Annotated in this window: 47 protein-coding genes (2 of these 47 only partly in view); 21 read left to right on the top strand and 26 right to left on the bottom strand. The window is 74.2% G+C overall.

Annotated elements, in window-relative coordinates; genetic code table 11:
* The 8 genes from ACA511_RS24360 to ACA511_RS24325 form a co-directional block, all read right to left on the bottom strand.
* Positions 1-1,732 carry the 5' portion of an alpha-L-rhamnosidase C-terminal domain-containing protein gene (locus ACA511_RS24360; RefSeq protein ID WP_375026891.1) on the bottom strand. It extends 800 nt beyond the left edge of the window, so only the first 1,732 of its 2,532 coding nucleotides appear in the window; the start codon lies at positions 1,730-1,732; its stop codon lies beyond the left edge, outside the window.
* Between the two features lie 136 nt (positions 1,733-1,868).
* Positions 1,869-3,920: a bifunctional aldolase/short-chain dehydrogenase gene (locus ACA511_RS24355; protein ID WP_375026890.1), complete on the bottom strand. Its 2,052-nt coding sequence runs from the start codon at positions 3,918-3,920 to the stop codon at positions 1,869-1,871.
* Between the two features lie 21 nt (positions 3,921-3,941).
* The gene (gene rhaI, locus ACA511_RS24350) at positions 3,942-5,108 is read right to left on the bottom strand and encodes an L-rhamnose isomerase (RefSeq protein WP_375026889.1); all 1,167 of its coding nucleotides are present in this window, start codon (positions 5,106-5,108) and stop codon (positions 3,942-3,944) included.
* Positions 5,109-5,118: 10 nt separating this feature from the next.
* Positions 5,119-5,436: an L-rhamnose mutarotase gene (locus tag ACA511_RS24345; protein ID WP_375026888.1), complete on the bottom strand. Its 318-nt coding sequence runs from the start codon at positions 5,434-5,436 to the stop codon at positions 5,119-5,121.
* A 4-nt stretch (positions 5,437-5,440) separates the two neighbouring features.
* Complete coding sequence (gene rhaS / locus ACA511_RS24340; RefSeq protein ID WP_375026887.1) at positions 5,441-6,526, bottom strand: rhamnose ABC transporter substrate-binding protein; 1,086 nt, start codon at positions 6,524-6,526, stop codon at positions 5,441-5,443.
* 64 nt (positions 6,527-6,590) lie between these two features.
* Positions 6,591-7,589: an ABC transporter permease gene (locus ACA511_RS24335; RefSeq protein ID WP_375026886.1), complete on the bottom strand. Its 999-nt coding sequence runs from the start codon at positions 7,587-7,589 to the stop codon at positions 6,591-6,593.
* Positions 7,586-8,677: an ABC transporter permease gene (locus ACA511_RS24330; protein ID WP_375026885.1), complete on the bottom strand. Its 1,092-nt coding sequence runs from the start codon at positions 8,675-8,677 to the stop codon at positions 7,586-7,588. Before ACA511_RS24330 ends, ACA511_RS24335 begins: the two co-directional genes overlap by 4 nt.
* Positions 8,678-8,759: 82 nt before the next feature.
* The gene (locus ACA511_RS24325; protein WP_375026884.1) at positions 8,760-10,313 is read right to left on the bottom strand and encodes a sugar ABC transporter ATP-binding protein; all 1,554 of its coding nucleotides are present in this window, start codon (positions 10,311-10,313) and stop codon (positions 8,760-8,762) included.
* A gap of 299 nt (positions 10,314-10,612) precedes the next feature.
* On the opposite strand from ACA511_RS24325, the gene ACA511_RS24320 reads away from it, so the two are divergent.
* The 8 genes from ACA511_RS24320 to ACA511_RS24285 all read left to right on the top strand — a co-directional run bounded on the left by ACA511_RS24320 (position 10,613) and on the right by ACA511_RS24285 (position 22,951).
* The gene (locus tag ACA511_RS24320) at positions 10,613-11,668 is read left to right on the top strand and encodes a LacI family DNA-binding transcriptional regulator (protein ID WP_375026883.1); all 1,056 of its coding nucleotides are present in this window, start codon (positions 10,613-10,615) and stop codon (positions 11,666-11,668) included.
* Between the two features lie 54 nt (positions 11,669-11,722).
* Complete coding sequence (locus tag ACA511_RS24315) at positions 11,723-12,436, top strand: (Fe-S)-binding protein (protein WP_375026882.1); 714 nt, start codon at positions 11,723-11,725, stop codon at positions 12,434-12,436.
* Entirely contained in the window at positions 12,433-13,887 is a 1,455-nt protein-coding gene (locus ACA511_RS24310) for a LutB/LldF family L-lactate oxidation iron-sulfur protein (RefSeq protein WP_375026881.1), read from the top strand. Before ACA511_RS24315 ends, ACA511_RS24310 begins: the two co-directional genes overlap by 4 nt.
* A complete protein-coding gene (locus ACA511_RS24305; RefSeq protein ID WP_375026880.1) occupies positions 13,884-14,504 on the top strand; it encodes a lactate utilization protein C in 621 nt (206 codons plus the stop codon). The genes ACA511_RS24310 and ACA511_RS24305 overlap by 4 nt, the downstream gene beginning before the upstream one ends.
* Before the next feature lie 50 nt (positions 14,505-14,554).
* Complete coding sequence (locus tag ACA511_RS24300) at positions 14,555-15,988, top strand: rhamnulokinase family protein (protein ID WP_375026879.1); 1,434 nt, start codon at positions 14,555-14,557, stop codon at positions 15,986-15,988.
* Between the two features lie 260 nt (positions 15,989-16,248).
* Complete coding sequence (locus tag ACA511_RS24295) at positions 16,249-19,182, top strand: AAA family ATPase (protein ID WP_375026878.1); 2,934 nt, start codon at positions 16,249-16,251, stop codon at positions 19,180-19,182.
* 134 nt (positions 19,183-19,316) lie between these two features.
* Positions 19,317-20,411, top strand: a complete 1,095-nt coding sequence (locus tag ACA511_RS24290; RefSeq protein ID WP_375026877.1) for an alpha/beta hydrolase — start codon at positions 19,317-19,319, stop codon at positions 20,409-20,411.
* Positions 20,411-22,951, top strand: a complete 2,541-nt coding sequence (locus tag ACA511_RS24285) for a GMC oxidoreductase (protein ID WP_375026876.1) — start codon at positions 20,411-20,413, stop codon at positions 22,949-22,951. Before ACA511_RS24290 ends, ACA511_RS24285 begins: the two co-directional genes overlap by 1 nt.
* A 147-nt stretch (positions 22,952-23,098) precedes the next feature.
* On the opposite strand, the gene ACA511_RS24280 is transcribed toward ACA511_RS24285, so the two are convergent.
* The 3 genes from ACA511_RS24280 to ACA511_RS24270 form a co-directional block, all read right to left on the bottom strand.
* Positions 23,099-23,548: an SRPBCC family protein gene (locus ACA511_RS24280; protein WP_375026875.1), complete on the bottom strand. Its 450-nt coding sequence runs from the start codon at positions 23,546-23,548 to the stop codon at positions 23,099-23,101.
* Between the two features lie 76 nt (positions 23,549-23,624).
* The gene (locus ACA511_RS24275; RefSeq protein WP_375026874.1) at positions 23,625-24,050 is read right to left on the bottom strand and encodes a PPOX class F420-dependent oxidoreductase; all 426 of its coding nucleotides are present in this window, start codon (positions 24,048-24,050) and stop codon (positions 23,625-23,627) included.
* 83 nt (positions 24,051-24,133) lie between these two features.
* Positions 24,134-24,829, bottom strand: coding sequence for a hypothetical protein (locus ACA511_RS24270; RefSeq protein ID WP_375026873.1), 696 nt, complete (start codon positions 24,827-24,829; stop codon positions 24,134-24,136).
* A gap of 431 nt (positions 24,830-25,260) precedes the next feature.
* Between ACA511_RS24270 and ACA511_RS24265 the strand changes: the two genes are divergently transcribed.
* From ACA511_RS24265 to ACA511_RS24255, 3 genes are all read left to right on the top strand, one after another.
* Positions 25,261-25,749 carry a sigma-70 family RNA polymerase sigma factor gene (locus tag ACA511_RS24265; RefSeq protein ID WP_207924185.1) on the top strand — a complete coding sequence of 163 codons (489 nt, stop codon included), beginning with the start codon at positions 25,261-25,263 and terminating at the stop codon, positions 25,747-25,749.
* Positions 25,746-26,477, top strand: a complete 732-nt coding sequence (locus tag ACA511_RS24260) for an anti-sigma factor family protein (protein WP_375026872.1) — start codon at positions 25,746-25,748, stop codon at positions 26,475-26,477. The genes ACA511_RS24265 and ACA511_RS24260 overlap by 4 nt, the downstream gene beginning before the upstream one ends.
* Before the next feature lie 74 nt (positions 26,478-26,551).
* Positions 26,552-27,295: a hypothetical protein gene (locus ACA511_RS24255; RefSeq protein ID WP_375026871.1), complete on the top strand. Its 744-nt coding sequence runs from the start codon at positions 26,552-26,554 to the stop codon at positions 27,293-27,295.
* 7 nt (positions 27,296-27,302) lie between these two features.
* Here ACA511_RS24255 and ACA511_RS24250 read toward each other — a convergent pair whose 3' ends face one another.
* Complete coding sequence (locus ACA511_RS24250; RefSeq protein ID WP_375026870.1) at positions 27,303-28,097, bottom strand: ABC transporter permease; 795 nt, start codon at positions 28,095-28,097, stop codon at positions 27,303-27,305.
* On the bottom strand, positions 28,094-29,050 hold the full coding sequence (locus ACA511_RS24245) for an ATP-binding cassette domain-containing protein (RefSeq protein WP_375026869.1): 957 nt from the start codon (positions 29,048-29,050) through the stop codon (positions 28,094-28,096). The genes ACA511_RS24250 and ACA511_RS24245 overlap by 4 nt, the downstream gene beginning before the upstream one ends.
* Before the next feature lie 93 nt (positions 29,051-29,143).
* On the opposite strand from ACA511_RS24245, the gene ACA511_RS24240 reads away from it, so the two are divergent.
* A complete protein-coding gene (locus ACA511_RS24240; RefSeq protein WP_375026868.1) occupies positions 29,144-29,893 on the top strand; it encodes a TetR/AcrR family transcriptional regulator in 750 nt (249 codons plus the stop codon).
* Here the strand turns inward: ACA511_RS24240 and hrpB are convergent.
* Complete coding sequence (gene hrpB, locus ACA511_RS24235; RefSeq protein WP_375026867.1) at positions 29,877-32,372, bottom strand: ATP-dependent helicase HrpB; 2,496 nt, start codon at positions 32,370-32,372, stop codon at positions 29,877-29,879. The two genes, ACA511_RS24240 and hrpB, sit on opposite strands and share 17 nt — an antisense overlap.
* Positions 32,373-32,661: 289 nt before the next feature.
* Between hrpB and ACA511_RS24230 the strand changes: the two genes are divergently transcribed.
* The gene (locus tag ACA511_RS24230) at positions 32,662-33,426 is read left to right on the top strand and encodes a nuclease-related domain-containing protein (RefSeq protein WP_375026866.1); all 765 of its coding nucleotides are present in this window, start codon (positions 32,662-32,664) and stop codon (positions 33,424-33,426) included.
* A gap of 45 nt (positions 33,427-33,471) precedes the next feature.
* On the opposite strand, the gene ACA511_RS24225 is transcribed toward ACA511_RS24230, so the two are convergent.
* Together ACA511_RS24225 and ACA511_RS24220 are read right to left on the bottom strand one after the other, a co-directional pair.
* A complete protein-coding gene (locus ACA511_RS24225) occupies positions 33,472-33,876 on the bottom strand; it encodes a hypothetical protein (RefSeq protein WP_375026952.1) in 405 nt (134 codons plus the stop codon).
* 139 nt (positions 33,877-34,015) lie between these two features.
* A complete protein-coding gene (locus ACA511_RS24220; protein ID WP_375026865.1) occupies positions 34,016-34,381 on the bottom strand; it encodes a hypothetical protein in 366 nt (121 codons plus the stop codon).
* 52 nt (positions 34,382-34,433) lie between these two features.
* On the opposite strand from ACA511_RS24220, the gene ACA511_RS24215 reads away from it, so the two are divergent.
* Positions 34,434-35,165 (top strand): histidine phosphatase family protein, encoded by a 732-nt coding sequence (locus tag ACA511_RS24215; RefSeq protein WP_375026864.1) that lies wholly within the window; start codon positions 34,434-34,436, stop codon positions 35,163-35,165.
* Here ACA511_RS24215 and ACA511_RS24210 read toward each other — a convergent pair.
* Entirely contained in the window at positions 35,162-36,610 is a 1,449-nt protein-coding gene (locus tag ACA511_RS24210; protein ID WP_375026863.1) for a GAF domain-containing protein, read from the bottom strand. The two genes, ACA511_RS24215 and ACA511_RS24210, sit on opposite strands and share 4 nt — an antisense overlap.
* A gap of 554 nt (positions 36,611-37,164) precedes the next feature.
* Between ACA511_RS24210 and ACA511_RS24205 the strand changes: the two genes are divergently transcribed.
* The 3 genes from ACA511_RS24205 (at position 37,165) to ACA511_RS24195 (ending at position 40,143) form a co-directional block, all read left to right on the top strand.
* Positions 37,165-37,728: a hypothetical protein gene (locus tag ACA511_RS24205; RefSeq protein WP_375026862.1), complete on the top strand. Its 564-nt coding sequence runs from the start codon at positions 37,165-37,167 to the stop codon at positions 37,726-37,728.
* Positions 37,729-37,794: 66 nt separating this feature from the next.
* The gene (locus tag ACA511_RS24200) at positions 37,795-38,853 is read left to right on the top strand and encodes a threonine aldolase family protein (RefSeq protein WP_375026861.1); all 1,059 of its coding nucleotides are present in this window, start codon (positions 37,795-37,797) and stop codon (positions 38,851-38,853) included.
* 99 nt (positions 38,854-38,952) lie between these two features.
* Positions 38,953-40,143, top strand: a complete 1,191-nt coding sequence (locus ACA511_RS24195; protein ID WP_375026860.1) for a beta-ketoacyl synthase N-terminal-like domain-containing protein — start codon at positions 38,953-38,955, stop codon at positions 40,141-40,143.
* Positions 40,144-40,482: 339 nt separating this feature from the next.
* Here the strand turns inward: ACA511_RS24195 and ACA511_RS24190 are convergent, their stop codons facing one another.
* Positions 40,483-41,451, bottom strand: a complete 969-nt coding sequence (locus tag ACA511_RS24190; RefSeq protein ID WP_375026951.1) for a septum formation family protein — start codon at positions 41,449-41,451, stop codon at positions 40,483-40,485.
* Positions 41,452-41,572: 121 nt separating this feature from the next.
* Between ACA511_RS24190 and ACA511_RS24185 the strand changes: the two genes are divergently transcribed.
* Positions 41,573-42,484: an oxygenase MpaB family protein gene (locus tag ACA511_RS24185; RefSeq protein WP_375026859.1), complete on the top strand. Its 912-nt coding sequence runs from the start codon at positions 41,573-41,575 to the stop codon at positions 42,482-42,484.
* A gap of 3 nt (positions 42,485-42,487) precedes the next feature.
* Here the strand turns inward: ACA511_RS24185 and cqsA are convergent, their stop codons facing one another.
* Positions 42,488-43,639, bottom strand: coding sequence for an alpha-hydroxyketone-type quorum-sensing autoinducer synthase (gene cqsA, locus ACA511_RS24180; protein ID WP_375026858.1), 1,152 nt, complete (start codon positions 43,637-43,639; stop codon positions 42,488-42,490).
* A 239-nt stretch (positions 43,640-43,878) separates the two neighbouring features.
* Between cqsA and ACA511_RS24175 the strand changes: the two genes are divergently transcribed.
* Positions 43,879-44,925, top strand: a complete 1,047-nt coding sequence (locus ACA511_RS24175) for a YbhN family protein (protein ID WP_375026857.1) — start codon at positions 43,879-43,881, stop codon at positions 44,923-44,925.
* Between the two features lie 18 nt (positions 44,926-44,943).
* On the opposite strand, the gene ACA511_RS24170 is transcribed toward ACA511_RS24175, so the two are convergent.
* The 6 genes from ACA511_RS24170 to ACA511_RS24145 form a co-directional block, all read right to left on the bottom strand.
* Complete coding sequence (locus tag ACA511_RS24170; protein ID WP_375026856.1) at positions 44,944-45,753, bottom strand: amidohydrolase family protein; 810 nt, start codon at positions 45,751-45,753, stop codon at positions 44,944-44,946.
* A complete protein-coding gene (locus ACA511_RS24165) occupies positions 45,743-46,315 on the bottom strand; it encodes a TetR/AcrR family transcriptional regulator (RefSeq protein WP_375026855.1) in 573 nt (190 codons plus the stop codon). Before ACA511_RS24165 ends, ACA511_RS24170 begins: the two co-directional genes overlap by 11 nt.
* A 95-nt stretch (positions 46,316-46,410) precedes the next feature.
* A complete protein-coding gene (locus ACA511_RS24160) occupies positions 46,411-47,226 on the bottom strand; it encodes an SGNH/GDSL hydrolase family protein (protein WP_375026854.1) in 816 nt (271 codons plus the stop codon).
* Between the two features lie 191 nt (positions 47,227-47,417).
* Entirely contained in the window at positions 47,418-49,535 is a 2,118-nt protein-coding gene (locus ACA511_RS24155; RefSeq protein ID WP_375026853.1) for an MBL fold metallo-hydrolase, read from the bottom strand.
* Positions 49,532-55,426: a hypothetical protein gene (locus ACA511_RS24150; RefSeq protein WP_375026852.1), complete on the bottom strand. Its 5,895-nt coding sequence runs from the start codon at positions 55,424-55,426 to the stop codon at positions 49,532-49,534. The genes ACA511_RS24155 and ACA511_RS24150 overlap by 4 nt, the downstream gene beginning before the upstream one ends.
* 392 nt (positions 55,427-55,818) lie before the next feature.
* Positions 55,819-56,109, bottom strand: a complete 291-nt coding sequence (locus ACA511_RS24145) for a PGPGW domain-containing protein (protein ID WP_375026851.1) — start codon at positions 56,107-56,109, stop codon at positions 55,819-55,821.
* A 143-nt stretch (positions 56,110-56,252) separates the two neighbouring features.
* Here ACA511_RS24145 and ACA511_RS24140 point away from each other — a divergent pair, with 143 nt between their 5' ends.
* Together ACA511_RS24140 and ACA511_RS24135 are read left to right on the top strand one after the other, a co-directional pair.
* Positions 56,253-56,759 (top strand): NUDIX domain-containing protein, encoded by a 507-nt coding sequence (locus ACA511_RS24140; protein WP_375026850.1) that lies wholly within the window; start codon positions 56,253-56,255, stop codon positions 56,757-56,759.
* An 18-nt stretch (positions 56,760-56,777) separates the two neighbouring features.
* Positions 56,778-57,185: a PPOX class F420-dependent oxidoreductase gene (locus ACA511_RS24135; protein WP_375026849.1), complete on the top strand. Its 408-nt coding sequence runs from the start codon at positions 56,778-56,780 to the stop codon at positions 57,183-57,185.
* A 38-nt stretch (positions 57,186-57,223) separates the two neighbouring features.
* On the opposite strand, the gene ACA511_RS24130 is transcribed toward ACA511_RS24135, so the two are convergent.
* Positions 57,224-57,671 carry the 3' portion of a CBS domain-containing protein gene (locus tag ACA511_RS24130; protein ID WP_375026848.1) on the bottom strand. 2 nt of this gene lie beyond the right edge of the window, so 448 of the gene's 450 nt are visible here — the last part of the coding sequence; only part of the start codon is in view: it crosses the right edge, with 1 base visible at position 57,671; it ends in the stop codon at positions 57,224-57,226.

The raw sequence follows: 57,671 nt of genomic DNA, 5'->3' as shown, positions 1-57,671 counted from the left end.
CGTGCTGCCGGTAGGTCGCGGCGAGCCCGGTGTCGCCCTTGGCCTGCGCGGCCTGCGCCGCCTGCCCGAGCACCTTGACGTACAGGGAGGAGACGTAGGTGCCGCCGGCGTCGTTGCCGTAGCCCCAGGTGCCGCCGGCGCCCTTCATGGTGAGGAGCCCGTCGTCCCCTGCGTTGGACTCCAGCCACGCGACGTTCTTCTTCATCGCGTCGTACCACTGGTCGAAGAACGCCTGGTCGCCGGTGTAGAGGTAGTGGGTCCAGTAGTTGTGGACCCACCAGGCCGCGTACTCGCCCCAGTTCATGTTGTAGCCGAGCTTGTCGGTCAGGAAGAGGCCGGGGATCTGGCCGTTGGCCGCCTGGCCCTTGGCCATGAACCCGACGGCGTTCGCCGACGGCGCGGACAGCCCGGTCGACAGGTACGACACCGGGTCGGCGATCGCGTTGTCGCCTCCCCAGATCATCCGGTCGCGCTTGGCGCCGTCGCTGATGATGCTGTCGCCCTCGCCGACGATGGCGTCGTTGCGGACGGGTCCCTCCTGGCCGGGGTAGGGGCGTCCGGTCGTCGGGTCGATCGTCGACATCTGGACGGTGTACGCGCCCGCGTACCAGAGCCGGTTCAGGGTGTCGTCGCTGGACAGGAACGCGCCCTTGTAGCCGTCCAGGTCCGGGTTGGCGGGATCGGCGGTGAACTTGAGCCGCAGGTCGGACAGCTTCACCTCGCCGGGGCCGTCCAGGAAGACCATGAGGTAGCGGAACCCGCCGCGGATGACCGGGTCGGTCATGGCGGTGCGCCCCGCCTTGGTCTCCAGGTAATGGGTCTCGGTGGCGAGGCCGACCGGGTCCTGGCTGTAGTCGGACGCGGTGGTGAGGTACTGCGCGCTCTCGCTGAACGCCAGGCCGAGCTTGGGCGTGCCCTCGCGGACGTCGGCGGTGACCTGGACCTGCCCGCCGACCTCTTTCCCGAAGTCGTAGACGACGTAGGGGCGGCCGTACTCGTTGGACGTGAGCGTGGTGCCGCCGTGGCGGAAGGCCCCGGACGGGTTCTGGACCGTCCCGCCGTAGGGCGCCGCCGGGGCGCGGCCGTCCTTGTGCACCGTCCAGACGGCGTGGATGCGGGCGCCCGGCCCGGGGTCGCCGGCGTTGCGGAAGGCGACCCTGATGTCCTCGGCGGAGCCGGTCAGCCTCGCCGGGACGGCGACGTCGTAGTGGACGAGGCCGGCCTTGTCGCCGCTCCACACGCCCGCCTGCGCCGGGTCTGGCTTGCGCTCGTGGACGACCACGCCGTTCACCAGCACCTCGTAGTGGGCGGTGGCGCTGCCCGCCTCCTCCACCCGGAGGGTGACGGGGCCGCGTCCGGGCGCGACGCGCATCCGGTAGCCGAAGCCCGCTCCCGCCGCGCCGCCCGCCTGGCGGGTCATGACGCCGTCCGCCTTGGCGGTCGTGGACGATCCGGCGTCCAGGTCGTGGCCCTCCTTCTCCGATTCCTCGGACGCGGCGGTCACGTGGTCGGCGTTCAGCCCGGACGACTCCGCCGCCTTCACCGGGCGGACCGTCCGGCCGGACGGGGCGAGGATGTAGCGGTCGGCGGCGGACAGGGACGGCAGCCCCAGCGGGTCCCCGGGCGCCGCGGCGGCGGCGCCGGAGGGGACTGCGACGAGGGCGGCGGCGCCCAGGCTCAGGGAGGCGATGACGGATACACGGGTTCGCGCGAACTTATTCGCTGGTGACATCGTTGTCCTTCCGGGTTCCTCTTGGTAGAGCGGGCCCGACGGGACGGCCGGTGGCTCGGACGGGTGGTGCCGCCGCGGTGGTGTCAGCACCGCGGCGGTGCGGTCCGTGCCATCGGCCGGCTCTCGCCGCCGGCGGTCAGCGCAGGAACGCGGCGGCGACGCCGGCGTCCACGGGGATGTGCAGTCCGGTGGTGTGGGTCAGGTCCCCGCCGGTGAGGGCGAAGACGGCGGCGGCGACGTGCTCGGGGAGCACCTCGCGCTTCAGCAGCGTCCGCTGGGCGTAGAACTCGCCGAGCCGTTCCTCCTCGACGCCGTAGACGGCGGCGCGCTCGGCGCCCCAGCCGGCGGCGAAGATGCCGGAGCCGCGGACGACCCCGTCGGGGTTGACGCCGTTGACGCGGATGCCGTGCTCGCCGAGCTCGGCGGCCAGCAGCCGCACCTGGTGCGCCTGGTCGGCCTTGGTCGCGCCGTAGGCGATGTTGTTCGGCCCGGCGAACACGCCGTTCTTGGACGCGATGTAGACGATGTCGCCGCCCATGCCCTGCTCGACCATCACGCGGGCGGTCTCGCGGGACATCAGGAACGAGCCGCGCGCCATGACGTCGTGCTGGAGGTCCCAGTCGGCGGCGGTCGTCTCCAGCAGCGGCTTGGAGATCGACAGCCCGGCGTTGTTGACGACGAGGTCGACCCCGCCGAACGCCAGGACCGCGGCGCGGACGGCGGCGGCGATCTCGTCCTCGGAGGTGACGTCGGCGGCGGCCGCGACGGCGGCGTCGGACTCGCGCGCGGCGGCGGCGCCGATCTCCGCCGCGACCTTCCCGGCGGCGGCCGCGTCCCGGTCGGCGACGACGACGCAGGCGCCCTCGGCGGCGAGCCGGCGGGCGGTGGCCGCGCCGATGCCCGAGCCGCCGCCGGTGACGACCGCGACCCGCGCGGCGAGCGGCTTCGGCGCCGGCATCCGGCGGAGCTTGGCCTCCTCCAGTTCCCAGTACTCGATGCGGAACTTCTCCGCCTCGTCGATCGGCGCGTACGACGACAGCGCCTCCGCGCCGCGCATCACGTTGATCGCGTTGGCGTAGAACTCGCCGGCGACGCGCGCGGTCTGCTTGTTCGCGCCGAAGGAGAACATGCCGACGCCGGGGACGAGCACGATCGCCGGGTCCGCGCCGCGCATCGCGGGCGAGCCGGGGACGGCATGCCGGTCGTAGTAGGCCGCGTACTCCTCGCGGTAGGCGGCGTGCAGTTCCCTCAGCCGGGCCTTGGCGTCGTCGAGCGGGGCGTCCGGCGGCAGGTCCAGGACCATCGGCGCGACCTTGGTGCGCAGGAAGTGGTCCGGGCAGGACGTGCCGAGCGCGGCGAGCCGCGGGTGCTCGGCGCGGGAGACGAAGTCGAGGACGGGCGCGGAGTCGGTGAAGTGCCCGACCTGCGGCCGGTCGGTCGACGCCAGGCCGCGGATCAGCGGGAACAGCGCCGCCGCGCGGGCGCGCCGCTCGTCCTCCGGCAGCGCCGGGTGGACGACCTCGCCGAACGGGTCGGCCCTGCCGTGCTCGGCGATGTACGCCTCGGCGGTGCGGATGATGTCGAGCGAGTTGGCCTCGCACTCCTCGCTCGTGTCGCCCCAGGCGGTGATGCCGTGCCCGCCGAGGACCACCCCGATCGCCCGCGGGTTCGCGCGCTCGATCGCGGCGATGTCGAGGCCGAGCTGGAAGCCGGGCCGCCGCCACGGCACCCACGCGACCCGGTCGCCGAAGATCCGCCGGGTCAGCTCCTCGCCGTCGGCGGCGGTCGCGATCGCGATGCCGGAGTCGGGGTGCAGGTGGTCGACGTGCGCGGCCTCGACCAGGCCGTGCATGGCGGTGTCGATGGACGGCGCCGCGCCGCCCTTGCCGTGCAGGCAGTAGTCGAACGCGGCGACCATCTCGTCCTCGCGCTCGACGCCCGGGTACACGTCCGCGAGGGCGCGCATCCGGTCCAGCCGCAGGACGGCCAGGCCCTTCGCGGTGAGGGTGCCGAGGTCGCCGCCGGACCCCTTCACCCACATCAGCTCGACGTCGCGGGCCGTCACGGGGTCGGTGACGGTGCCCTTCGCGGACGCGTTGCCGCCCGCGTAGTTGGTGTTGCGCGGGTTCGAGCCGAGGGTGTTGGCGCGTTCCAGCAGCTGCTCCACCTCGGGCGGGGCAGAGGTCATCGGTTTCGTCTCCTTCACCTGTCAGGCGCCCCAGCCGGCGGCCTGGCCGTCCTTGCGCTGTTCGACGACGCGCTCGTAGTAGCCGGACGCCTTGTAGGCGGCGACCGGGTCCGGGTGCAGGCCCATCTCCTCGCGCAGTTCCGCGAGCAGCGGCCGGACGTCGGTGTTGTAGGCGTCCATGAACGCGGCGTTCGCTTCGAGCACGTCCCCGGACCGCTGGGCGGCGCGCAGCGCGTCCGCGTCCACCAGCAGCGCCTTCGCGGTGGCCTCCTGGACGTTCATCACCGAGCGGATCTGGCCCTGGATCTTCGGCTCGATGTTGTGGCACTGGTCGAGCATGAACGCGACGCCCGTCTCGGCGTCGTAGCCGCCGCCGCGCACCACCTCGTACATGATCCGGAACAGCTGGAACGGGTCGGCGGCGCCCACCATCAGGTCGTCGTCGGCGTAGAAGCGGGAGTTGAAGTCGAACCCGCCGAGCTTCCCCTCGCGCAGCAGGAACGCCACGATGAACTCGATGTTGGTGCCGGGCGCGTGGTGCCCGGTGTCGACCACGACCTGCGCCTTCGGGCCGAGTTTGAGGCAGTGCGCGTAGGAGGCGCCCCAGTCCGGCAGGTCGGTCATGTAGAACGCGGGCTCGAACAGCTTGTACTCCAGCAGGAACCGCTGGTCGTCGCCGAGCCGCGCGTAGACGGCGGCGAGGGCCTCGGCCATCCGGTCCTGCCGGGTGCGGATGTCGTCCTGCCCGGGGTAGTTCGTCCCGTCGGAGAACCACAGCTTCAGGTCGCGGGAGCCGGTCTGGTCCATGATGTCGACCGCTTCGAGCAGGTGGCCGAGGGCCTTGCGGCGGACGGCGGCGTCGGGGTTGGTGACGCTGCCGAGCATGTAGTCGTCGTCCTGGAACACGTTGGTGTTCACCGCGCCGATCCGCACGCCCCGCTCCTCGGCATGCGCGGCCAGCGCGGCGTAGTCGTCCACCCTGTCCCAGGGGATGTGCACGGCCACGCTGGGCGCGACGCCGGTGAAACGGTGCACCTGCGCGGCGTCGTCGATCTTCTCCTGCGGGGTGCGCGGCACGCCCCCCTGGGCGAAGACCTTGAACCGGGTCCCCGAGTTCCCGTACGCCCACGAGGGAGTCTCGATCTGCTGGCGGCGCAGGGCGTCCTTCACCGCGCTGGTGTCGTTCACTGATGTCCTCTCAGTCCAGGTGGAAGACCTCGGCGAGCGGCCGCATCCCTTCGTCGGGGCGGCCGTCGAGGTCCTCGAAGTACTGCGCCATCTCCGCCTGCCACCGGGCGTTGACCTCGGTGCGGGCCATCGCCTCCTGGGCGGCCTCGAAGTCGTCGGTCTCCAGGTAGCCGACGAGGAGGCCGTCCTCCCGCAGGAACAGCGAGTAGTTGTGCCAGCCGGCATCGCGCAGCGCGTCGCGCATGTCGGGCCAGACCGCCTGGTGGCGCACCTTGTACTCCGCCAGGCGGTCCTGCCTGACCTTCAGCAAGAAGCAGACTCGCTTCACTTGGTCAGAAGTGGTATTCGTCGATGTTCTTGCCGTCGAAGACGGTCGGCGGGCCGAGGATGACCTCGCCGTTGGCGCCGATCGTGCGGTCGCCGAGCTTGCCGGCCTTGAACTTCTCGCCCTCCGCGCCGGTGATCTGGCCGGACGACAGCGCCGCCGCCGCGTAGGAGGCCAGGTAGCCGAGGTTCTTGGGGTCCCAGAGCTCGAACTCCTTGACCGTGCCGTCCTTGACGAACTTGCGCATCTGGTCGGGGGTGCCGAGGCCGGTCAGCGCGACCTTGCCCTTGTACTTGGAGCCGGAGATGTAGCGGGCCGCGGCGGCGATGCCGACCGTGGTCGGCGAGATGATGCCCTTGAGATCCGGGTACGCCTGGAGCAGGCCCTGCGTCTGCTGGAACGACTTCTGGTCGTCGTCGTCGCCGTAGGCGACCTTGACGAGCTTCATCCCCGAGTACTCGGGCTTGGCGAGCTCGTCCTTCATGAACTTGATCCAGGTGTTCTGGTTCGTGGCGTTCGCCGTCGCCGACAGGATCGCGATCTCGCCCTTGTGGCCGAGCTGCTCGGCCAGCAGCTTGACCTCGCTGCGGCCGATCTCCTCGGAGCTGGCCTGGTTGATGAACACGTCCCGGCAGTCGGGGTTGGTGTCGGAGTCGTAGGCGACGATCTTGATGTTCTTGGCCATCGCCTGCTTGAGCGGGCCGCACACCGCGTTCTCGTCGTTGGCGGCGATCAGGATCGCGTCGTGCCGCTGCTGGATGAGCGTGTTGATGTAGGAGACCTGGGAGGACGCGGACGCGTCGGACGGGCCGACCTCCTTGGCCTCCCCCTCGAACTCCTTGGCCGCCTCGATGCCGGCCTTGTCGACGATCGTCTCGTAGGGGTTGTTGACCTGCTTCGGCAGGAACGCCAGCTTCAGGCCCTTCTTGAGCGGCGCGTTCGGGTTCGCCGTGGCGCCGCCGCCGGACGCCTTCGCGTCCCCGGAGTCGGAGTCGTTCTTGGTGGTGCCGCCGCAGGCGGCCATGCTGAGGGCGAGGACGCTCGCGGTGGCGACGGCCGCCAGCCGGCGCGGGACGCGCGGACGAAGGGTCATCAGGGTGCCTTTCGGGATTCTTCTCGGGGTGGGATGACGCGGCGGGGGGCGGGTCTCGGAGGGGTCAGGGGACGCCGGCGGGGGCCGCGGATCTCGCGCCCCGCCGCCGGCCTCGTGTCTCCCGCGCCACGGCGATCAGCCGCGGCGTGAGGACGCTGATGATGAGCAGCAGCCCGGTGACGATCGACTGGACCTCGGTGGAGACGTCGTTGAGCATCAGCAGGTTGCGGAGCAGGCCGATGAGCAGCACGGCCGCGATGACGCCGCCGAGGGTGCCCTTGCCGCCGTCGAAGTCGACGCCGCCGAGCAGCACCCCCGCGATGACGGTGAGCTCCAGGCCGATGCCGTTGTCGGCGCGGGCGCTGCCGTAGCGGAGCGTGTAGACGATCCCGGCGAACCCGGCGACCACGCCGGACACCGTGAACAGGATCAGCTTCATGCGCTTGACCCGGATGCCGGCGAAGTAGGCGGCGTCCTCCTGCGCGCCGATCGCGAACAGCGACCGTCCGATGCCGGTCGCGTGCAGCACGACGCCGGTCGCGACGGCGAGCACGGCGAACAGCGCGATCGGGTACGGGATCGGCGTGCCCGGGATGGAGGACGTCGCCAGGTCGGTGTACCGGCTGGGGAACTCGGAGATCGCGCCGGTGCCGAGCGTCACGTACGCGAGGCCCCGGTAGAGGGTCATCGTGCCGATCGTCACGGCGAGGGACGGCAGCCCGAGCTTCGTCACGAGGAGCCCGTTGACGAGGCCGCAGACGAGCCCGACGGCGAGCACGATCGGGATGATCCCCTCGATGGCCATGCCGGCGTCCCACATCTTGCCGGTCAGCGCGCTGCACAGGCCGAGGACGGAGGCGACCGACAGGTCGACCTGCCCGCACACGACGAGCAGCGTCATCGGCAGCGCGATCAGCGCGATCTCCGACAGGTCGTCCAGCGCGAACGACAGGTTGTCGTTGTTCGCGAAGTCGGGCGAGAACCCGGCGCCGCCGGCGAAGACGATGACCAGCAGGGCGGTGACGGCGGTCTCCCACCGCACCAGCCCTCCGAGGCGGCTCATGGCCGTCCCTCCTTCTGCTCCGGGGCGGTGTCGCGATGCGCCGCCGACTCCAGGGACCGCTGTCTCAGCGCCCGCGTGACGCGCAGCGCCAGCAGCCGGTCGACGCTGATGGCCAGCAGCAGCAGGACGCCGGTGATCGCGTCCTGCCAGAACGAGTTGACCTTCAGCACCACCAGCACGCTGCCGATGGTGGTGAGCAGCAGCGCGCCGAGCGCCGCCCCGTACACGGTGCCGACGCCGCCGGTGATGGCGACGCCGCCGACGACGACGGCCGCGACGACCGTCAGCTCCCAGCCGTGCGCGGCGTCCGCGACGACGGTGCCGAACCGGGCGAGCCACAGCACCCCGGCGAGGCCGGCGAGCGCGCCGCTGACCAGGTAGGCGGTGAGGACGCGGCGGCGGGTGGGCACGCCCGCGAGCCGCGCCGCCTCGGGGCTGGACCCGATCGCGTAGAACTCGCGGCCGGACGAGTAGGACCGCAGGTAGTAGCCGACCGCCAGCATCACGGCGACGGTGATGATCGGCAGGTAGGGGACGCCGAGGATCCCGTCGTTGCCGAGGCTCAGCACCGAGGACGGCAGTTCGGCGGCGCCGATCTGCTGCCCGTGCGCGATGCGGTAGTCGAGCCCCTGGATCACGTAGAGGGTGCCGAGGGTGACCACGAGGGAGGGGACCCGGCAGAAGCTGACGAGCAGGCCGTTGACCAGCCCGCACAGCAGTCCGATCCCGACCCCGGCGAGGAGGACGAGGACGACGTGGTGGCCGCCGCCGGCGGCGAACTTGCCGGCGCTGAACGCGACGAGCCCGACGACGGACCCGACCGACAGGTCGATGTTGCGGGTGACGACGACCATCGTCTGCCCGACGGCGAGCAGCACCAGGATGGAGGCGTTGAGGAAGATGTCCTCGACGCCCTGCCCGGACAGGAACCGCGGGTTCGCGATCGTCGTGGCGGCGACCAGCACGACGAGGCCGCCGAGGATGCTCATCTCGCGGGCGCGCAGCACCAGCTCGACCAGCCGCCGTCCGCCGCCGGCCGGTCCGCCCGCGCCGCCCGGCCGCGCCGGGCTCTCGGTGAGTGCGGTCATCGGCTCAGGCCCTGCCTTTCCGGGGGACGGCTCCGGGACCCCCGGGGCGGGCGGCCCGCGGGTGCTCGCTTCGCTCCGGTCATCAGGCCGCCCTCCCGGTCCCGGCGCGGCCGGTCGCGGCGGCCATCACGCTCTCCTCGGTCGCGTCCGCGCGGGCGATCTCGGCGGTGATCCGCCCCTCGTGCATGACGAGGACGCGGTCGGCCATGCCGAGCACCTCCGGCAGGTCCGAGGAGATCATCAGCACCGCGAGGTCCCGCGCGGCCAGCTCCGACAGCAGCCGGTGCACCTCGGCCTTGGTGCCGACGTCGATGCCGCGGGTCGGCTCGTCCACGATCAGCACGGCGGGCTCGGTGGCGAGCCACTTGGCGAGCACGACCTTCTGCTGGTTGCCGCCGGACAGGACGCCGACGGCGTCGCCGAGCCGGGCGTACTTGAGCTGGAGCCGCAGCCCCCAGTCGGCGGCGCGGTCGCGCTCGACCCTCCGGGAGATGAGCCCGCCGCGCCCGCTCGCGCGGCGCAGCGCCTTCAGCTGGGTGAGGCCCATGTTGCGCTCGATGGACATGTCCATGACGAGGCCCTGCTGGCGGCGGTCCTCGGGGACGAGGGCGAGCCCGGCCGACATCGCGGCGGTGGGGCTGCCGGGCGGCAGCGCGCGGCCCTGGACCTCGACGGCCCCGGCGTCCCAGCGGTCCACCCCGAAGATCGCGCGGGCGACCTCGCTGCGGCCCGCGCCGACCAGCCCGGCCAGCGCGACGATCTCGCCGCGGCGGACCTCGAAGGAGACGTCGGTGAAGGCGCCCTCGCGGGTCAGCCGGCCCACCTTCAGCGCGACCTCGCCGGGCGTCACGTCCTGCTTGGGGTAGAGCGCGTCGAGGTCGCGGCCGACCATCCGGCGGACGAGGTCGTCCGCGGTGATGTCCGCGACGTCGTCGGTGGCGATGTAGGCGCCGTCGCGCAGGGTGGTGACGCGCCGGCACAGCTCGAAGATCTCCTCCAGCCGGTGCGAGATGAACAGCACCGCGCAGCCCTGCTCCTGGAGGGTGCGGGTCACCGCGAACAGCCGGGCGACCTCCTGGCCGGTGAGCGCCGCGGTGGGCTCGTCCATGATGAGGACCCGCGCGTCCCGGGAGATGGCCTTGGCGATCTCGACGACCTGCTGGTCGGCGATCGACAGGCCGCGGGCGGGCTGCTGCGGGTCCATCGCGACGCCGAGCCGCTCGAACAGCTTCGCGGTCTCGGCGTGCATGGCGCGGCGGTCGATGCGGCCGAACCCGGTGAGGGGGCCGCGGGCGCGCGGCTGGCGGCCCATGAAGATGTTCTCGGCGACCGACAGGTCGGGGAACAGGGTGGGCTCCTGGTAGATGACCGCGACGCCGGCGGCCTGCGCGTCGGCCGGGCCGTGGAAGGCCACCGGCTCGCCGTCCACCCGCACTTCGCCCGCGTCGGGGCGGTGCACCCCTGCGAACGTTTTTACGACCGTGGACTTGCCCGCGCCGTTCTCACCGGCGAGGGCGTGCACCTCGCCGGCGTGGAGCTCCAGCGTGACGCCCTGCAGCGCGCGCACGGCGCCGAACGACTTACTCACGTTGACCAGCGCCAATGTCGGCGGCGCCGACCGGCCCGGTGCGCTCATCGCGGCCCTCCTCGCAGGGGACGTGGGAGACGTGGAGATGAAAAACGTTTTAACAAGATCTTGCGGAGGACGCTAGATGTGAGCCGGAGCACTCGTCAAGAGGGAACCTGGCCGCCGACCGGCGTGAGCGGCCAGAAACCCCGTCCACACAAGGGCGGGAAAACTTTTTGGCGGCGTCGCCGCGCGGCCGCGGACGGCCCGGACGGCCCTCCCGACACCCGGCTTCGGGGTTGACACGTTTTAATGAGATGACCAGAGTGAGCGGCGACACAGGCGGCGGACGGACCGGGGGACACAGATTGAGCGCAGACGACACCGGGCGTGCCGAGATCCTGAGCAGGACGGTCGGCATCAAGCAGGTCGCGGCGCACGCCGGCGTCTCGCCCGGCACCGTGTCCAACGTGCTCAACCGGCCCGAGCGGGTGGCCGAGGCGACCCGCGTCCGCGTCGAGAAGGCGATCCGCGAGCTGGGCTTCGTCCGCAACGGCTCGGCGTCGACGCTGCGCGCCGGGCACAGCAGCACGATCGGCCTGATGGTCCTCGACCTCGCCAACCCGTTCTTCACCGACGTGGCGCGCGGCGTGGAGGACACCGCGAGCGAGCGCGGCTACGCGGTGCTGCTGTCGTCGTCCGGCGAGTCGGACGAGCGGGAGCAGCGCAACCTGCGGGTGTTCGCCGAGCACCGGGTCCGCGGCGTCCTGCTGACCCCGGTCGGCGACGACGGCGAGACCGCCGACCGGCTGCGCGAGCGCGACGTCCCCGTGGTGCTGCTCGACCATCCGACGCCGCGCGCCAACCAGTGCTCGGTCGCCGTCGACGACGTCGCGGGCGGCGAGCTGGCCGCCGCCGAGCTGCTGGCCGGCGGGGCCCGCGCGATCGCGTTCGTCACCGGTCCGATGGTGCTGCGGCAGTGCGCCGACCGCCGCAAGGGCGCGCTGCGCGCCCTGCGCGCGGCCGGGCTCGGCCGCGACGCGCTGCAGGAGGTCGGCGTCGGCGCGATGAACGCGCGGTCCGGGCAGGAGGCGGCGCGGCGGCTGCTGGAGGCCGGCCGGCCGCTGCCGGACGCGATCTTCTGCGCGAACGACCTGCTCGCGCTCGGCGTGCTGCGCGTCCTGCTGCAGGGCGGGATCAAGGTGCCGACTGACGTGGCCTTGATCGGGTACGACGACATCGAGTTCTCGGCGGCCGCCGCCGTCCCCCTCAGCTCGGTGCGGCAGCCCACCTACCAGCTCGGCCGGATCGCGACCGAGCTGCTGCTGGAGGAGTGCGACGAGTCGGGCGGGCACGCCCACCAGCAGGTCATGTTCCAGCCCGAGCTGGTCGTCCGCGAGTCCAGCCGCCGTCCGGGAGGGTGAAATGAGCGAAGCGAACCGGGGGGTGCGGGGGGCCGCCCCGCACGAGGGGCGCGCATGAAGGTCGCGCTCTTCCTCACCTGCGTCAACGACACGATGTATCCGGGGACGGGCAAGGCGATGGTGCGGCTGCTGCGGCGGCTCGGCCACGACGTCGAGTTCCCCGAGTCGCAGACGTGCTGCGGCCAGATGCACCTCAACACCGGGTACCGGCGGCAGGCGCTGCACCTGGTGAAGGGGTTCGCGGAGACGTTCGAGCCGTACGAGGCGGTCGTGACGCCGTCCGCGTCGTGCGCGGCGATGATCCGCGACTGGCACCCGAAGCTGGCGCCGCGCGCCGCCGGGGTCGCCTCCCGCGTGTACGAGCTGTCGGAGTTCCTGGTGGACGTCCTCGGCGTCACCGACGTCGGCGCCTGGTTCCCGCACCGCGTCACCTACCACCCGACCTGCCACTCGCTGCGGATGCTGCACGTCGGCGACCGCCCGCTGCGGCTGCTGCGCGAGGTGCGCGGCATCGACCTGGTCGACCTGCCGGACGCGGCGGAGTGCTGCGGGTTCGGCGGGACGTTCGCGCTGAAGAACTCCGAGGTGTCGGCCGCGATGTGCGCCGACAAGGTCACCGCCGTCCGGGAGACCGGGGCCGAGGCGCTGTGCGCCGCCGACAACTCCTGCCTGATGCACATCGGCGGCGCGCTCACCCGCACCCGCGCGGCGGTGCGGACCGTCCACCTGGCCGAGATCCTCGCCTCCACCGAGGAGGACCCGTCATGACCCCTTCCGCGATGCCGACCTACGTCGGGATGCCGTCGTTCCCGGACGCGGCGCGCCGCGCCGTGGCCGACACGCGGCTGCGCGGCAACCTCGCCCACGCGACCACCACGATCCGGCGTCGGCGCGCCGACGCCGTCGCCGAGCTGGCCGACTGGCCGGCGCTGCGGGAGGCGGGCAAGCAGATCAAGGACCACGTCCTCGCGGACCTCGGCCACTACCTGCGGCTGCTGGAGGAGAAGGTCACCGGGGCCGGCGGGACGGTGCACTGGGCGCGGGACGCCGCCGAGGCCAACCGCATCGTCGCCGACCTGGTGAAGGCGACCGGCGAGACCGAGGTCGTCAAGGTCAAGTCGATGGCGACGCAGGAGATCGGCCTCAACGAGTTCCTCGCCGAGGAGGGGATCACCGCCTACGAGACCGACCTCGCCGAGCTGATCGTGCAGCTCGGCGACGACCGGCCGTCGCACATCCTCGTCCCGGCCATCCACCGGAACCGGTCCGACATCCGCGACATCTTCCTGCGCGCGATGGACGACGCGCCGGACGGCCTCACCGACTCCCCCGCCGCGCTCGCGGAGGCGGCGCGGCGGCACCTGCGCGCCAAGTTCCTGTCGGCGAAGGTCGGGGTGTCGGGCGTGAACTTCGCCGTCGCCGACACCGGGACGCTCGTCGTCCTGGAGTCGGAGGGCAACGGGCGGATGTGCCTGACGCTCCCCGAGACCCTCATCTCGGTGATGGGCGTGGAGAAGATCGTGCCCAGCTGGCGGGACCTGGAGGTGTTCCTGCAGCTGCTGCCCCGCTCGTCCACCGCCGAGCGGATGAACCCCTACACCTCCGCCTGGACGGGCGTCTCCCCCGGCGACGGCCCGCGCGACTTCCACCTCGTCCTGCTGGACAACGGCCGCACCGACACCCTCGCCGACGAGGTGGGCCGGCAGGCGCTGCGCTGCATCCGCTGCTCGGCGTGCCTGAACGTGTGCCCGGTCTACCAGCGCGCGGGCGGCCACGCCTACGGGTCGCCGTACCCGGGGCCGATCGGCGCGATCCTGTCCCCGCAGATCAGGGGCATCGGGTCGGACGTGGACGCCTCGCTGCCGTACGCGTCGACGCTGTGCGGGGCGTGCTTCGAGGCGTGCCCGGTCGCGATCGACATCCCGGAGGTCCTCGTCCACCTGCGGGCCCGCGCCGTGGAGAAGGGGCCGCGGCATCCGCTGGAGCGGGTCGCGATGACGGCCGCCGGGTGGACGCTGCGCTCCCCCACGCGGCTCGCGCTCGCGCAGCGCGCCGCGTCCGCGAGCCGCCGGGTGGTGGCGCGCGGCGGCCGGATCCGCCGGCTGCCGGGGCCGCTCAACGCCTGGACCGAGACGCGGGACGCGCCCGCGCCGCCGCCCGAGTCGTTCCGCGCCTGGTGGGCCCGGACCGGCGGCGGCCGGAAGGAGGAGGGCGAGTGAACGCGCGCGAGGAGATCCTCCGCCGGGTCGAGGGGATCGTCCCCACCCGTCCGGCCGCCGAGGTCGCGGCCTCCTACGCCCGGATCGACCGCTCCTACCTGCGCCGCCACCACGACGGCGGCGTCCTCGACCTGTTCGCCGAGCGGGTCGCGGACTACCGCGCGACGGTCCTGCGGGTGGCCGAGTCGGGGCTCGCGTCGGCGGTCGCGGAGCGGCTGGCGGCCCGTCCGGGCTCGTACGGGGTTCCCGTCGGCCTGCCCGAGGAGTGGACGTCGGCGGTGGACGCGCCGCTCGTCCGCGACTTCTCCGTGGCGTCGCTCGACGGGCTGGCGGGCGCGGTCACCGGCTGCGCCGCCGCGATCGCGGAGACGGGCACGATCGTCCTGGACCACGGCGCCGCGCAGGGGCCGCGCGCCCTGTCGCTCGTGCCCGACTACCACCTGATCGTGGTCCTCGCCGGGCAGGTCGCGCCGGACGTGCCGGAGGCGCTGGAACGGCTCGACCCGTCGCGTCCGCTGACGTTCGTGTCGGGGCCGTCGGCGACGAGCGACATCGAGTTGTCGCGCGTCGAGGGAGTGCACGGCCCTCGCACGCTGGAGGTGCTGGTCGCCGAATGAGCGAAGCGAACCGGGGGGCGCGGAGGGCCGCCGCCCCGCGAGAAACACGCATGAGCGAGGCGACTTTCGCCGCCGTCGACCTGGGCGCGTCGAGCGGGCGCGTCATGGCCGGGCGCGTCGGGCCCGGCGTCCTCGAACTGGACGAGGTCCGCCGGTTCCCGAACCGTCCCGTCCGGGTGAACGGCACCCTGCACTGGGACGTCCTCGGCCTCTACGGCAACGTCCTCGACGGGCTGCGCGCCGCGCCGTCCGGGCTGGCGTCGGTCGGCATCGACTCGTGGGCGGTCGACTACGGGCTCCTCGACGCGGACGGGGCGCTGCTCGGCAACCCCGTCCACTACCGCGACGCCCGCACCGACGGCGTGATGGACCGCGTCCGCGCCGAACTGGGCGACGACCTCCTGTACCAGGCGTCCGGCCTCCAGTTCCTCCCGTTCAACACGGTCTACCAGCTCCTGGCCGGCGACCTGTCGCGGGCGAGCACGCTGCTGCTGATCCCGGACCTGCTGGCCTACTGGCTGACGGGCGAGATCGGCGCCGAGCGCACCAACGCGTCCACGACCGGCCTCCTGGACGTCCGCGGCGGCGACTGGTCGCACGAACTCCTGGCCCGCCTCGGCCTCCCGGCGGAGATCCTCCCGCCGCTCCGCGACCCCGGCTCGGTCATCGGCGCCCTCCGCCCGGACGTGGCGGCCGAGACCGGCCACGGCGGCCTGCGGGTCGCGGCCGTCGGCTCCCACGACACCGCGTCGGCCGTCGCCGCCGTCCCCGCCGCGGGCCGCCGGTTCGGCTACATCTCGTGCGGCACGTGGTCGCTGGTCGGCGTCGAACTGGACGCGCCCGTCCTGACCGGGGCGAGCCGCGAGGCCAACTTCACCAACGAGGGCGGCGTCGACGGGACGGTCCGCTACCTGCGCAACGTGATGGGCCTGTGGCTGCTCCAGGAGTCCCTGCGCACCTGGGGGAGCCCGGACCTGCCCGCCCTGCTCGCCGAGGCCGCGCGGGCCCCCGGCCTGCGCTCGCTGATCGACCCGGACGATCCCGAGTTCCTGCCGCCCGGCGACATGCCGGCCCGCATCGCCGCGCACTGCCGCCGCCGCGGGTTCCCCGAGCCGGAGACCCGCGCCGAGACCGTCCGCTGCGTCATGGACAGCCTCGCCCTGGCGCACCGCGCGACGCTGCGGCGGGCCGCGTCGCTCTCCGGCACCGACATCGAGGTCGTCCACCTGGTGGGCGGCGGAAGCCGCAACGACCTGCTGTGCCGCCTGACCGCCGACGCGGCCGGCCTCCCGGTCGTGGCCGGGCCGGTCGAGGCGACGGCCCTCGGCAACGTGCTGGCCCAGGCGCGCGCGCAGGGGGTCGTCGGGGACCTGGCCGAGTCCCGCCGACTGGTCGCGGCCACGCAGGACCTCCGCCGCTACACGCCGTCCGGCGACGAGTCCCGCTGGCGGGAGGCCGCCGTCCGCCTCGGCCTGGAGACCTGACCGCGGCGGGAGAGCCGGCGGATGTCACGGCACCGCGACGGTTTACCCACCCGAGGTTGACACGGGGCCTCCGAGGGCCGTTCATAGCTATGTACATACGGTCACGGAGAAGGCCGTCCCGCGGGCGGCACACGCGAGCGAGGGCGTGTTGTCCGCCTTATTGACGTTCCACCCGATAAGGTAAATCCCGCCAATTCTCAGAGACCACCACGAAGCATGATCACGGCGTATCGACCGCCTGTCGCTGTTGGGATGTGGACATGCAGGCTCGTGCGGCGCGCGAGGCCGGGGGCTCCGGCAACGCTCCGCTGGTCGGGCGGCGGGACGCGCTGCAGGAGATCGAACGCGTCCTGGACGCGGCCGCGGGCGGCTACGGCTTCCTCGCGGTGGTCGGCGAGCCCGGCGCCGGCAAGACGCGGCTGCTGAACGAGCTGGCCGACGGGGCGATCGCCAGGGAGCTGCCGTTCGTGGCCGGGCGGGCGGCCGAATTCGAGCAGGAGATGCCGTTCGGCGCCGTGGTCGACGCCCTCGACGACCGCCTCGAAGAGCACGCCACCGGCCTGTCCGCGGGCGCGCTGCGCCTGCTCGGGACGGTGTTCCCCGCGCTGGCCGACCTCACCGGGGAGCCGTCCTTCGCCTCGCCGGAGTCGCAGGTGGCGCGGTACCAGCTGCACCGGACCGTCCGGCACCTGCTGGAGGAGCTGGCCGAGCCGGCCGGGCTGGTGCTGATCCTGGACGACCTGCACTGGGCCGACGACGCGACGATCGAGCTGCTGGACCACCTCGTCCGGCACCCGCCGCGCGCCCGGGTGCTGGTCGCCGTCGCCTACCGGCCCGCGCAGGCGTCGCCGCGGCTGGCGGCCCTGGTGGACGCGGCCGGCCCGCAGGGCGTGCGGGTCGCCGTCGACCCGCTCACGCAGAGCGAGGTCCGCGAGTTCCTCGGCCCGGACGTCAGCCGGTCGCGCTGCGAGTCGCTGTTCAAGGCCAGCGGCGGCAACCCCTTCTACCTGGAGGCGCTCGCCAAGATGGCGGGCGGCGCCGCGCCGGTGTCCGGAAACGGCCTCGACCGGCACTGGGAGAAGGGCGTCGCGAACCTGACCGAGGTGCCGCCCGCGGTGCGCGCGGCACTGCAGGTGGAGCTGAGCGCCCTGCCGCCGCAGGCGCTGCGGATGGCGCGCGGCGCCGCCGCCGCCGCGGACGTGTTCGAGCCCGCGCTCGCCGCCGTCGCCGCCGAGATCGAGCCCGGCGAGGCGCTCGCCGCGCTGGACGTGCTGACCGGCCACGACGTGGTGCGGCCCGCGCCGGGCGGCCGGTTCCGGTTCCGGCACCCCCTCGTCCGGCACGTCGCCTACGCCTCCACGGCGGCGGGCTGGCGGATCGCCGCGCACTCGCGGGTCGCGGCGCGGCTCGCCGACCTCGGCGCCCCGGCGGCCGTCCGCGCCCACCACGTGGTGCGCTCGGCGCGGTTCGGCGACGCCGAGGCGATCCGGACGCTGGTGGAGGCCGCCCGCGTCGTCGCCCTCCAGGCTCCCGGCACCGCCGCGTACTGGCTGCAGGCCGCGCTCGACCTGATGCCCGACGCCCCCGGCGACGCCTACCCCGACCGGTGGGAGCTGCTCGTCGAGCTGACCTTCATGCAGGCCGTCAGCGGCCACGCCGAGGAGGGCCGCGAGACCGCCCGGACGCTGCTCGGGCTGCTGCCGCCCGACGACATCGTCCGCCGCGCGCGGACCGTCCACATGTGCGCGATCATGGAGCGGCAGATCGGCCGGATCCACGAGGCCCGCGCCCTGGTCCTGGACGAGCTGCGCCGCATCACCGACCGGCAGACCCCCGAGGCGGTGCTGCTGCGCATCCGGCTCGTCGCCGACCGGATCCAGCGCATCGACACCCGCGGATCCCACGCCATCCTGGAGACGATCCCCGGCAGCGCCCCCGGGTGGAGCCCCGGGCTGACCGCGGCGGTCGCGTCGATGCGCCCGATGGTCGCCTACGGGCGCGGCGAGGTCGAGGAGGCGATCGCCTACGCGCAGACCGCCGACCAGCTGTTCTCCGCCGCGTCCGACAACGACTTCGCCGACTGCCTGGACTGCTTCGCCTGGCTGGTGTTCGCCGAGTGCTTCCTCGGCATGTACGACGAGGCGCTGCGGCACGCCGAGCGGCTGGTGTCGATCACCCGGGCGACGGGGCAGACGTTCGTGCTCGGCTACATGCTGGCCGGGCAGTCCCGCGTGCTGGCGCAGCTCGGCCGGCTGGAGGAGGCCGCGGCCGTCGCCGACGAGGCCACCGCGGTCGGCCGCGACCTGCGCTCGCAGGAGACCCTGGCCTACGGGCTGATCCAGCAGTGCCTGACCGCGTCGTGGACGGGCGACCACGAGCGCGCGATGCGCGCCGGGGAGGAGGCCGTCGCCAACGACACCGGCTCCGGCGAGTGGTGGACGCACATGGCGCACGTCGCCCGCGCCATCGCGATGATCAACGAGGGCCGGCTGGAGGAGGGCGCCACCGCGCTGATCGCCGCGTGCGGCGACGGCACCCAGGGCCTCGACTTCGGCACGCTCGGCATCTGCGCCGAGGCGCTCGCGAACGTCCGCGCCGCGCAGGACGACACCGCAGACGCCGCGAACTGGGCCGACATCGCCGAGGCGATCGCGGGCCCGGCGCTGACCGGCGACGTCGGGCTCGCGCGGCTGGCCCGCGCGCACGCGCTGCGGGCCGCCGACCCGGCCGCCTCCGCGGCGCTGGCGGCCGAGGCCGCCGACCTGCTCACCAAGGCCGGGCGGCGGCCCGAGGCGGGCCGCGCCGAACTGGCCGCCGGGCTCGCGCTCGCCGCCGCCGGGGACCGCGCCCAGGCCAGGGAGCGGCTGCGCGCCGCCGCGGAGGTCTTCGAGTCCTGCGGGATGAAGGGGCTGCACGCGCAGGTCGTCCGCGAGCAGCGCCGCCTCGGCGTGCGCGTCCCGGCCGCCGGGACGGCCGCGGGGGGCGCCAAGGGGAAGAAGGACCTGCCGTTCGGGTTGTCGCCGCGCGAGCACGAGATCGCGCTGCTGGTCGCCGACGGCCTCGGCAACCAGCAGATCGCCGAGCGCCTCTACCTCAGCGTCCGGACGGTCGAGACGCACCTGTCCCGCGTCTTCGCCAAGATCGGCGTGTCCTCGCGGGTCGGCGTCGCGACCGCGATGAACCGTTCCGAGTAGTTCCGACTCTTAGTTCACGTACGTCCCTTACGTGAAGCGGGTCCGGACGCACAGGTAAGTACGGGTTCTCCACGATGCCGCGCCGATATCCGCGTTTGGCAAGGTTGGAGCGTCAGGAAGCGGAGGAGATGGACATGGATCAGCAGCGGATCGCGCGCTTCACGCACGCGGGCGTCGCCGACGCCGAGGTGTCCGCGCACCCCTTCTCCACCGACGACGGGCTGGGCCTGAACCTGACCCGGTTCCGCCGCGACGACTGCGACGACGTCGTCCTGCTGGTGCACGGGCTGACGACGTCCAGCGACATGTACATCATGCCGGAGCACACCAACCTGGTGAACTACCTGCACGACGCCGGGTTCGGCGACGTGTGGGCGGCGGACTTCCGGATCAGCGGCCGGTTCCCCTACAACGCCGAGACCGCCAGGCACGACCTCGACGCCATCGCGCTCTACGACCACCCGGCGGCGCTCGCCGAGCTGCGCCGCCACGTCGGAGGCCGCCGGGTGCACGTGATCACGCACTGCGTGGGCGCGATCTCGTTCTCCATGGCGCTGTTCGCCGGCACCGTCGGCGACATCGCCAGCGTCGTCTGCAACAGCGTCTCGGTCACCCCGCGGACCCCGCTCTGGTCGAGGATCAAGCTCGGCTACGGGCCCGCGCTGATGGAGTACCTCGTCGGGCCCTGCCACCTCGACCCCAGGTACGGCAGCGCCCCCGTCATGACGCGCGGCTGGATGCTCTCCAAGGCCGTCGCGCCGTTCCACCGCGAGTGCGACGAGCCCGCCTGCCACATGCTCAGCTTCATGTGGGGCGGCGGCAAGCCGATCTACACGCACGAGAAGATGTCGCCGGTCACGCACGGCCGGCTGCCCGACCTGTTCGGGGCCTGCAACGTCAACTACTACCGGCACCTGCACGCGATGGTGAAGGCCGGCCGCGCGGTGAAGCACCGCACCCGCGACCCCCGCTTCGCCGCGCTGCCGGACGACTACCTGTCGCGCGCCGACACGGTCACGACACCGATCCTGTTCCTCACCGGAGACCGCAACCACGTGTTCACCGACTCCAACATCGTCTGCCACCGCACCCTGGAGAAGATCACGCCCGGCCTGCACGAGCTCGCGATCCTGCCCGGCTACGGCCACCAGGACCCGTTCATGGGGCGCGACTCTGCCACCGAGGTGTTCCCCCAGGTCGTCGACTTCCTCAAGCGGAAGGCGGGCTGATGAGCGGAGCGCAGCGGAGCGGAGGCCGGGAGCACGCCGGCGCCGTCGTGGTCGGGTCCGGGTTCGGCGGGTCCGTCGCCGCGTACCGGCTGGCGGAGGCGGGCGAGTCGGTCGTCCTGCTGGAGCGCGGGCAGCCGTACCCGCCGGGGAGCTTCCCCCGCTCGCCGTCCGAGATGGGACGGGCGTTCTGGGACCCGGCCGCGGGCCTGTACGGGATGTTCGACGTGTGGAGCTTCAAGGGCTGCGACTCGGTCGTGTCGTCCGGCCTCGGCGGCGGGTCGCTGATCTACGCGAACGTGCTGCTGCGCAAGGACGAGCGCTGGTTCGTCAACGACCGCCCGGACGGCGGCCACGACCCGTGGCCGATCACCCGCGCCGACCTCGACCCGCACTACGACGCGGTCGAGAAGATGCTGGGCGCGACGCCGTACCCGCTGGAGCAGGTCCCGTTCGACGACACCCCGAAGACGCACGCCATGCAGGACGCGGCGGCCGAGCTGGGGCTGCAGATCTCGCTGCCGCCGCTCGCGGTCAGCTTCGCGTCCCGGCCCGGCGGCACGCCCGGTGTCAGCCTGCCGATCGCGGACGCCGGCTACGGCAACGTCCACGGCGCCGGGCGGCGGACGTGCAAGCTGTGCGGCGAGTGCGACATCGGCTGCAACGAGGGCGCCAAGAACAGCCTCGACCACACCTACCTGTCGGCGGCGGCGCACCACGGCGCCGACATCCGCACCTCCCACGAGGTGAAGGCGATCCGGCCGCGGCCGGGCGGCGGGTACGAGGTCGACTACGTCCACCACGCCGACCTGGCGGCGAAGAAGAACCGCCCGCCCGTCCAGACGATCACCTGCGACCGGCTGATCCTGGGCGCCGGCACCTACGGCACCACGTTCCTGCTGCTGAAGTCGCGGGACGCGTTCCCCGGCCTGCCGGAGGCGCTCGGCACCCGGTTCAGCGGCAACGGCGACCTGCTGACGTTCCTGCTGCGCGCCAAGGACCGCAACCGCGTCCGGCCGCTGAACGCCGCCCGCGGCCCGGTGATCACCACCGCGATCCGGCTGCCGGACGAGCTGGACGGCGTGCCCGGCGCGGGCCGCGGCGCCTACATCGAGGACGGCGGCTACCCCGGCTTCACCGACTGGATCGTCGACAGCCTCGACCTCGGCAACGACTTCGAGCGCGCCGTGAAGTTCCTGTGGAACCGGTTCACCGAGTTCTTCAAGGACGCGCCCGACACGAACCTGTCCAAGGAGATCGCGGACCTGATCGGCGACGGCGCCCTCACGGTGAGCTCGCTGCCGCTGCTCGGCATGGGCCGCGACACCGCCGACGGGCGGCTGCGCCTGAAGGGCGGCCGGCTCGCCGCCGACTGGACGGCCGAGACCAGCGAGGCGCTGTTCAACCGCGTCCGCAAGACGATGCAGGGGATCGCGGACGTGCTCGGCGCCGACTACGCCGACAACCCGATGTGGTTCCGCAAGCGCATCGTCACCGTCCATCCGCTGGGCGGCGCCCCCATGGGCGCCCACCAGGGCGAGGGCGTCTGCGACGCCTTCGGCGAGGTGTTCGGGTTCCCGGGCCTCTACATCGCCGACGGGGCGGCGATGCCGGGTCCGGTGGGCCCGAACCCCTCGCTCACCATCGCCGCGCAGGCCGACCGCATGGCCACGCGGCTGCTGGAGGACGCGTCCGCACGACGGCGTGCGGACCGGCCCGAGACCGCCCCGTCTGCCACGGGGGCCGAGCCGGCCGGGGGAGCCGGCTCGCTTGACGGGGCGGGGAACGGCTCGGCGCGAGGCCCGTTCCCGGGGGCGGCGGGGGCCGCCCCCGCGCAGGAGACCGGACCCTCGCGGGAGGTGCGGGGGGTCGCCCTTCCGCGAGGGGCCGGAACGGTTCCGGGGAGCCGCGGCGGGGCACGGGGGCCGTCCCCCGTCGCGGCGGGCCGCACGTCGCTGTCGTTCACCGAGGAGATGAAGGGGTTCGTCACCTACGGGGAGGACGACCCGCGGATCGGCGAACTGGCGGACGGGCGCCGCCCCCTGTCGTTCCGGCTGACGATCACCGCGGAGGACACCGAGCGGTTCCTCGCCGAGCCCGGCCACGAGGCGAAGGCCGAGGGCTGGATCGACGCGGGCGGGCACGGGGGCCGCTGCCCGGTCGAGCGGGGCACGTTCAACCTGTTCGTCGCGGACGGCGCGGACGACCGGCGGCTGATGAGGTACCGGCTGTTCTACACCGACGGCGAGGACCGGCGGCGGACGCTGAGCGGGCACAAGGACGTGCTGCACGGGCCGCCGACGCGGATCTGGCCGGACACCTCCACGCTCTACGTGCGGCTGCTGGACGGCCACGTCGGCGCGGAGGCGGAGGACGGCGCGGACGTCGTCGCGGCGGGGGTGCTGCACATCCGGCTGACGGACTTCGCGCGGCAGCTGACGACGTTCCGCACGTCCGGCCCGGACGGGGCGGGCACGCTCCTCGACTTCGGCAGGTTCTTCGCCGGGGAGCTGTGGGAGGTGTACGGCCCGGATCCCGTCTGACGGGGTCCGCCTGGGGGGCCAGGATCGTGCAGGCCGAGGGAACTGCGGGGTGCTCTCGGCCTGCACCTTTTCGCCGGAGGCCGCGCGGGGGGTCGCGCGGCCTCCGGCCTTATGCCGGGGCGCCGGGGAGCCGCCCCCGCGGGCGGCCTAGATGCCGGTGGCGCTGCGGGCGGGGCAGCCGGGCGGGCAGTTCTCCAGGTGCGCGGGCAGCCACCGGACGAACGCCTTCAGCATCAGCCCCAGCGAGAACCCGACCAGCCTGCCGGTGCCGGGGATCAGCGGCTGGAAGTCCGCCTCCCAGCGGATGGCCGTGCCGGAGTCGCCGGCCTCCAGGTGGACGTCCGAGCGGTAGCGGCGCACGGGCAGCCCCGACAGGGCGATGTAGCCGAAGTGCGAGTACGGCTCGTAGGCGACGGTCTGCTCGCTGGCGGGCCAGATCCGCTTGACCGTCCCGACCCCGTAGGTGGTGGTGTCGCCCTTGCGCGCCTGCTTGGCGGGTATCGGGAACCTGCCCCATGCGCCCCACGCCTCGGGGACGGCCAGGTGCCGGAACACCTCTTCGGGCGCGGCGCTGGTGGTGGCGGTGGCCTGGATCATCACCGAACCGTAGCCACCCGCGCACCGCCCCCACAAGACCGGCCGGCCCGCGGGACCGGCCGGCCGGCGGGACGGGTCAGCGCGCCTGCCCGTAGAGGCGTTCGACGTGCAGGCGGATGACGAGGCGGCCGTCCGCGACCATGACGCGCCGGTACTCGTCCCAGTCGGGGTGCTCGCCGCGGATGTCGCGGTACACCTGCACCAGCTCGTCCACGGCCGCGTCCTGCGGGTCGGCGGCGACGGCGGACAGCTCGGCGGCGCCCTCGGCGACGGCCCAGGACCAGCCGTCCGGGGCGCTGACGTGCAGGCTGGCGCGCGGGTCGCGGGCGAGGTTGCGGGCCTTGGCGCGGTCGGCGGTGACCGAGATCCGCACGAGCCGGCGGGCCTCGTCGAAGTGGTAGTTGATGTTGGACAGCTGCGGCCGCCCGTCCCGCTTCAGTGTGGCGAGGACCCCGAGGTCCCGCTCCTCCAGCAGCTTCACCAGTGCCGCGTCGTCCGCCATCGTCCGCCTCCGTGGAGAGTGATCCGCTTTCCGGCGACAACCACCGGCCGGGCGATTCCCTTCCCGCCGGCGTGTCCTTCCCGCTAGCGCGCCGCGGCCGTGGGGAGGGTCAGGACGCGGGCGTGCGGCGGCGGCCCGGTGTCCGGACCGCCCCGCTCGCCGCCGGAGCCCGCGTTCCGCCGGCCGTCGGAGCGGGCGGCGCGGCCGGTGTGGATGTGGCCGCGGAACGCGGTGCCCTTCGCGACGACCTTGACGGCCTGGAAGTCGCGCGGCGGCAGCGCGCAGAACCCGGTCCGGACGACGTCGTCGAACAGCGAGTCCGAGACGACGTAGGCCAGGTCGCGGCCGGCGTCACCGGACAGCAGGCGGCGCAGCGGCCCCGCGTCCAGCAGCCGCTGGACGACGATGGGCGCGTCGCCCGCGGGCCCGAACGGCCCGGCGGTCAGCGTGCCGTGGTGCAGCGCGAGCCGCACCCGAAGCCGGAACCGGCCCGCGTCGCGGTTGGCCTCGCGCAGCGCCTCGTCGAGGCCGATCACGAAGTCGCCGGCCACCGGCGCGGGGTCGGTCCCGGCCGGCAGCGTGGCGAGCTCGCCGTCCCCGCCGACCTGCTTGTCCCAGCGGGCGCGGTCGAGGCCGACGCCGCGCGCGGCCCGGTCGAGCGCGTCCGACAGCTGCCGCTGCGCGAGCAGCTGCTCGCGCGTGTCGCGCTTGCTGTACCCCTGGATGTCCACCGCCAGCAGCAGGCGGTAGCTGAGCTGCGCTTCCCCGTTTCCTTCCACTGTGCCGATCCCGCCCCTCGGTCCTCTCTGGGCAAATGGGCCTGATGCCCGCATTCGCTCCAAGCGTGGAGTGAGCGTTGCCCCGCTGAGGACTCCGTGCCGCGATCGTCTCGCCGTCCTTGCGCCCCTTGGACGCGACACGGTGATCGTCCGCGCCGGAAGGTAAGGAAAACCTGGCGAACTAGTTAGCCATATTCCGGAATATGCACCACGAACCGGGCTCGGTTGAACCGGACGGCCCGGGATCGCGTACTGCCTCCCAGCGTGACACCCGACTCATGGTCACCGCGTCGTCCCGCCCCCGCACCCGCCCGGAGACCCCGATGGCCCACAGATCACCGGCCGCCTCGGCCACCCGCGAACGCCCTCCCGGACCGTGGAGCTGGTTCCGCGGCCCGCAGCCCGCCGGCGGCGTGGACGACCAGGTGATCGTGACCGAGCTGTACCGCGTGTACGGGCGTCCGCTGCTGTCGTTCGTGCTCCGCCTCACCGGCGGCGACCGGCACTGGGCCGAGGACGTCGTGCAGGAGACCATGATCCGCGCCTGGCGGAGCGCGCACCAGCTCGACGAGAACGCGGCCTCGCTGCTGCCGTGGCTCGCGACGGTCGCCCGCCGGATCGTCATCGACGACCAGCGGCGCAAGAACGCACGGCCGCAGGAGGCGGGCGAGGGCCCGCTGGAGAACATGCGGGTGCCCGACGGGTTGGAGGATCTGCTGCGCTCCGTCGTCGTGTCCGAGGCCCTCCTCGCGCTGTCCCCCGCCCACCGCGAGGTCCTCAACGAGACCTTCTTCCGGGACCGCTCGGTCAACGAGGCGGCCAGGCATCTCGGCATCCCCGTGGGCACGGTCAAGTCCCGGGTCTACTACGCGCTCAGGGCGCTGCGCGTCGCCCTGGAGGAGAGGGGCGTGACGCCATGAGCGCGGACATGCTGCACATCGACGTCGGCGCCTACGCCCTCGGCCTGCTGGAGGAGCCGGACCGCCGCGCGTTCGAGGCGCACCTGTCGGCGTGCATGCCCTGCCACGAGGAGCTCGGCGCGCTGCGCGGGCTCGCCCGGACGCTGGACGGCATCGGGCCGATCGCCGAGCCGGCCGACGCGCTGCCGGTCCCGCCCGAGCCCGCCGTGGTCTCGGACCTGATGCGGCACCGGATCGGCCGCCGGCGGCGGCACCGGGCGGCGCGGGCGCTGGCCGCGGCCGCCGCCGGGGTCGTGCTGCTCGGCGGCGCGCTCGGCGCCGGGTTCACGCTCGGCGCCGACCGGGACGCCCAGGCGCGCCCGGCCGCGGGGCAGGACGACGGCACGGCCGCGCTGCTGCGGGACGGGCGGCGGACGTCGGCCACCGACGCGGGCACCGGCGTCACCGGCACCGTCGCCGTGCAGCGCAAGGCGTGGGGCAGCCGGATCGGGATGGAGCTCGGCAAGGTCCGCGGGCCGCTGGAGTGCGAGCTGGTCGCGGTGGACGAGCGCGGCGGCGCGCACACCGTCGCCGGCTGGGCCGTCCCCGCCAAGGGCTACGGGCTGCCGGGGTCGCCGCAGCCGCGGCTGGCGCTGCAGGGCGGCACGGCCCTGCGGCCCGAGGAGATCAGCCGGTTCGAGGTCCGCACGATCGGCGAGGGGCGCACGCTGCTGACCGTCCCCGCGTAGCGGCGGACGCCTCGCGGGGAACCCGCGCTGGGCGTCCGTGCTCGACAGGCCGCTGCGTCTCCTACGCTGAGGGGGTGAGTACGAGCCGGTCTTCGACGGGCCCGGAGCTGATGCTGCCGGGTCTCCGCGACGTGTACGCGGCCTACGTCCGGGAGGCGGACGCCCTGCCGGCGCTGCCCGCCGCGCTGCAGGCGGAGGTGTGGGCGTCCGCGCAGCTCGGCGCGCTGGAGGCGGCGGCCCCGCACGCGCAGGGGCGGCGCGCCGCGCTCGGCGACCTGATCGGCGCCCTGCGGGCGGCGGCGACGCCGGGCGCGCGGGCGTTCCTGCGCGCGATCGCCGCGATCGGCCCGGTGGAGGGCCGCAAGGCGGCGGGACGCGCGGCCGGCGCGCTCGGCGACGTCCCGGCGGCGCCCTGGGAGGGGTCGCTCGGACGGGTCGTGCCCGGCCAGGCGTGGCTGATCCAGGAGGGTCCGCTGGACGGCGACCGGCTCGTCTGCGAGTTCCGCTACGCGGGCGCCGGCACCGCCGGGATGCACGCCGTCGCGGTGCGGCTGTCCTACGGCGACGCCCCCGCCGAGGTCGTGATCGTCGGGGACGTCCCGGCGCTGATGGGGGCGGCGCGGCAGGCCATGCAGGCCGAGTTGTGCGTCGTCCAGCCCTACGAAGCGGCCGCCGCGGGGGCGAGGCTCCGCACCGCGCTGAACATCGCGCCCCGCGGGGGGCGCGCTCCCCATGGGGGGCGCGGCGCGGAGCCCCTGCCCGAGGCGTGCTACCCGGCGCTGCCGCTGGCCCGCCACCGCGCCGCCCTGCTGCCCTAGCGGCGCCTCAGCGGCCGAGGGCCCGGTAGCGGCGGACCGACAGCGGGACGAACACCGCCGCGATCGCCAGCGGCCACGCGACCGCCATCAGCAGGCTGTGCTGCGCCGCCCACGAGCCGCCCGCGGCGGGGTCGCCGAACAGCTCGCGGCACGCCGTGACCGTCGCCGACATGGGGTTCCACTCGGCGATCGCGCCCAGCCAGCCGGGCATGGTGCTCGGCGCGACCAGGGCGCTGGACAGGAACCCGATCGGCCACACCAGGATCTGCACGGCCACCACCGACTCCGGGCCCTTGGCGACCAGCCCGAGGTAGACGCCCGTCCAGATGAGCGAGAACCGCAGGAGCAGCAGGAGCCCGAACCCGGCGAGGGCCTTCGCGGCGCCGTCCTGGACGCGCCAGCCGATCAGCGCGCCGCACGCCGCCATCACGGCCAGGCCGGCGACCGAGTAGATCAGGTCGGCGGTGACCCGGCCGACGACGACGGCGGACGGGGACATCGGCATCGTGCGGAACCGGTCGGTCACGCCCTTCGCCGCGTCGCCCGCGACGCGCACGAACGTCTCCTCCACGCCGAACGCCATCGTCAGGGCGAACATGCCGGGGACGATGAACGCCCGGTAGCTCCCCCCGCCCGGGACGTCCATCTGGCCGCCGAACAGGTAGCCCATCATCAGCACGACCATGACGGGGAACAGCAGGCCCATGGCGATCTGGCCGGGCTGCCGCACCCAGTGGGCGAGGGCGCGGCCGGTGAGCGTCCGCCCGTCGGCGACGGCCCAGCGCATCGTCCGCACGCTCATGCGGGCGCCTCCTCCTTCTCCGTGAGGTGCAGGAACACCTCGTCCAGGGTGGGCCGGCGCAGGCCGATGTCGGCGACCGTGAGGCCCGCCTCGTCCAGGGCGCGGACGGCCTCGGTGAGCGCGGCGGCCCGCTCGGACACCGGCGCGCCGATCCGCAGGGCCTCGGCGTCCACGTCGACCTCCCCCGCCGCGACCCGGCCGACGATCCGGGCCGCCTCGGCGAGGGCGGCGGGATCGTCCAGGACGACCTCGACGCGGTCGCCGCCGAGGCGCCTCTTCAGCTGGTCGGGGGTGCCCTCGGCGATGACGCGGCCGCGGTCGACCACCGAGATGCCGGTGGCGAGCCGGTCGGCCTCCTCCAGGTACTGCGTCGTCAGCAGGACGGTCGTGCCGCCGCCGACCAGCGCGCGGATCGCGTCCCAGACCTCGTTGCGGGCGCGGGGGTCGAGGCCGGTCGTCGGCTCGTCCAGGAACAGCACCGGCGGCGCGAGGATCATGGACGCGGCCAGGTCGAGGCGCCGCCGCATGCCGCCGGAGTACTCCCCCGCGGCCCGGTCGGCGGCGCCGGTGAGCCGGAACCGCTCCAGCAGCTCGTCCGCCCGCCGCCGCGCCTCCTTGGCGCCGAGGTGGTAGAGGCGGCCGAACATGACGAGGTTCTGCCGCCCGCCGAGGATCTCGTCGACGGCCGCGTGCTGCCCGACGAGCCCGATGCTGCGCCGGACCTCGCCGGCGGCGCGCACGACGTCGTGCCCGGCGACCCGGGCGCTCCCGCCGTCCGGCCGGGCCAGCGTCGTCAGGACCCGGACGGCGGTGGTCTTGCCGGCGCCGTTCGGGCCGAGCAGCCCGTGCACGGTGCCGGCGGGCACGCGCAGGTCCAGCCCGGCCAGGGCCTCGGTGTCGCCGTAGCGCTTGCGCAGCCCCTCGGCGACGACGGCGAACCGTGGTTCGGCCATGCGCCCTCCCAAACTATGTACAGAGTACGGATTTTCTGTCCCGGCCAATATAACGTACGTAGTACAGAGTTTCATCCCTGAGAGGATCGGACGGTGACCGAGTACAGCGGGGGCGGTGACCCGAAGCGCAGCCTGGAGCTGCTGTGGGGCGTCCGGCCGCGGCCGCGGCGGGGGCCCAAGCCGCGGCTGACCGCCGAGGAGATCGTCCGCGCCGCGATCGCGCTGGCCGACGCCGAGGGCCCGGACGCCCTGTCCATGCGCCGCATCGCCGACGAGCTGGGCGTGTCCCCCATGTCGATCTACACCTACGTCCCCGGCAAGGCCGAGCTGATCGACGTCATGCTCGACCGCGCGTTCGGCGAGCTGACCCCGCCCGCGGACGGGACGTGGCGGGCCCGCCTGGAGCACATCGCGCGCGACAACTGGGCGCTGTTCCACCGGCACCCGTGGATGCTGCGGATCACGACGGTCCGCCCGCCGATGGGCCCGCACACGATCGGCAAGTACGAGTACGAGCTGCGCGCCGTCGACGGACTCGGCCTCACCGACCTGGAGATGGACTCGGTCGTCGCGCTCGTCACCGGCTTCGCCGAGAGCGCCGCCCGCGTCTCGGTCAACGCCGCCGAGGCCGAGCGGCGCAGCGGCATCAGCGACGAGCAGTGGTGGGAGTCGGTCGCCCCCCTGCTCGACACCCTCGTGGACGAGGCCGACTACCCGCTCGGGTCCCGCGTCGGAGCGGCGGCCGGGCAGGAGTACAACGCGGCCGTCGGCCCGGGCCACGCCTTCGAGTTCGGCCTCGCCCGCATCCTGGACGGCATCGAGGCCCTCATCGCCTCCCGCTAGCGCCCTTCGTCCGCTTCGTCGGGACGGCGCTCGCGGGGTCCTCGGGCCAGGGGTGCTTCGGGTAGCGTCCGCGCAGCTCGGCCCGCACCGCCTTGTAGCCCTCCCGCCAGAACGAGGCCAGGTCGGCGGTGACGGCGGCGGGGCGCCCCGCCGGGGAGAGCAGGTGCACCACCAGCGGGACGCGGCCGCCGGCGAGCGCGGGCGCGGCGTCCCAGCCGAACAGCTCCTGCAGCTTCACCGCGAGGACGGGCCGCTCCCCCGAGTAGTCGACCCGGACCCGCGACCCGGACGGGACCTCGACGCGTTCGGGCGCGTACTCGTCCAGCCGCTCGGCCAGGTGCCAGGGCAGGAGGCCGCGCAGCATCGCCGCGACGTCGACGCGGGCCAGGCCGGCGCGCCGCCGCGTCCCCCCGAGCCACTCGGTGACCCGCTGGACCAGCGCCGCGTCGCCGACGTCCGGCCACGGCTCGCCGAGCGCGCCGTGCAGGAACGCCAGCCGCCGCCGCAGCGCGACGGCCGCGGGCGTCCAGGTGAGCAGCCCGAGCCCTTCGGCGCGCAGGCCGTCCAGCAGCGCGGCGCGCACCCGCTCGGGATCGGGGTCGCGCAGCGGGCGGGCGTCCAGCTCGATCGCGCCGAGGCGCTCGACCCGCCGGGCCGCCACGTCGCCGTCCCGCCAGGCGACCTCCTCGGCCGTCTCCAGCAGCGGCGCCGCCGCGGACCGCGCCACGTCCTCGTCGATCACGACGGCCTGCCGCACCCGCGCCGACGGCGACCCGGCGGGACGGTCGGCCTCGGCGACCACGAGCCACTCCGGCCGCGCCCCGGCCAGCGCCGACCCGTCGGCCAGCACGGCCCCCGTCCCGGACGCCATCAGGTACCCGCTCCCCCGCCGGGCCCGCGCCACCCGCTCCGGGAACGCCAGCGCCACCACGACCCCCGCGGCGTGGTCGTCCTTCAGCCCGCCGGGGTCGCCGCCCCGCGGGAGGGACCTGCGCAGACGGGCGGCCTCGTCGCGCCAGCGGGCGGCGTGGGCGCCGGCGGGGCGGCTCTGGCGGCGGAGGGCGCGCCAGGTGGCGGTCAGGTCGTCGCCGGCGGACCGCGGCGGGGGCTCGGAGAGCAGGGCGACGATCTCGGCCGCGGCGCGGCCGCCGACCTCGGCGGCGCCGTCGATCAGCGCGCGGGCCAGCCGGGGGTGGAGGCCGACGCGGGCCAGCCGGCGGCCGCGGCCGGTGACCCGGCCGTCCGCCACGGCGCCGAGGGCGCGCAGGGTGGCGCGGGCCGCGTCCATCGCGGCCGGCGGGGGCGGGTCGGGCAGGGACAGCCCGGCGGCGTCCGGGGCGCCCCAGCAGGCCGCCTGGAGCGCGAAGCCGGTCAGGTCGGCCAGCTCGATCTCGGGGCGCGGGCGGGCGGGGAGGCGGTCGTGGTCGGCCTGCGTCCAGCAGCGGTAGACGGCGCCGGGCGCCTCGCGTCCGGCGCGACCGGCGCGCTGCTCGGCGGTCGCGCGCGACGCGCGGACGGTGGTGAGCGACCCGAGGCCGCGGGCGTGGTCGGTGCGGGGCTCGCGGGCGAGGCCGCAGTCCACCACCGCGCGGACGCCGGGCACGGTGAGGCTCGACTCGGCGACCGATGTGGCGAGGACGACCCGGCGCCGCGCCGCGGGCGCGAGCACCGCGTCCTGCACCTGGCGGGGCGCCTGGCCGTGGATCTGCAGGACGTCGGCGGGCACGTCGCCGAGCATCCCGGCGACGCGGGCGATCTCCCCCACCCCCGGCAGGAAGCACAGCACGTCGCCGTCGCGTTCGGCGACGGCGCGGCGGACGGTCGCCGCGACGTGCGCGAGGAGCGCCGGGTCGACGCGCAGCCCGTGCGGCGGCGGGACGGGGCGCGGCGGCGGCGCCCAGACCGTCTCGACCGGGTGCAGCGCCGCCGCGGTCTCCACGACGGGCGCGCCGCCGAGCAGCCGCGCCCACGGGCCGGTGTCGGCGGTCGCGGACGCCGCGACCAGGCGCAGGTCGGGGCGGAGCGTCGCGCGGACGTCCAGCAGGAACGCCAGCGCGGTGTCGGCGTCCAGGTGCCGCTCATGGCACTCGTCCAGGATCACCGTCCCGACGCCGGCCAGTTCGGGGTCGGACTGGAGGCGCTGGAGCACCACGCCCGTGGTGACGACGTCCACGAGGGCGCCGGGGCGGTTCTCGCCGCGGACGGTGACGCCGACCCGGCCGCCGACGGGCTCGCCGAGGAGCCAGGCCATCCGGCGGGCGGCGGCGCGGGCGGCGAGCCGGCGGGGCTCCAGGACGAGGACCTTCCCGGCGGCGGGCGGGCCGCCGAGGGCGAGCCCGGCGAGCGCGAGGGGCACCAGGGTGGTCTTGCCGGTGCCGGGCGGCGCCGCGAGCACCGCCGCGCCGCCGGCGTCCAGGGCGGTGCGCAGGGCCGGGACCGCTGCGCGGACGGGGAGGCTCTCGGCGGCGCTGAGGTGCATCGCCCCAGTCTGCCGCGCCGCGCGCCGGCCCCGAAATCCGGTGCGATGAAAAAGGCTCTGTTTATTGCGATGGAAGTTGCATCGTGCCTTTCATCCATTCACCGGGGCACGTTCCGATTCTGCCCAGAACCATCTCGCCCAACCCGTCCACATAAGACCAGGTGAGCATTGATTTCAAGACCGAGAAGTGACTTTTCAGCTTGACTTACGTCACCCTCGCAGCTCTAGCGGCGAAGTTCCGGGTATCCGCATAATATTGAAGTCATCGCAGGGTGCTGGGAGGTTCGGCATGTTCGGCAGCTCCATCTACCTCAGGGACAGGGTCGCGTTCACCGGCGGTTCGCCTCAGGCGGTGTACGAGGAGCTCTGGCAGCGCGGCCGAAAAGGGAGATTGCGGACCCGCGCATTTCTGGCCGCGGCGACGCTCCTACTGTGCGGACTGCTCGTCAACGCCGTTTTCGGCGTCATCATGGCACTTTTGGTGACGGCGGCGGACGTGTTCGTCCATTGGCGCGTTTACCACTCGTCCCGGTCGTGGCGGCTCGGGCTGCGCGGCGAGGAGCGCACCAACCGCATGCTGCGCTGCACGCTGGAACGGCGCGGGCACCGGGTGCTGCACGCGCGGACGGTCCCCGGGCACGGCGCCGCCGACGAACTGGTGATCGGGCCGGGCGGGGTGTGGCTCGTCCACAACGAGGCGTGGAACCCCGAGTCGGAGATCTCCCACCACGGCGGCAAGCTGTTCATCGACGGCCGCACCCAGTCCAAGCTGGTGGGCGCGCTGACCGCGCGCGCCGAGGCGGCCGCCGAGGCGATCTCGGGCGTCGCCGAGGTGCCGGTGACGGTGACGCCCGTGCTGGCCGTGCACGGCGGCAGGCTCGTCCGCACGCCGTTCGCCGCCGACGGCATCGTCTTCGCGCCGCCGCTGAAGCTGATCCGCTGGATGCGCCGCAACCCGACCGCCGACCTGTCGCCCGAGGAGGTGGAGGCGGTCGCGCGGGCCGCCGTGCACGCCCTGCCCATCGGCGGCCGCTCGCTCTCGGCCGCGGCCTAGCCGGCGGGCACCGCGATGATCATCAGACACCTGTGGCCGGAGGGCTCACGCGCCGCCGCCCACAGGGCGCCCACCGCCCGCCGGGGTCCCGCCGGCCGCGCGGGCGGTGCGGCGCAGCCACAGCAGTCCCACGACCGGCAGCACCAGGGGGACGAAGCCGTAGCCGCGCCCGTACATCGACCAGACCGTCTCGTCGGGGAACGCGGCGGAGTCGGCGACGCCGAGCGTCCCCACGACCAGCACGCCGGCCAGCTCCACCGAGCACGCGGCGACGGCGACCCGGAACGACGTCCGGCCGCCGCGGGCCAGCGCGACCGTCGCCAGGACGTAGACGGCCGCGGCGAACGCCGACAGGACGTAGGCGAGCGGCGCCTCGGAGTACCGGGTGGCGATCTGCACGGCCGCCCGCGCGCCGGCCGCGAGCGCGAAGATCGCGTAGACGGCGACCAGGAGCCGTCCCGGCCCGGCGGCGGTGCCGGGGCGGGACCCGCCCGTGCGGGCGGCGGCGCCGGCGCGGGCGCCGTCGTCCGCACCGGTCCCGGGCCCGACGCGCTCGGGCCGTGCCCCGCCGGGCCGCACTCGATCGGACTCAGCCACCGCTCCCACTCCACAACTGGTCCATCCGGACGATCATGACGGCGACCGCCGCCGCCGCGACGACGATCACGCCGGAGCCCCACCGGGACCGCTCCAGCAGCCCCCATCCGGCGCCGGCGGCCGGGACGAGCAGCGAACCCAGCAGGTAGCCCGCGAAGGTGGCGGACCCGTCCGGCCCCTCGCCGCCGGACAGCTTGACGAACCCGACGACGGCCTGCGCGACCAGCAGGACCTCCAGGACGCCCAGCGCGACGATCTGCCCGACGTCCATCGCCCGGTTGCGCAGCGTCGCCGCCAGCGCGTAGGCGGCGGTCAGCAGCGCCACCACGATGATCACGGTGTCCAGGACGTCGGTCACGGCAAGAGAGTACTACCGCGCGTAGAACACGAGCGCACGCGGGCATGGCAGCATGGCGGGCGTGAGAGCGCTGCAGTGGCTGAACCTGACCCGGCACGGTGAGAGCACCGGCAACCTCGCCTACCAGGCGGTGCACGGCACCGACGCCGAGGAGGCCGGCATCGCGGAGCGGGACGCCGACGTCCCGCTGTCGGACGCCGGCCGCGAGCAGGCCGCGACGCTCGGCCGCTGGCTCGCCGCGCTGCCGAAGCAGGAGCGCCCGACGCACGTCATCGCCTCCCCCTACCTGCGCACCGTCGACACCGCGAAGATCGCGCTCGCCCGCACCTCCTACGCCGCCCCGCAGCACCCGGGCGGCCCCGTCCTGCGGGTGGACGAGCGGCTCCGCGACCGCGAGCAGGGCGTCCTGCAGGGCCTCACCGCCCTCGGCGTCCGGCGCCGCTTCCCCGGCGAGGCGGCCCGGCTGCACCAGCTCGGCAAGTTCTACTACCGGGCGCCCGGCGGGGAGTCGTGGGCCGACCTCGCGCTGCGGCTGCGCAGCTTCTACCGCGACCTGGAGGCCGACGCCCCCGGCGGCCGCGTCCTCGTCGTCACCCACGACGCGATCGTCGTGATGACCCGCTACCTGGTCGAGGACCTCACCGAGAAGGACGTCATGGAGATCGAGCGGGAGCCGGTCGCCAACGCCTCGGTCACCCGGTGGCGCGGCGACGGCTCCGGGCTCCAGGCCGTCTGCTACAACGACTGCTCCCACCTGGTCGACGTCGGCGCCCCCGCCCCCTAGGACTCCCCGCCCCGCAGGCGTTCGCTGCGCGAGGCGACGGCGGCCCCCCGCGGGTCGCCCGCCGGCAGGACGGCGCGGAGCCGGTCCAGGGCCTCCAGGTCGGCGCGGCCCGGCTCGGTCTGCGCGTAGGTCCACAGCGCGTCGGCGCCGCCCCGGTCGAGGACCAGCCGCCGCAGCCGCACCGCCAGCTCGTCGCGCTCCTCCCGGACGGCGGGCGCGTCCGAGCGGGGCAGCAGCTCGCCCCCGTACAGCCGCGCGGCGCCCGCGACGTCGCCCTCGTCCAGCATCCGCCGGACGGTGAGGAAGTCGGCCTCGACCGCGCACCCGAGCCGGTAGGGGCGGGCCCGGACGACGTCGCCGAGCTGCTGGCGGAGCCGGTGGATCTCGGGCCGGACCGTCGCGGGGCTGCCGCCCTCGCCGTACAGGTACAGCGAGAGCCGGTCGCCGCTCAGCCCGCGCGGATGCAGCGCGAGCAGCGCGAGGATCTCGGCGTGCCGCAGCGTCAGGCCGAACCGCCGCCCGTCCAGCAGCCCGTGCGGCCGGCCGTCGCCGAGGAACGACAGCGTCAGCAGCGGCCCGTCCGCGGCGGGCCGCGCCGCCTCCCGGGCCCGCGGGCCCGGCACCACGTGCGCGCCGACGCGGTCGGCCGGCCGGAGCAGGAACGCCTCGCCGAGCGGTTCGGCGACGGCGACGCGGCCGTCCGGCAGCGCGACCGACCCGCCGGGCTCGGGGGCGGCCACCCGGCGGCCCCGCAGCCCCTCCGCGCCGGCGGCGAGGATCCGGCCGGTGGCGGTGACGAGCAGCCCGGCCCCGCCGATCCCGCGCAGGTGCGGCAGCAGCCGCTCGCGCAGCCGCTCGTCCCGCGCCAGCATCTCGTTCTCCAGCCGCGCCTCGGCCAGCCGGGCGGCGGCGGCGACGAGCGCGACGGTCGCCGGATGCAGCGCCGCGACGGTCGCGCTGACGTCGATGCAGCCGACGACGCGCGCCGAGTCGGGGTCGACGATCGGGGCGCCGGCGCACGACCAGCGGTGCAGGATGTGGGCGACGTGCTCGGCGGCGAAGACGTACTCGGGCCGCCCGGCGGCGAGCGCGGTGCCGATCCCGTTGGTGCCGACGGCGTCCTCCGACCAGCGGAACCCCTCGGCCAGCCCGATCGCCTCGGCGGCGCGGCGGGCGGCGGGCGGGCCCTGCGTCCACAGGACGTGCCCGTCCGCGTCGGTGATCACCATCAGGTGCTCGGTCTCGTCGGCGACCCGCCGCAGCAGCGCCTCCAGCATCGGCAGGTGCGGCCGGAGCGGGTGGGCGCCGCGGGCGTCGGCGAGGACGTCCCGGTCGTACACCAGCGGGGCCGCGTCGACGGCCGCGTCGACGCCGGCGTCCCGGGAGCGCCGCCAGGAGGCCGAGATGGGCGAGCGGACGGCCACCGGATCGTGCACCACCACCATCAGTCCCTTCCCCCGGAGAGAACCTCGGCCCGTCCGAGGATCCGCCCATCGGCGGGTTCCGCGCAACCGATTCGGCGGATCCCGCACGGCCGGATTAGGACACGGTGTGTAATCGGACGGTCGCAACGTGCATGCAACGTGCGGCCGCCTAGCGTAACCGGCGGCTGGGAGACGAAGGGCCATCCTGAGGGTCCCGCCGTCCCGTCGCGCGTCCGGGGGGAATGCGCGCGGGGCGGCGGGCCGGGACCCATCGGCGCGGGGCGCTCCCGCCATCACGGGGAGGACCGACACCACATGCTCTGCCTGACCTGCCATCGTGTCCGCCCGGCGCTCAGCCGGACGGACTACACCGCCGAACGCGCCTGGCTCATCATCCGCCGCGGCCTCTGCACGTGCGCCGCGCCGCCCCCGCCCCCGCCCCGGACGCGCCGCGCCCCGGTCGTCCGAAAACGTGCGCGCTCCACGAAATAAACATCTTGGTTCACAAAACGTTCATGGGCGGTTCGCCTAGAGTTTAAGGAGAATCCACTCGAACCGCCCTTGGAGGGAGCGTCATGACCGTGATCCCGGGTCTCGTCCGCCGCGCCGCCGTCGGGGCGGAGCGCCATCTGCGCGAGGGCGTCGGCCTTCTCGTCAAGGTGGGGCGAGATCTGGAACGGTCGGCCGAACTGGGGCGGCTGCTCCCCGGCTACATCGAGCGCGTCACGATACTGGAGCAGGCCGTCCGGGACCAGGGCGCCGAGCTCCGCACGGTCCGCACCGAGCTCGACTCCCTCGTCGGGCAGCTCAACGACCGGCTGCTGCCGCGCATCGACGAGCGCATGGACGACACCGAGCGCGACCTGGCCGCCGTCGCCACCAGCCTCATCCGCACCGGCCGCGACACCGCCGGCAACAGCGCGCGGCTGGAGTCGGCGGAGCGGCGCATCGGCGACCTGCGCACCAAGATCGCGCAGCTGGAGCAGCGGACCGGGCTCTGGCGCGACCTGCAGTCCACCGTGGCCCGGTTCGGCGACGACCTCGACGCCATGCGCGCCCGCATGGCGCTGCGCGCCGCCGAGCCCCCGGCCGACGCCTCCCCCGCGCCGGTGCAGAACATCACCGACCGCCCCGCCTAGCACCGGCCGACCCCCGGCCGGACCGGCCCGGGAGAACGCGCGGCGGGGGTCCGGGAGAATGGGCGCATGACGCAGCCGCCCGAGAACCGTCCCGCCGCCGCGCGCGGATTCGCCAGCGACAACCAGGCGAGCGTCCACCCGGACGTCCTCGCCGCCCTGGCCGAGGTCAACGGCGGGCACCAGCCCGCCTACGGCGAAGACGCCGTCACCGGGCGGCTCCGCGACGTCGTCCGGCGGCGCTTCGGCGACCGGGCCGAGGTGTTCCCCGTGTTCAACGGGACGGGCGCGAACGTCGTGTCGCTGCAGGCGATGTCGGAGCGGTGGAGCGCGGTGGTCTGCCCGGAGTCCGCGCACATCAACACCGACGAGTGCGGCGCCGCCGAGAAGATCGCCGGGCTGAAGCTGATCACCGTGCCGGCCCCCGGCGGCAAGCTGACGCCGGACCTGGTCGCCGCGTACGCGACCGGGTTCGGCAACGTCCAGCGGCGGCAGCCCGCCGTCGTGTCGATCACCCAGAGCACCGAGCTGGGCACCGTCTACACCGCGGCCGAGACGGCGGCGGTCGCGGCGGCGGCGCACGAGCGCGGCCTGACCGTGCACATGGACGGCGCCCGCATCGCGAACGCCGCCGCGTCCCTCGGCGTCCCGCTGCGCGCCCTCACCACCGACGCGGGCGTGGACGTCCTGTCGTTCGGCGGGACGAAGAACGGGCTGCTGCTCGGCGAGGCGATCGTCGTGCTGAACCCGGACGCGGTGCGCGGGGTGGCCTACCTGCGCAAGTCGAGCATGCAGCTGGCGTCCAAGATGCGGTACGTGTCGGCGCAGCTCGTCGCGCTGCTGGACGGCGACCTGTGGCTGCGCAACGCGTCCCACGCCAACGCGATGGCGCGCCGCCTGGAGGCCGCCGCCCGTACCGTCCCCGGCGTGGAGATCACCCAGGCCGTCCAGGCCAACACCGTGTTCGCGATCATCCCGCCGGACGCCGCCGAGCGGCTGCGCAAGCGGTTCCCCTTCTACACCTGGGACGAGGCGACCGGCGAGGTCCGCTGGGTCTGCTCGTTCGACACCGCCGCGGACGACGTGGACGCGTTCGCCGCCGCGCTCTCGGCGGAGATGTCCGGCTGACCTGCGGCGTCGTCCCGATCATCGGGAGCGCCCGCCCCGCCGGGCGCGCGGCGGGTTATCGTGTCACCGAACAGCATTCGGTAACAGGAGGCGAGCCCGATGGCCAACCGCACCTTCGTCGTCGGCGTGGGCATGACCAAGTTCGAGAAGCCCGGCTCCCGTGACTGGGAGTACCCCGACATGGCCAAGGAGGCCGTCGGCAAGGCACTGGAGGACGCCGGCGTCGGCTACGACAAGATCGAGATGGCCTACGCCGGCTCGATGTACGGGTCGATGGGCCAGCGCGCCCTCTACGAGACCGGCATGACCGGCATCCCCGTCATGACCGTCATGAACGCGTGCGCGACCGGCTCCAGCGCGCTGTTCCTCGCCCGCCAGGCCGTCCGCGGCGGCCTCGCCGACTGCGCGCTCGCGCTCGGCATGGAGAAGATGAAGAAGGGCTCGCTCGGCGCCGGCGTGGGCGACTCCAAGGTCACCATCATCGACCACCACCTGCGCTCCATGACCGCCGGCCGCGAATGGGAGCTGGACAAGGCGCCCATGCCGCAGATGTTCGGCAACGCCGGCCGCGAGCACATGGAGAAGTACGGCTCCACCCCCGACCACTACGCCTGGATCGGCTGGAAGAACCACAAGCACTCGGTCAACAACCCCTACGCCCAGTTCCAGACCGAGTACTCCCTCGACGACGTCAAGAACGCCACGATGATCTTCGACCCGCTGACCAAGCTGCAGTGCTCCCCCACCTCCGACGGGGCCGGCGCCGCCCTCGTCGTCAGCGAGCGGTTCCTGGACGAGAACGACCTGTGGGACCAGGCCGTCGAGATCGCCGGCCACCACATCGCCACCGACACGCAGCAGAGCTTCGAGGACCACTCGTCCATCCAGGTCGTCGGCTTCGGCGTCTCCCAGCTCGCCGCCCGCAAGGCGATGGACGAGGCGCAGGTCTCCATCGAGGACGTCGACGTCATCGAACTCCACGACTGCTTCAGCGCCAACGAGCTCATCACCTACGAGGCCCTCGGCATGGCCGGCGTCGGCGAGGGCCACAAGCTCATCGACGACCAGGCCACCACCTACGGCGGCAAGTGGGTCGTCAACCCGTCCGGCGGCCTCATCTCCAAGGGACACCCCCTCGGCGCCACCGGCCTCGCCCAGTGCGCCGAACTGACCTGGCAGCTCCGCGGCCAGGCCGACAAGCGCCAGGTCGAAGGCGCCCGCGTCGCCCTCCAGCACAACATCGGCCTCGGCAGCGCCTGCGCCGTCGCGGTCTACAAGCCCGCGCGGTGACTCCCAGGGGGGCGACCCCCTGGAACCCCGTCACGACGCAGGCGATCCCCACGCCGCCGTTTCTGTCCATCTCGCCGGTTCCGGCGAGCACGGCGCCGCTGCGATCGCCTGCGTCGTCGAGCACTCTGTGTTGGCCCAGGAGGACGACCCCCTGGAACCCCCGTTGCGACGCAGGCGATCCTCACGCCGCCGTTTCTGTCTGTCCTGCCCGTGCTGACGTGCGCGGCGTCGCTGCGGTCGCCTGCGTCGTCGGGCATGCCCGCTGCGCTCGCTGGCGCTCGCTCCGCGTGCCTGCCCGTGAGCGGTGGCTCAGGTCAGAACCGACCGCCGTCACAGGGCTCACTTCGGGATCATCGAGCGGGTGAGCTTTCCCCTCTTGGCGGTTAGCAGGCAGAGGGCGTAGCGGTCGCCGCTCGCCCACTCCCGCCTGTCCGGTCCCCCGAGGCGCAACTCGAGACGCGCCGGCGGCTTCCGGCCGAGGATCCGCCGCGCCCGTTCGGCACAGAGGACGTACACCTCCGCTTCGTCTGGTTCCTTCAGATCCTTCAAAGTGATCCTCGCGAGCACCTGGGCCTCGTGCTTCTGCGTGCACTCGACCACGTCCACCTCCCCCGTGGCGTTCCAGGTGCCGACGCAATCGCCCGCGCCCAGCAGAGTCAGCGAGGTCCACTGCCCTTCCAGCCGGAAGTTCTTCGGGCCGCCCGTGTAGCGGAGGAGACACGTCACCAACCGGTCGCCGCTATCCCACGCCTTCTTGTCCGGACGGTCGACGAACAGCGTGAACTCGTCGTCGCGACCCGCTGCGTACAGCGACGACGCCTGAACCCTGCACGCCTTCTGCCCCTCGACCGCCAGCCGCCCATCGCCCGGGTAGTCGAGAATGGTCAACGCCTGCTTGGCATGGACCTCTCCCTCATGAGCACTCGTGCACGGCACGGCGCGCGCGAAGATCTTCGCTCCCGCCTGGCGGAAGCCGGCGAAGCAGTCGTCCTCACTCAGGGCCGACGCTCGCGGGCCCTCGTCCGCACGGGCGGGCGGGTGCTCGTCTCCCCCGGCGACGACAAGGACGGCCGCCCCCACGCCGAGCCAGGCCGTTGACAGGGCCAGCGCGGCGACCGCCAGGCCGCGGCCCTTCTCACCGCGCCGGGCCGCTTGGACGAGCGCCGCGACGGCGAAACCGATCGCGAAGACCACCAGGCCGAGGAGGCCGGTGACCAGCGCCGCGATCGCGAAGCGGTTCGTCCGGGCCGGGGCGGGCGGGGGTGCGGGCTCCGGGGACCCGGAAACGTCGTCAGTGTCGGGTGGCATCGTCACGGGCGGAGCATACGGCCGCGAGATCACGAATCGGGCGCGGGCCGTGCGACAATAATTGACTCTTGTCTCATCTCGGTTATTCTCAACGTAAGCGGACACTGGCCCTGGAGGTGCGATGCCCGCCTCGTCCTCGCCCGTCGTCACGGCCGCGTCGCGCCCGCCCCGGACGTCCGCGCACGCGCCGCTGGTGCCCGGGACCCTGCTCTGGCGGTACGCCGGTGACCTGCGGTCCCTGCTGCCGGGGGCCGCGGCCGGGCTGATGCAGCTCATGCATCCCGGCATCGGCGCCGGGGTCGCGGAGCACTCGGCGTTCTTCGACGCGCCGTTCGACCGGATCCACCGGTCCGTCCCGCAGATCTGGGCGACGATCCTCGCGCCGGACGGCGCCACCCGCGCCCGCGGCATCCGCGACCTGCACCGCTCCATCGGCGGCGTGGACGAGCGCGCCCGCCGGTACCACGCCCTCGAACCCGAGACGTTCTGGTGGGCGCACGCCACCTTCACCTGGGAGATCTTCAAGGCCGCCGAGACCTTCCACCCCGGCACCCTCACCGCCGAGGACCACGAGCAGATGTACGCCGAGACCGTCACCTGGTACGCCCGCTACGGCGTCAGCATGCGGCCCGTCCCCGCCGACTACGCGGCGTTCCAGTCCAAGTTCTGGCACATCTGCGGCAAGACGCTCGAACTCACCCCCGCCGCCGCACGCGCCCTGGAGATCGCCAAGCACGGCTCCGACACGGTCACGCTGCTGCCCGTCGGCGGGCCCCGCCTCGACCGCGCCGGACGCCTCGTCGTCGAGCGCCCGCTGCGCCTGATCACGTTCGGCTGCCTGCCGCCCCTCGTCCGGGAACGCTTCGACATCCCCTGGTCGCCGCTCGACCAGGCCCGGTTCGCCGCGCTGGCCATGGCCAACCGGCAGGGCTACCGCATGATGCCCAGCGGCATCAACCACTGGGCACTGCGCAGCATGCTCCGCTACATCGGCGCCCAGACCCGCGGGGACCGCTACCGGCCCGCCGCGTGACCCTCACACGGCGGCCGCCGCCCGGGGACGGAGCTCCTCGCACGCGGCGAGGATCCGGTGGACGTCCCCGTCGGAGAGCCCGGCATGGGCCGAGAGCCGCACCAGGGTGCGGCCCACCGACGCCGCCGGCGGGAACAGGGCCGCGCTGAAGATGTCGCGGCCGACCAGCGCGTCCCGCATGAGGGTCGCCTCGGACTCCGAGCCCGCCTCCAGCGCGATGATCTGCGAGTCGGACTCGACCAGCCGGTAGCCGAGGCCCGCCAGGCCGTCCCGCAGCCGGGTCGTGACGGCGCGGAGCCGGTCGCGGCGCCAGCCCTCCCGGCGGACGACCTTCAGCGCGGCCGCCAGGCCCGCGACGTCGTGCGGCAGCAGCGTCGAGCTGAACACGGCCGGGAGCGCGGTGTGGGTGAAGTAGTCCGCGAAGCCGGGACGGTCGCAGGCGATCAGCCCGGCGCGCCCCGGCAGCGCCTTCGCCAGGCTCGCCGTGCGGAAGTCGACCCGGCCGGTGAGCCCCAGCGCGGCGACCAGGCCCTCACCGCGCTCGCCGTGCGTGCCGAGCGAGTGCGACTCGTCCACGACCAGGAGGCAGCCGTGCTCCTCCGCCACCTCCACCAGGTCGGTCAGCGGGGCCACCGACCCGTCGGTGCTGTAGACGGCGTCGGCGGCGATCACGCCCGAGCCGCCCACCTCGATCCGGCGCCGCAGGTGGTCGAGGTCGTTGTGGCGGAAGTAGGCCAGCTCCGCGCCCGCCGCCCGCGCCCCCTCCCACAGCGACATGTGCGCGAGGACGTCCAGGTAGACGGGGACGTCCGGGCCGGCGACCACCTGCAAGAGCCCGGTGTTGGCCGCCCAGCCCGACGAGCAGAGCACCCCGGCCCGCGCCTTCAGGTGCCGGGCGAACCGCGCGCCGAGGACGATCTGCGGGTGGTCGTCGGGGAGGCAGGGGCCGCCGGCGGGCGCCGTGCCCTCGGCCGTCCGCAGGCTGGCGATCATGGCCTCGGTGATCGCCGGATGCTCGGCCAGGGCGAGATAGTCGCTACAGGTCAGCACGACCGCCCGGTCCCCCGCAGGTTTGGCCGGCAGGGGACGGCGCCCGCCCCGCGTGCCCCGGAAGACCCTGATGCGTTCGCCCAGCCGCTGGTGAGCGCTGGTCATGGTCGTCACACTCCCCGGTCAAATGATCGTCACATGCTGTAGTGGATCCTAATCATAGTGTGAAAATAATCTCGCGTGGGGGCCAAAACCCGGGCGCGTCGCCGACGAGGATCCCCTCGCTCGCCGACCGTCCCGCCGCCGGGATTCGCGGGCCGGTCAAGCTGAACGTCCCTTATCGTTCGTCTCAGCGGGTATCAGCCGGTCGTCCGCACTTCACTCGCGTCACCGAACACTGGAGTGTGAAAACGATCGCCGCCGGCGTCGACCGCGCGGTGTCCGCCGGCCTTCCCGGCCTCGACGCCGACACCCCGCCGCTCCCCGCCGTCCAACGGGTCCGCCGAGCCCGCTGGACGGTCTTCGGGGTGCTCGCGGCCGGCCTCGCCACGGTCCTGCTCGTCGCCCTGGGCCCGCTGGGACCGGCCGTGTCCGCGCTCGGCAGCATGCGCTGGGAGTTCCTGCCCGCGCTGGTCCTGCTGTGCGTGCTGCACTACGTGTGCTCGGCGGTCGCGCTGCGCCGCGCGGCGGGCCACCCGCTGCCGCTGGTCGGCACGACGCTCGCGCAGTTCACCGCGTCCGCCGCCAACCGGATCACGCCGGGCGGCCTCGGCGCCGTCGCCGTCAACACCCGCTACCTCGTGTGCCGCGGCCTGCCGCTGTCGCGCGCCGCGGTCGCCGTCGCCGTCCTGCAAGTGGCGGGCGTCCCCGCCGACCTGCTGCTGCTCGGCGCCGTCCTCGGCCTAGGCGGCGGGAACGGGCGGGTGCTGGACGCGCTGGGCGAGCACGCCGCGCGGGCCGCCGGGCTGCTGCCGTCCGTCCCGGTGCTCGTCGCGGGCGGGGTGCTCATCGCGGGCGGGGTGCTGCTGCCCGCCGCCGCGCTGTGGGGACGCCGCGCGGCCCGCTCCGCCGCCGCCCGCCGGGCCGCCGCCGGGTTCGCCGACCTGTGCCGCCGCCCGCGCGACCTGGCGCTGACCCTGGTCGCGTCCGCCGGGACCACGTTCGTCCTGGGCATCGCCTTCGCGCTCAGCGTCCTCGCCGTCCCCGGCACGCGGACCGGCCCGGCCGACGCCCTCACGCTCGTGACCGCCTACCTGGTGGGGGCCGCCGCGGGCTCCGCGATCCCGCTGCCCGGCGGCGTCGGCGCCACCGAGACCGCCCTCGTCGCCGCGCTCGCCGCCCTCGGCATCGAGGCCGGCCCGGCCCTGCACGCCGTCCTGCTGTTCCGCGCGATCACGTTCTGGGCGCCCGTCCCGCTGGGTCTGCTCTCCTATCGGACGCTCCGCCGGTGACCTTTACATTGTAGATCACTACAGGCGGAAGACCTTCGCCGCGTTGCCGGACAGGAACGCCTCCCGCGCCGCCTCGCTCAGGCCGAGGCCGTCCAGGCCCTGGAGCGCCCGGTCGGCGGTCAGCATCGGATAGTTGGTGCCGAACATGACCTTGTGATGCCTGTCCTGGGCCATGTACCGGACGAGTTCGGGCGGATACCTGCGCACCGTGTACGCGGACGTGTCGATGTAGACGTTCGGGTGCTTGCGGCAGACCGCGACCATCTCCTCCGTCCACGGGTAGCCGATGTGGCCGCCGACGATGACGAGCTCGGGGAAGTCGAGCGCGACCTGGTCGATGTACGGAATCGGGCGTCCCGTCTCGCTCGGACGCAGCGGGCCGGTGTGCCCGACCTGCGTGCAGAAGGGAACGCCCAGCTCCACGCATTCGGCGAACAGCGGGTAGTAGCGGCGGTCGGTGGGCGGCAGCTCCCAGAGCCACGGCACCACGCGCAGCCCCTTGAAACCCAGTTCCCGCACGCACCGCCTCAGCTCCCTGACGGCCTCCATGGGCTTGCGGAGGTCCACCGACGCGATGCCCGCGAGCCGGTCCGGGGCCTGCCGCACGAACGAGGCGACCTCGTCGTTGCTCACCAGGTCGCCTTCCGGCCCGTACCAGGCGCAGATGAGGCCGACGTCCACTCCCCCGGCGTCCATGGCGGCGACCGTGGAGGCGACGGGGACCTCCTCCGCGGGCGGCTTCCGCCCGAGCCAGCGCCACAACGAGTCCAGCATCTCGTGCTGGAGGAACCGGACCGTGCCGTGCTGCATCCATGCGTCAATCAGCATGGCCACCTCCCAGCGACCGCCATGCGGCCGCACTCAGCCATCCGACCTGCTCCTCGGCCGGCTCCGGGCTCTGGCCGTTCAGCCACATCCGGCACAGCTCCTGCGCGGGGCCGAGCCAGAGGACGAACGCGGTCGTCCCGTCCACATCGATCAGCGCGCCGTGCCGCACCTGCACGCGCCACCAGCTGCGCACCTCGCGGTAGAACGCCCTGTTGCGCTCGTCCAGCGCCGCACTCGCGGCGGGACGTTCGGTGAACATGAACCGGGCCCTGTCCGGGTGCTCCTTGCACCACCGCACGTGAAAGGCCACGGCGCCGGACACCGCCCCGCGCGCGCTGTCATGCGCCCTCAACTCGCCGAGGAACGCGTCCTGATACATGCCGACGCATTCGACGAACAGGGCCTCCGCCACCGCCTCCTTGCCGGGGAAGTGGTGGTAGAAGCTGCCGACGCTCACGCCGCCGGCGGTCCGGAGCGCGCTCAGCGTCGTCCCTGCGACGCCGTTCCGCCCGAACAGCTCCAGCGCCGCGCGCAGCACTCTCTCCCGCCCGGCCTCACTCACAGAACATTATTCTGCCATGCTAGAACCTTGTTCTGTCAACGGCTTCCGGGGGGCGTCCGCCCAGCGGCGGACGCCCCCTGGAAGTCCGGGCCGGGTCAGGTCTGCTTCTGGAGGGCGAGGCCGGCGGAGCCGGTGAGGGCCGGCAGGTAGCCGGAGCGGTGGCCGAGCGCGGTCGGGTGGTAGGACGAGTCGATCGGGATCGTCACCGCGTTGAGCCAGTCGTCGCCCGAGCACAGCTCGTGGCCGGCGAACTCGTCCCGCACGTCCGACCAGGTGAACCCCGCGCGCCCGGCGGCCTGGGCGAGCACGCCGTCGAGGGTGTCGGCGGCGCCGTTCAGCGCGGTCCGCTTGGTGTTGCCGAGCCCCACGCACACGCTGACGATCTTGTAGAGCCGCGGGTAGCCGAGCACGACCACGCGCGCGGACGGCGACTTCGCGCGGATCTTGGCGTAGAGGGAGTCGAGCCTGCCCGGCAGCGTGCCCCTCATGTAGCTCTCGGCCTCGGCCACCCTGCTCTGGCACGTCGAGGTCGAATGCAGGACGCAGGTCTCCATCACGTCGGCGAACCCGGCGTCGTTGCCGCCGGCCGTGATGCTGACGAGCGTCGTGGACGATGCCAGCGCACCGAGCTGCCCGCTCGCGACGGTCGCCGTGGTCGCCCCCGAGCAGGCCACGAACTTGAACGACGCCGTCGAGTGCGCCGCCGCCCACAGCTTCGGGTAGGCGTTGGCGCTGCGGTTGCACGACCCGCTGCCGGGGTCGTAGTTCCCGGCCCCGGTGCCGGAGGAGTAGGAGTCCCCGAGTGCGACGTAGTCGGTCGCGGCCGCCGAGGCGGAACCGGACCACAGCAGTGATGTGGCGGCGAGGGTCACCGCGCCGAGAGCGGCCAGACAGGAGCGGGAAGGACGCATCTGCACTCCGGAGCGTCGTATCGAATTGTGACGCCCGCCTTATACCCGCTCCGCCATTCCGCGAAGCCCCTGATCTGATCAACAATGTTTGTCAGAATTCACCATTGAAATCCGAAATATCCCGGAATTTTCGGCTGTCAAGACACAAGATGCAACAACCATTCACCAGGTAATCCCGGCAGCCCCAGAGATCACATGAATCCCTTCCGCCGTGCACCGCCGCCCGGCCGCCACGCACCGGTCGCGACCGGTTGCCGGCCGCGGACGCGGAGGGTCTCGCCGAACGTTCTCTGCCGCCCGGGAGTCCCGTGGACGAGCATGACCTCCCTGGCCGCGACCTCGTCGGCGATGCCGAGCAGACCGCGGCGATCGGCGTGCGCGGAAAGGCGCATCGTGTCCACACGGGCGCGGACCGGAACGGTGATCTCGCGGCCGTGGTCGAGCAGAGTGAAATCGCCGCCCTTTTCCGCGAGGTCCAGCAGCGCGCGGCCGGGCGACTCCTCGTCCTGGTAGCCGGAGATGAAGAGCGCGCTGCCCGGTTCGGGAAGGATCCGGCTGGCCCACTGGACGGCGGGGCCGCCCGCCAGCATGCCGGACGTGGAGATGACGACTCCGGTCCGGAAGGCGTCCAGTTCGGCGGGACGGTCGGCGACCGCGGCGGCGCCCCCGAACACCCGCAGCGCCGGGTCGAGCGACTCGAACAGCCTGGCCAGCTCGGCGGCCATGCCGTCCACCCGTACCGGCACCTCCGGCAGGCGCCGCCGCATGATCAGCGCGATCTCCTGGGCGCGGCCGAGCGCGAAGGCGGGGATCAGCACCCGGCCGCCGCTCCCGTGGACGGCGGCGACGGCGCGCACCAGCTCGTCCACCCGCAGGTCGCGGTCGTCATGGTCCTCGCCGCAGCAGGTCGACTCCAGGACGAGGAGGTCGGCGGCACGGGCGGACTCCGGCACGGCGTAGCCGCCGACCGTCTCCTGTCGAAATCCCGAGATGTCGCCCGTGACGACGACCCGCCGGTCACCGGCGCGCACCACCACCCCGGCCGCGCCCAGGATGTGGCCGGCCGGGAACAGCTCGACCGTCAGCTCTCCGACCCGGCGCGCCGCCCCGAACGGCAGTGCCGCGCAGCGCCGGGCCGCGGCCTCGACCTCCGGCGGCCCGTAGAGGACGTCGCCGGCGTCCCCCCAGCGGGCCCGGCCGCGTTCCCGCGCCGCGAGGACCCTGGCGGTGTCGGCCCACATCACCGGCATGAGCGCCGCGGTCTCCGGCGACGCGAGCACCCGCAGGTCCGGGCGGCGGGCGAGCAGGGCGGGGACGTAGCCGCAGTGGTCGTTGTGGGCATGGGTGACGACCACCGCGTCCAGGGGACCGTCGAGGGCGCGCCCGATGTCGCGGGGCGGCTCGGCGCGGTCGCCGGGCCGCAGCCCGGCGTCGACGAGGATCCGTGTCCCGCCCGCCTCGACGAGCAGGCACGACCCGCCGATGTGCGTGTCGCCGCCGAGCGGGACGACCCGCAGGTCGAGTCCGGTGGCGACCAGGGCCGGCGGCGGCGCCGGATCCACGAGGCCGCGCAGGAACCCGAGCACCTCCTCCGGCACCTTGCCCGCGGCGCGGGCGGCGGCGGTCAGCCGAATGTCGGCGGCGGGCGGCTCGCCCGGCGCCGCCCCTCCGAGCACGCCGGGGCCGGCGGCCGGGTGCGCGCCGGCGGTCTCGGCGGGACCCTGTCCGAGGGCGGTGAGGAGTGCGGCGGCGAGGGTGCGCGGGGCCGTCCAGCGGAGGCGTTCGGCCGCGATCCGCCGGGCCAGGGAATCCGCTCGCTCCTCCGCCTCGGCGAGCGCGTCCCGGGCGGCGGCGAGCCGCTGTGACGCTTCGCGCGCGTCGCGGCGTGCGTACTCCAGACGCCCCTGCTCGGTCTTCAGGCGGCTCCGCAGGTGGCCGATCCGGCGGGCGGCGCGGCCGGCGTCCCGTTCCGCCTGCTCGTCCGCCCGGCGGCGGCGCCTGATCCAGCCCAGCGCCGCCCGGACGATCCCGTCGTCGGGATGCAGCAGGACCGCGGCGAGCGCGCGGGCCTCGTCCCCGGCGTCCGCCAGCCGTCCGGCGGCCGAGCCGCGCAGCGCCGGGAACCGCTCGATCGCCTCCAGCAGCATCGGCGTGTACTCCCTGACCAGCGCGCCGGGATCGGACGGGAGCCGGGCGGCGGACCGGCGCTCCAGCACCGCCAGCGCGACCGCGCGCAGCACCGGCGCGAGCGCGTCCCCCTCGAAAGCGGGCTCGAAAGCGGGCTCGGCGGCGGGCTCGGGGGCGCTCATTCGGCGGCCGCCCGCCGGGTGGCTTCGGCGAGGACGGGCTCGCAGGCCAACTCTCCGTCCGAGGGCTCCAGTACGCCGAGCACCCGCAGCGCCTCCACCAGGTCGCGCAGCTCGCCATAGCCGTGTTCGCGCAGGTCGGCGGGCGCGAGTCCGGCCGTCCCCTCCTCCCCGTAGAGGGCGAGGAGCGCGGTGAGGTCCTCGGCGCTCCCCCGGTCGTCCTCCTGGACGAGGACACGCCACGCGGCGGCGACGCACGGGTCGGTGCGGACGCCGGTGTCGTTCAGGAACGCCGCCGGTTTGGCGCGCACCTGGCGCAGCACGTTGTCGAGCGCCTGGTCGCGGTCGCGTCCGGCGAGGGCGGTGACGACCCGCCCGACGAGCGTCGGCCAGCCGCCGGTGCGCCGGAGGAGGTCGTGCCGCCCGGCGTCGTCGGGGAAGCCGAGCGAGTCCTCCAGCATCCACTGCCGGATCGCGGGCGGGTCGAACCGCCGCAGCGGCACCAGTTCGACGTCGTCGTCGGACGCGTACCGGAGCCAGCCGGCGGCCGCGGCGGGGCCGGCGACGAGCACGACGGACAGGGTCCCCTCCCCGGACGGGTCGGCGACCGCGTGCCGCGCCTCCGCGAACCGACGCTCGAACTGCTCGCCGTCGCGCGCCGCGTGCAGGTCGACCACGACGACGTCGTGCCCGGGGTGGCGGCGGGCGCGCAGCACCGCGCTGTCGAAGGTGCCCTCTCCCGGCCGGACGACCCGGATCTCCAGGTCGGAACGGTCGGACGGCATCGCCTGCAGCAAGGCGGCGACCCGCTCGGCGTGCAGCGCCGCCGACCCGGCCACCACGTGGACGAGCCGGCCCGGCCGCAGCAGCCCGGTGATCTGCCCGATGCTGAGCGGCGCCCGGTCCGGCCCGGCCAGGTGCGGCATCCGGTAGGAGTGCGCGTCGAACTCGTCGGGGCCGTCGAAGTCGGCGGCGCCCTCCAGGACGTTCTCGATCTCCCGGACGCCGCCGAGCAGCCGCAGGATGTGCGGGGTGCGCAGCCGGTACCGGTCCTCGTCCACGCCGAGGACGCCCAGGTTGACGCATTCGGCGAGCAGGCTGCGGAAGTCGTCGCCGCTGCAGTTCTCGAACCCCCGCGCCCACCAGTACCGGCACTCCTCCCGCAGCTGCCGGACGGTGAGGGTCTCGTCGGCGCCGTCGCCGAGCGCGTGGAGCGCCACCGTGTAGGCGATGACCTTGTACCGCTTGTCGAGGGTGAGGGTGTAGTCGAACCGCTTCTGGAAGCCCTCCACGAGGTTCTGGTCGCGCCACACCTCCGCCACGTCCTCCGCGGTGATCTTGTACGGGAGGGTGCGCGGGGCGTCCCGCAGCAGGGCGAGCAGCTTCTCGGCGAACAGCTGGACGAGCGCCGGGGCGTTGTTGGCCTCGGCGATCACCCGCGCGGCGAGCGTCTCGGGGAACACGAACCCGAGCGTGGCGAGCGGCCGGACGAGGAGGTCGAACGCGTCCTGCGGGTCCAGCGGGCCGATCGCGATCGGCTCGCCGAGCTGCGCGAGGGGCTGGTTGGGCAGGCCGTGGAAGCGCGCGGTCTGGTGCAGGCCCGCCCACACCACCTTGACGCGGCGGCCGGTGTCCTCCATGAGGGTGCGCAGAGCGGTGACGTCCTCGAAGCGGCCCCGTTCGGCGTCCCGGTTGAGGAAGCCGTCGGCCTCGTCCAGCAGGATGAGCAGCTGCCGGTTCCGGTCGGCGTCCACCCACGCGCGGACCGCGTCCACCACCTGGTCGCGGCCGGTCAGCCCGGACCGCACCACGCCGGCCTTGGCGAGCTTGTCGCCGAGCATCGGCCACAGCGATATCGTGCGGACCTTCCCGACCGTCTGGATCGTCTCGAAGATCACCGTCCGGTTCGGGTCGGACGCCAGGTCGCGCTCGGCCTTGCGCAGCAGCGCCGACTTGCCGAGCTGCCGCCCGCCGAACACGAACGACGAGCCCCTCCGGTCGGTGACCTCGCGGAGCTGCTCGGACCGCCCGTAGAACATCTCCTCCGGGACGCCGCCGGTGGGGGCGTAGGGGTCGGTGGCGGTGAACGGCGCCATCAGCGCGACCGCGACCGACCAGTCCTGCGGCCGGCACGCCAGGTAGGCGATCGCCGCGTCGTCGAGGACGCCCGCGACCGGCGCCGGCCGCTTGCAGGCGGCCTGCCCGAGCTGGGCGCGGTCGTCGGCCGACAGGACGCCGAAGTAGAGCACGAGCACGGTCTCGCCCTCCGGCTGGCCGTTGAGGAGGTCGACGAGCTGCTGCGGGCCGGGGCGTCCCCAGTGCAGCAGCAGCCGCAGGCGCCCGCCGGACGGGCTCTTCTGCGAGCCGAACGCGGGCAGCAGCGCCCCGCCGACCGAGCCGACGTGGCGGACGTCGTCGAGCACGATCCACATCCGGTCGGGGCCCTGGTCGGCGTCGCCCTGCGTCCCCTCCAGCCCGATCATCTTGAGGATCGCGCCGATCAGCGACCGCAGGTTCCCTGGGGTCTTGGTGCGCCCCTCCCGCAGGTTCAGCCACTTGCGCAGGCCCTCTCCCGCGACCCGGCGGGACGCCTCGCGCAGCTGGGAGATGTCGACGCCCGCGCCCGCGAGCAGGCCGTACAGGTCCGGCTCGGCGACGTCCCGCCCGGCGATCAGGGCGTCCTTCAGCGCGTCGATGTACCCGCTGGTCTCCTGCTTGCGGGCCCGCTTGCCGGTCTGCCGGGAGTGCCGGTGGAAGACGTCCGGGTACGCCGGGTAGAAGCGCGCGAAATCGGGGCTGTCGGCCTTCTCCGGGAGCTGCTTGCCGGCCTTCAGCTGGGCGATGAACTCGCGCGCGGTCGTCAGGTCGCGGCCCTCGATGTGGCCTTCGATGCGCGCCACGTCGGCGGCACGGAGGTCGCCGGCCCGCCGCGCCTCGTCCAGCACCTCGCGCGCCGTCCCGACGCTCGCCTCGCACCACCCGTCCAACCGGGCGCGGAGCGCGTCGAGTTCGTGCCCGACCCGGTCGAAGTCGTGGCGGTCGGCGCCGGTGAGGAGCCGCACCGCCTCCTCGGCCTCGCGTTCCTGGCCCTCGGTGAGCAGCCCGTCCCGCCGGGACACGGCGATCAGGTCGCGCAGCCGCTCGACGCGCTCCTCCCGCCTGCCGCGCGCCTCCCGGACCAGGTCGTCCCGGCGGATCCGCAGCCGCTCGGCGGTCTGCGCGTCGAGCGCCTCCACGACGGAGGCGACCGCGTGCGTGCCCTCGTGGTCGAGCCGCGCGGCCCGCGCCTCGAACACCTCGGCCCAGTCGGGCCGGCCGGCGTGGGCGACGGACACCAGGTCCGCGAGGACGATCTCACCGGTGGGCCGGAGCGTGCGCGGGTCCAGGCGGAGGTTCCCGGCCGGGAGCAGATCCCGGTTGAGGACGTGCGCGGCGGGCGGCTCGGTCTCGGGCGGCCCGGCGCCGTCCAGCAGGTCGAACGCGCCGTCCAGTAGGCCCCGGGCGGCGTCGGCGGCCGGGCCGCCCGCGGCGTCCGCCAGCGCGGCGAGCGCCGCGTCGATCTCCGCGCGCCGGCCCGTGACGGCGTCCCGCAGCTGCCGCAGCGGCCCCACCCGCCAGTCGTGGTCCCCGGACGCGGCGTCCTCGTGCCGCTTCACCGCGCCCGCCCACCGCCCGGCGGTGCCGAGCGCGTCGTCGATCAGCTCGCGCAGCCTCCGCCGCGCGCCCGCGATGATCGGCTTGCCCTTCTTGGGGCTGTTGACGCGCTTGTCGGTCTCGTCGATCAGCCGGTCGACGCCCGCGCCGCCGCGCAGCCGGACGACCTCCGCCGCCACCTCGCCGGCCCGCGCCGCGTCGTCCTCGGCGGCCGGCCGCAGCACCCGCTGGATCTCGCCGTCCGCCGACAGCAGCGCCTTCCACACCTCGGTGGCGCGGGCCAGCTTGACGGTGCGGTGCGGCGCCTCCTTCAGCAGGCGCGCCGCCTCCGTGGAGGCGTCGTCGCGCACCTGCGCCAGCTCGGCGGCGCCGCGGATCCAGCCGTCCATGCCGGGCCCCAGGTACACCCCGGCCCGCGCCGCCTGCGCGAACGCCTCACCGCACTCCTTGAGGACGGCCTGGCCGGACACGACGACGTTCAGGCATTCCACCACCCGCGCCGTCTCCGGATACACGAGGCCCGCCCGGATCGCCGCCGCCCACGCCAGCACCCCGCCGGCCGGGTCGTCGGCGAGCGCCTTGGCGTCCAGCGCCCGCGCCGCGGCGGCGAACTCGGCCGACAGCGCACCGGCGTACACCCCCATCTCGGGGGCCAGCGCCGCGCACCACCGGGCCTTGACCTCGGCGTCGGGCCGTCCCGCCGCCCTGCGCAGCCAGCCCGCCAGCCCGAACCGCCGCTCCCGCAGTGCGGCGGCCTCCGCGTCGGCCAGCTCCCCCGCCCTCTCCTCGGGAGGCGTTTCCGGTCCACTGCCGGTATCGGCGGTCTCCGCCTTCTCCTCCTTGGCCCGGTGCGCGCCGGCCGGCCGCGGCCTCGGTTCGGGGGCACCGGGGACCACCCCGGCCAAGAAGACGTCGAGAGCGTCCGGTTCCGCGACGGGTCCCGCCTCGCCATCGGCCGGGCCGGGCTGCTCGCCATCGGCCGGGCCGGGCTCCGCGTCATCGGCGGCGTCCCGTGGGAGGGGGATCCCGGCCACCGTCTGCGGCGGCCGGGGCGGGGCGGGTTCCGGGTCATCGTCGGAGGCGTCCCGGATCGCGAGTTCGCCCATCAGCGCCACATCGATGAGGCGGTGCCAGCGCTCCGGCAGCTCCGCGCGCGCCCGCTCGGCCGAGGCGGGTGCGCGGAGCCGGTCCTCAGCGCGCACCCGGATGAGGTCGGCGAGCACGGCGAGATCACCGTCCCCGTCGTCCGCGGCCTGCCGCACCTCCGCCAGCAACTCGGCCTCGGACTCCGGCCCATCGATCTTTCGCAGCGCGCGCACCCGCTCGTCTCTGCGTCCGGCCTCCGCGGCGGCCTTGACCGCGGTCGCCAGCGCGTCCAGCTCAGCGGGCCGCTCCCCGGGCAGGACGGCCTCGACCCGCATGCGGAGCCCGTCGAAGTCGGCGGCGACGCGCTGGACGAGCAGGAGGTCGCCGTCGTCGGGCCGACGCCCGTCCCGCAGCTGCTCCGCGACGCGCTCCGCCGCGACCGCCGCAGGCCCGAACCGTCCGCGCAGCTCGTCGAGCTCTCGGGCGAGCTGCTCCGGGCCGGGCGGGCCGTTCTCCGGTCCCCCGGCGGCGACGGCCCTCAGCGCCAGCACGTCGACGGGCCGTTCGGGCAGGTCGGGGTGCTCCTCTCTGAGCGCGTCCCAGACGGCCCGTGCACCGGGCGCCCTCCCCGCCGGCTCCGCGGCCAGCAGGCCGAGCGCCACCACCGCGAGCGGACGGTCCTCCTTGACGACCCGGACCAGCCCCCAGCGCACGAGCGCCGCGGGTGCGTCCCACCGGAGCAGGGCGCGCAGGTCGGGACTCCGCTCCAGCACCTCGGCGGCCGTCCCCGCGCCGAGCAGCTTCACGCAGTCGTCCGCGCCGAGCTCCTCGGCGTTCCCGAAGCCGTGCACGAAGACACCGCCGAGGAGCAGCCGCAGCCGCTCCCTGCGCCGCTGGTCGCCGTGCCGCATGGTGCGGAGCACCTGCTCGGGCGCCCCGGCGGGCGCCTTCCGCGCCCCGCCGAGGCGCACGACGTCGAGGACGGCGCGCTGTAGCTCGGGCGGCCCGAGCCGCAGCAGCTCCCGCACGTCCTCGGCGGACACCGCCGCCAGCGCCGCGTCCTCCAGCTCGCTCAGGCCATCGACCCGCTCGCCGAGCACCCCGAAGGGCGCGGTCCCTCCATGGCGCGCTTCGCCCCGAATCCCATGCCCCATGCCGCCCCGCCTCTCCGCCTGCCGGCTCTGGCGACAAGGTAACGCGGTCCACTGTCATTCGTCATCAAAACACGAACATCGTGTTGATACAGTTCACAATTGGATCTATGGCAGTGCGTCGCGAACCCTTCTCTTACCTGGGTGAATGTCCGCCATGGGGGGCCGATGGCCACTAGTGGCAACGGACTGATTTATCACGATTTGTCACTACCGACCAGACGGCCGGACCCGACCAGCGCGACACTGATGCGAATCTGCCCGTTGATCGAGTTCACGTTCACACGGCTCACGGCGTTCGCGCGCGACGCGGGCCGTCCGGGAAGCTGCGGACCCGAGCCCGCCGTCCCTGCGGCAAGGCCCAGGGGGCCCCGCCTCATGCACTGAGCGCGGCTTCAGCGCTTCAATGACTTGGCGGCGGTCGTGCGGAGTCTTCGCCAGGCGGTCTTGGCGTAGGAGTTGAGGCGGTTGCTCAGGCGGCGGGCGGTGGGGAACTCGGTGCCCAGGAGGCCCAGCCCGGCGAGGATGGCCACCACGCCGGGGCCCGGCAGGACGAGCATGGCGACGCCGGCGACGATCAAGGTGAAGCCGGCGAGGGCGACGGCGATCTTGCGCAGCACGCGGACCGGGGCACGGCGCCGGGGCGCGGCCTCCGTCTCGGAGCGTTCCAACTCGGTCGTCCCCACAGCGTCCTCCCCCGTCGCGCGGCCTCGTGTTCTGGACGAACGGCACCGCCGCCGGGGATCCCGGTTCCGCACAAGTGTGATCGGGACCACCTCGGGGTTCCCGCCGCCGGACGGCGATCTTCGCGGCGGCTAGCATCGTGGCGATGAAGACCCCGTCCGGCCTCCCGCACCGGCTGCGCAGGCGTTTCGGAGCGCTGGCCGCGCCGGTGTGGCTGCGGCTCGGCGGGCGGGCGCAGTGGCGGCTCGCGCGGCTCCGGCACCGGACGTTCCTGGTCTACGCGGGCGGGGTCGTCCTGGACGAGCGGGGGCGCATCCTGCTGCTGCGGCATCGGCTGTGGCCCGGGTACCGGGCGTGGGGGCTCCCCGGCGGGTACGTCAACGCCGGTGAGCGGCTGGAGGACGCGGTCGCCCGGGAAGTGCGGGAGGAGACGGCGCTGGAGGTGGAGGTCACCGGACCTCCGCTGCGGCTCGCCAGCGGCTTCCGGCACCGGGTCGAGGCCTACTACGCGGCCCGGGTCGTCGGCGGGCGGCTGGAGCTGGACGCGGCGGAGATCCTGGAGGCGCGCTGGTTCCCGCTGGACGCGCTCCCGGACGAGATGTCCCCCCGGCTCCGGAACGCCGTCCTCGCGCTTGACCTCAAGCGCGGTTGAGGCAGCACGGTGGAGCCCATGAGCCTTACCGACATCGAACGCGAGTACCTGTCGACGCAGCGGCTGGGGCGGCTCGCCACGGTGGGTCCCAAGGGCGACCCGCAGAACAACCCGGTCGGATTCACCTACAACGCCGAGACCGGCACCATCGACATCCGCGGCTGGAACCTCGTCAAGTCCCGCAAGTACCGGAACCTCCGTGAGAACGACCAGGTGGCGTTCGTCGTCGACGACCTGGCGTCCGTCCAGCCCTGGCGCGTGCGGGGCGTCGAGATCCGGGGACGCGCCGAGACCGCGGTCGTGGACGACCCGGACGCGGAGGGCGCGCATTTCGGCGGCGACGTCATCCGCGTCCACCCCGGGACCGTCTTCGCCTGGGGGCTCGACCCGGACGCCGAAGGGATGACCAAGCGCACCGTCGCGTGACGGGGCGGTGAGCGGCGCCCGGCCGCGGCCGGGCCGCGTCAGGTGCCCGGCGGGGGCTCCTGGAGGGCGAACCGGTCGGCGGAGGCGTGGCACTTGGGGCAGCGGGCAGGCGCGTGCTTCCCGCGCACGACCTCGCCGCAGACCGCGCACGCCCATTCGGTGGTCAGCAGCGCCATGACGTCGGAGCGGGCGACGACGCCGACGAGGTCGCGGCCCGACAGCACCGGGACGCGGCGGATCCGCCGCTCCAGGAGCAGGTGGCGGGCCTCCTCGACGTCGGTGTCCTCGGTGACGCTGATGACGCCGGCGGTCATCACGTCGGCGGCGGTCTCCCCCTCGCGGGCCAGCAGGTCGTACTCGCTGACCAGGCCCACGACGGCGCCGTGCTCGTCGACGACGGGGACGGCGCTGATCCGGCGGGCGCGCAGCAGGGCCGCGACGTCGGGCACCGGCGCGTCCCGCCGCACGGTGATCACCGGGCTCGTC

The organism is Actinomadura sp. GTD37, from assembly GCF_041951365.1.
Classification (GTDB): domain Bacteria; phylum Actinomycetota; class Actinomycetes; order Streptosporangiales; family Streptosporangiaceae; genus Spirillospora.
This window is presented reverse-complemented; position numbering and strand designations above follow the sequence as displayed.

Coding starts and splice junctions, on each gene's coding strand:
- ACA511_RS24355 (WP_375026890.1), bottom strand. CDS start 3,920: ATGACCTCTGCCCCGCCCGAGGTGGAGCAGCTGCTGGAACGCGCCAAC.
- rhaS (WP_375026887.1), bottom strand. CDS start 6,526: ATGACCCTTCGTCCGCGCGTCCCGCGCCGGCTGGCGGCCGTCGCCACC.
- ACA511_RS24335 (WP_375026886.1), bottom strand. CDS start 7,589: ATGAGCCGCCTCGGAGGGCTGGTGCGGTGGGAGACCGCCGTCACCGCC.
- ACA511_RS24330 (WP_375026885.1), bottom strand. CDS start 8,677: ATGACCGCACTCACCGAGAGCCCGGCGCGGCCGGGCGGCGCGGGCGGA.
- ACA511_RS24325 (WP_375026884.1), bottom strand. CDS start 10,313: ATGAGCGCACCGGGCCGGTCGGCGCCGCCGACATTGGCGCTGGTCAAC.
- ACA511_RS24315 (WP_375026882.1), top strand. CDS start 11,723: ATGAAGGTCGCGCTCTTCCTCACCTGCGTCAACGACACGATGTATCCG.
- ACA511_RS24310 (WP_375026881.1), top strand. CDS start 12,433: ATGACCCCTTCCGCGATGCCGACCTACGTCGGGATGCCGTCGTTCCCG.
- ACA511_RS24300 (WP_375026879.1), top strand. CDS start 14,555: ATGAGCGAGGCGACTTTCGCCGCCGTCGACCTGGGCGCGTCGAGCGGG.
- ACA511_RS24295 (WP_375026878.1), top strand. CDS start 16,249: ATGCAGGCTCGTGCGGCGCGCGAGGCCGGGGGCTCCGGCAACGCTCCG.
- ACA511_RS24290 (WP_375026877.1), top strand. CDS start 19,317: ATGGATCAGCAGCGGATCGCGCGCTTCACGCACGCGGGCGTCGCCGAC.
- ACA511_RS24285 (WP_375026876.1), top strand. CDS start 20,411: ATGAGCGGAGCGCAGCGGAGCGGAGGCCGGGAGCACGCCGGCGCCGTC.
- ACA511_RS24280 (WP_375026875.1), bottom strand. CDS start 23,548: ATGATCCAGGCCACCGCCACCACCAGCGCCGCGCCCGAAGAGGTGTTC.
- ACA511_RS24275 (WP_375026874.1), bottom strand. CDS start 24,050: ATGGCGGACGACGCGGCACTGGTGAAGCTGCTGGAGGAGCGGGACCTC.
- ACA511_RS24260 (WP_375026872.1), top strand. CDS start 25,746: ATGAGCGCGGACATGCTGCACATCGACGTCGGCGCCTACGCCCTCGGC.
- ACA511_RS24250 (WP_375026870.1), bottom strand. CDS start 28,097: ATGAGCGTGCGGACGATGCGCTGGGCCGTCGCCGACGGGCGGACGCTC.
- ACA511_RS24245 (WP_375026869.1), bottom strand. CDS start 29,050: ATGGCCGAACCACGGTTCGCCGTCGTCGCCGAGGGGCTGCGCAAGCGC.
- hrpB (WP_375026867.1), bottom strand. CDS start 32,372: ATGCACCTCAGCGCCGCCGAGAGCCTCCCCGTCCGCGCAGCGGTCCCG.
- ACA511_RS24230 (WP_375026866.1), top strand. CDS start 32,662: ATGTTCGGCAGCTCCATCTACCTCAGGGACAGGGTCGCGTTCACCGGC.
- ACA511_RS24215 (WP_375026864.1), top strand. CDS start 34,434: ATGGCGGGCGTGAGAGCGCTGCAGTGGCTGAACCTGACCCGGCACGGT.
- ACA511_RS24210 (WP_375026863.1), bottom strand. CDS start 36,610: ATGGTGGTGGTGCACGATCCGGTGGCCGTCCGCTCGCCCATCTCGGCC.
- ACA511_RS24205 (WP_375026862.1), top strand. CDS start 37,165: ATGACCGTGATCCCGGGTCTCGTCCGCCGCGCCGCCGTCGGGGCGGAG.
- ACA511_RS24200 (WP_375026861.1), top strand. CDS start 37,795: ATGACGCAGCCGCCCGAGAACCGTCCCGCCGCCGCGCGCGGATTCGCC.
- ACA511_RS24195 (WP_375026860.1), top strand. CDS start 38,953: ATGGCCAACCGCACCTTCGTCGTCGGCGTGGGCATGACCAAGTTCGAG.
- ACA511_RS24190 (WP_375026951.1), bottom strand. CDS start 41,451: ATGCCACCCGACACTGACGACGTTTCCGGGTCCCCGGAGCCCGCACCC.
- ACA511_RS24185 (WP_375026859.1), top strand. CDS start 41,573: ATGCCCGCCTCGTCCTCGCCCGTCGTCACGGCCGCGTCGCGCCCGCCC.
- cqsA (WP_375026858.1), bottom strand. CDS start 43,639: ATGACCAGCGCTCACCAGCGGCTGGGCGAACGCATCAGGGTCTTCCGG.
- ACA511_RS24170 (WP_375026856.1), bottom strand. CDS start 45,753: ATGCTGATTGACGCATGGATGCAGCACGGCACGGTCCGGTTCCTCCAG.
- ACA511_RS24160 (WP_375026854.1), bottom strand. CDS start 47,226: ATGCGTCCTTCCCGCTCCTGTCTGGCCGCTCTCGGCGCGGTGACCCTC.
- ACA511_RS24155 (WP_375026853.1), bottom strand. CDS start 49,535: ATGAGCGCCCCCGAGCCCGCCGCCGAGCCCGCTTTCGAGCCCGCTTTC.
- ACA511_RS24150 (WP_375026852.1), bottom strand. CDS start 55,426: ATGGGGCATGGGATTCGGGGCGAAGCGCGCCATGGAGGGACCGCGCCC.
- ACA511_RS24140 (WP_375026850.1), top strand. CDS start 56,253: ATGAAGACCCCGTCCGGCCTCCCGCACCGGCTGCGCAGGCGTTTCGGA.
- ACA511_RS24135 (WP_375026849.1), top strand. CDS start 56,778: ATGAGCCTTACCGACATCGAACGCGAGTACCTGTCGACGCAGCGGCTG.